The organism is Mesorhizobium sp. M2D.F.Ca.ET.226.01.1.1 (genome assembly GCF_004022705.2).
GTDB lineage: Bacteria > Pseudomonadota > Alphaproteobacteria > Rhizobiales > Rhizobiaceae > Mesorhizobium.
Map to the genome: position 1 here is coordinate 451786 of NZ_RZOY02000004.1, position 54158 is coordinate 505943.

Sequence of the window (54158 nt, forward strand, 5' to 3'; positions counted from 1 at the left end):
GCCCGGACAGTTCAAGTCGAAGACTGCGGCCGGCGACAAGGTCGTGTTCGGCATCCGCCCCGACGATTTCTACCCCACCGGCCACGGCCTGAGTTCCGGCGGCGAGACCGAAGTCCACCGCGTCGAGCTGCCGGTCAGCATCACCGAGCCGCTCGGCAACGAGACGCTGGTCTTTGCCGAGTTCAACGGCGCCGACTGGGTCTCGCGCATGCTCAATCCCAAGCCGCTGAAAGCCGGCGACAGGATCGGCATGAGTTTTGACTTGAGCCGTGCGCACCTGTTCTCCGCCGAAACCGGCAAGTCGCTGAGGAACTGACATGGCGAAAATCGAGAAAATCGAATTGCGCATGGTCGACCTCATGCCGAAGGTGAAGCGCACCGATGCCATTCAGAGCTTCGTCAGCCAGGAAACGCCGATCGTCACTGTCACCGATGCCGACGGCGCGTCGGGCACCGGCTACAGCTACACGATCGGCACTGGCGGCTCTTCGGTCATGCGGCTTCTGGCCGATCATCTGGCGCCGTGCCTGATCGGCCGCGACGCCGATCAGATCGAAGCGATCTGGCACGATCTCGAATTTGCCACCCACGCCACCACCATCGGCGCCATCACCGCGATCGCGCTGGCCGCGATCGACACGGCGCTTTGGGACCTGCGGGCGAGAAAACAGAACCTGCCGCTCTGGAAGCTCGCCGGCGGCGCCAAGGACCGCTGCCCGCTCTACACGACAGAAGGCGGCTGGCTGCATATCGAGAAGCAGGCTTTGGTCGATGACGCGCTCGAGGCAAAGGCCAAGGGTTTTACTGGCTCGAAGGTCAAGATCGGCAAGCCGCATGGCTCCGAGGATTTTTCGCGGCTGTCGGCGGTGCGCAGGGCGGTCGGCGACGGCTACGAGATCATGACCGACTGCAACCAGGGTTTTTCCGTCGACGAAGCGATCCGCCGCGCCGAGCGGCTGCGCGAGCTCGACCTTGCCTGGATCGAGGAGCCGCTGCCGGCCGACGACATAGATGGCCATGTGCGGCTGTCGAATTCGACCGCGACGCCGATCGCCGTCGGCGAGTCGCTCTATTCGATCAGGCACTTCCGCGAGTACATGCAGAAAGGCGGCGCCAACATCATCCAGGTCGATGTCGGCCGCATCGGCGGCATCACACCCTGGCTGAAAGTCGCCCATGCGGCGGAGGCCTTCGACATGCCGGTCTGCCCGCATTTCCTGATGGAGTTGCATGTCAGCCTGGTCTGCGCCATCCAGAACGGCAAATATGTCGAGTATATTCCGCAGCTCGATGAGTTGACGGGCGCCAAGATGCGCATCGAGGATGGCCATGCGCTGGCGCCTAGCGAGCCGGGCATCGGCATCGACTGGAACTGGGACGCCGTGAAGGCAAGAAGCATCGCCGAATTCACCACGGCGATCGTGAAATAGGGAGGCGGATATGCAGCGCATGGGCATGGTGCTTGGGTTGAAACCCGAGAAGGTCGAGGAATATGTCCGCCTTCACGCCGCCGTCTGGCCGGACGTGCTGACCACGATCTCGGCCTGCAACATCAAGAACTACTCGATCTACCTGAAGCGGCCGGAGAACCTGCTGTTCTCCTATTTCGAATATCACGGCACCGACTACGCCGCCGACATGGCCAAGATGGCGGCCGATCCCAAGACGCAGGAATGGTGGTCGGTCTGCATGCCCTGTCAGGAGCCGCTGGAAACGCGCAAGGAGGGCGAATGGTGGGCGATGATGGACGAGGTCTTCCATTATGACTGATGCCTTCGATCCGGCATCGCTGTCGCAGTCCTGGCCGAAGCCGTCGAAGCCGCGCCCGATCGTCACCTTCGGCGCCGGCTCGATCGTCGGCGACGCGCATTTTCCTGCCTACCGCAAGGGCGGTTTCCCGATTTCCGGCCTCTACGACCCGGACCAGGCGAAGGCGCAGAAGCTCGCCGAGACCTGGGGCGTGACGGCGTTCCGCTCGGTCGAGGAGGCCGCGGCGGTGCAGGACGCGATCTTCGACCTCGCCACGCCGCCCGGCCGGCACGCCGAGGTGCTTAAGGCGCTGCCCGACGGCGCCGTGGCGCTGATCCAGAAGCCTATGGGCAATTATCTCGGTGAGGCGACGGAGATCCTCGAAATCTGCCGCGCTAAGCAGCTCAAGGCCGCGGTCAACTTCCAGCTCCGCTTCGCGCCGATGATGCTGGCGCTGAAGGACGCAATCGCCAAGGGCTGGCTGGGCGAGGTCGTCGATTTCGATGCGCTTCTGGCGCTCGACACACCCTGGCAGCTGTGGGAATTCCTGCTCAAGGCGCCGCGCGTTGAGATCGCCATGCATTCGATCCACTATCTCGACCTGATCCGCCAACTGTTGGGCGACCCCAAGGGTGTCCATGCGAAAACGCTCGGCCATCCCAATCACAAGGTCGCGCAGACCCGCACCAGCGCCATCCTCGACTATGGCGAGACGGTGCGCTGCGCGCTGTCGATCAACCACGACCACAAGTTCGGGCGCCGGCATCAGGCCTGCGAATTCCGCATCTGCGGCACCGAGGGCGCCGCCTATGTCAAGCTCGGCCTCAACCTCGACTATCCGCGCGGCGAACCGGACATTCTGGAAATCCATCCCAAGGGCGGCTCGGAGTGGGTCCCCGTCCCCCTCGCCGGCGAATGGTTCCCCGATGCCTTTGTCGGCCGCATGGCCAATGTCCAGCGCTTCGCATCCGGCGAGGACGCCGAGCTGGTCAGCTCCGTCGAGGATGCCTGGCACACCATGGCGCTGGTCGAAGCCGCCTATAAATCGAGCGCCGCGCCGGCGACGCCGCTCGCCGCAAAGCCGTAGGGCACGAGATGGAACAGGTCATCTATTTCGAGGACTACGAGATCGGCTCGTCGCGGCTCACCAGCGGCCGCACCATCACCGAGACCGATTTCGTCGTCCATGCCGGCCACACCGGCGATTTCTTCCCGCACCACATGGATGCCGAGTTCATGAAGACGACGCCCTTCGGCCAGCGCATCGCGCATGGCACGCTGGTCTTCTCGGTCGGCGTCGGCCTGACGGCGAGCGTCATCAACCCGGTCGCCTTCTCCTACGGCTATGACCGGCTGCGCTTCATCAAGCCGGTCTTCATCGGCGACACGATCCGCACGCGCACGACGATCGCGGCAAAAGAGGATGATCCGAAACGGCCAAACGCCGGACGCGTCATTGAGCGTGTCGAGGTTTTGAACCAGCGCGACGAGGTCGTGCTGGCGGCCGACCACATCTACATTGTCGAGCGACGGCCCGGCTGAAAGACGGAGACAAAGGACATGGCGGATATTACAGGCAAGGTCGTGGTCGTCACGGCGGCGGCGCAAGGCATCGGACTGGCAAGCGCGCTGGCTTTCGCGAAAGCGGGCGCCATCGTCCACGCCACCGACATCAACGAGGCGGCCCTGGCCGACCTCGCCAAGACGCCTGGCATTTCGCCGCGAAAACTCGACGTGCTGAACGACGAGGCGGTGAAGGCCGCCTTCGCCGAGATCGGTCGCGTCGATGCGCTGTTCAACTGCGCCGGCTTCGTCCATGCGGGCTCGATCCTGGAGATGAAGGACGAGGATCTCGACTTCGCCCTCAATCTCAATGTGCGTGCCATGATCCGCACCATCCGCGCCGTGCTGCCCGGCATGCTGGAGCGCGGCGATGGCGCGATCATCAACATGTCCTCGGTTGCCGGCGCACCCAAGGGCGTGCCGAACCGCTTTGCTTACGGCGTGACCAAGGCCGCCGTTATCGGCCTGACCAAATCGATCGCCGCCGACTACGTCGCCAAAGGCATACGCTGCAACGCCATCTGCCCGGGCACGGTCGAGAGCCCTTCGCTGCAGGGCCGCATGCAGGCGCAAGGCGACTATGAGGCGGCGCGCGCAGCCTTCATTGCCCGCCAGCCGATGGGCAGGATCGGCACGCCGGAGGAGATCGCCGATCTCGCCGTCTACCTGGCTGGCGCCACCTATACGACTGGGCAGGCCTACAACATCGACGGCGGCTGGTCGATCTGAGGCCTGTCCGGCGATCCAATGACGAGGCAGGCCAGCACGAGGCAGCAATGACGAAAATCACGGACCTCAGAACCTTCGACCTGCGCTTCCCGACGTCGCAAAGCCTCGACGGCTCGGACGCGATGAATCCGGACCCGGATTACTCGGCCGCCTATGTCATCCTGGACACCGATGTCCCGTCGCTGAAAGGCCATGGGCTCACCTTCACCATCGGCCGCGGCAACGAGATCTGCTGCGCGGCGATCGAGGCGCTGCGCCATCTGGTCGTCGGGCTTGACCTCGACTGGGTCAGAGAGGATCCCGGCCGTTTCTGGCATCATGTGACCGGCGACAGCCAGTTGCGCTGGATCGGCCCGGACAAGGGCGCCATGCATCTCGCCGTCGGCGCGGTGGTCAATGCCGTCTGGGATCTCTGGGCGAAGGAAGCCGGCAAGCCGGTCTGGCGCCTGGTCGCCGAGATGAGCCCGGAAGAGATCGTCAGGATCGTCGACTTCCGCTATCTCACCGACGCCATCACGCCGGCCGAGGCGCTTGAGATTTTGAAGAAGGCCGAGGCCGGCAAGGCCGAGCGAATCGCCACGCTCGAGCGCGAAGGCTATGCCTGCTACACCACTTCGGCCGGCTGGCTCGGCTATCCCGACGACAAGCTCAGGCGCCTTTGCCAGGAGGCGGTCGACGACGGCTTCAATCACATCAAGCTGAAGGTCGGCCGCGACCGCGCCGACGACATCCGCCGCCTGAGCATCGCCCGCGAGGTGATCGGTCCCGACCGCTACCTGATGATCGACGCCAACCAGGTCTGGGAGGTGGACCAGGCGATCGACTGGCTGAAGGACCTCGCCTTCGCCAAGCCCTTCTTCATCGAGGAACCGACCAGTCCCGACGACGTCGCCGGCCATGCCAAGATCCGCAAGGCTGTCGCGCCGATCAAGGTCGCGACCGGCGAGATGTGCCAGAACCGCATCATGTTCAAGCAGTTCATCGCCGGCGGCGCGATCGACGTCGTGCAGATCGATTCCTGCCGCATGGGCGGACTGAACGAAGTGCTGGCCGTGCTTCTGATAGCCGCCAAGTTCGGCCTGCCGGTCTGGCCGCATGCCGGCGGCGTCGGCTTGTGCGAATATGTCCAGCATCTGTCGATGATCGACTATGTCTCGGTGTCAGGCACGAAGGACGGCCGGGTGGTCGAATATGTCGACCACCTGCACGAGCATTTCCTTGAGCCCTGCGTCATCCGCGATGCCGCCTATATGCCGCCCCAGGCGCCGGGCTTTTCGATCGAGATGAAGGCGAAGTCGATCGAGGATTACCTGTATCGCTCCTGACGTCGGTGCCCGTGACCGCAATGGTGTCGCTGGGCCGACCAGCCGCGAATCGGCTATGCCTGTCGCCTATGCAGGAGACTTCCCTCTACGAGCCAGTGAAGCGGTTCCTTGAGAGCATGGATTTCGCCGTCAAGGGCGAGATCGGCGGCTGCGACGTGGTAGGCCTGCGCGATGGCGAGCCGCCGGTTGTCGTCATCTGCGAGTTGAAGCTGCAATTCAATCTCGAGCTGATCCTGCAAGCCGTCGACCGCGCGGCGGCGTGTGACGAAGTGTGGCTCGCCGCCTATATGTCCGCGCGCGGCAAGGGCCGCGAGCATGATCGCCGGTTTCGAGCGCTTTGCCGCCGCCTTGGTTTCGGCCTGTTGGGTGTCGGCAAGAAGGGCGAGGTGGAGCTGTTGCTCAGTCCCGCCGCCTTGCCGCCGCGCCGGGATCCCAGGCGGCGCTCACGCTTGGTCGAGGAGCATCACCGCCGCAAGGGCGATCCATCCATCGGCGGCAGCACGCGCAAGAAACCGATCATGACCGCCTATCGGCAGGAGGCGCTCGCCTGCGCCGCCGCCATGGCCGACGGCCCGAAACGGCCGCGCGACCTCAAGACGCTTTCGCCACGCGCCGCGAGCATCCTTCTGCACAATCACTATGGCTGGTTCGCCAGAGCCGAGCGCGGCGTCTATGCGCTGACCGAAGCCGGCCTTGCGGCGATTGGACCTTTGCCGGCGGCGCTATAAGCTTTCGCACCACGGAATCTTTGCCAGTTCAGCACCCGGCGCCGGTCTACCATTCGGCAAATGAGCCGTCCTTGGGGCGCCAGACCGGGTTGCGCCATCGGTGTCCTTCCTTGGTGCGCTCCTTCACGCAGTCCTCGACCCGGACCGTCGGGATTGGCGACATAGCCATCCTCAACACGGCCTTGTTGGCCCGCTCAGAAGCGCTCACGGTAGTCGCGCGGGTTGGTGCCGAGGACGCGTAGAAAGCCGCGCCGCATCGTTTCCTCGGAACCGAAGCCGCAGCGCCGGGCCGTCTGGCCGACCGTTTGTCCCCGCTCCAGCATCCGCCGTGCTGCTTCGATCCGGATCTCCTCGACGGCGCGGGCGGGTGTGCGCCCGGTCGCCTCCTGGTAGAGCCGCGAGAAACTGCGCCGGCTCATATTGGCGCGGTCGGCCAATTGCTCCAGCGAAAGGTCGGCGCTGAGATTGTCCAGGATCCATCCATGCAGCCGGTCGAAGCGCCCGTCGCCTTCCTGCAGCTTGAGTGTCTGGCTGAACTGCGCCTGGCCGCCGGGACGCTTCAGGAAGACCACCAGCTCACGCGCCACCGCAAGCGCCATGCGCCGGCCAAGGTCGGCCTCGACGAAGGAAAGCGCGAGATCAATGCCCGCCGTCACGCCGGCCGAGGTCCACACATTGCCGTCGCGAATGAAGATCGGGTCGGGGTCTAGCCGAACCGCCGGAAAACGCCGGGTGAACTCCGCACAGCGTCCCCAATGCGTAACCGCGCGGCGGCCGTCGAGCAGGCCGGCCTCAGCCAGCAGCATGGCGCCGCTGCAGACGGAAGCCGTTCGCGTGGCATCGCGCGAGCGGCCGATGATCCACTGGATCAGCTCAGCCTCCTCGCAGGCCGCGTTGACGCCCCAGCCGCCGGGCACGATCACCGTGTCGATCTCTGTCCCGTGCGCAGGCAGCGCCGCTGCCTCCAATACCAGGCCGGACGATGTCCTGATCCGCGGCGAAGCGGCGACGACAACGACCTCATAGGCGGCCGCTTCGCCGGCTTGTGTCCTGAAGTCGTTGGCGCTGGCGAAAACCTGAAGCGGGCCGCTGACATCGAGGAGCTGGATGTCGGGATAGGCGAGGATTTCGATGCGGCGCATGGCTTTGGCCTGAAACGAGGGATGATTGGCGATCGGGCCAAAGCATGATGCCGTAGATTGCCCGAAGTCAACCTGCCCCAAGTCAACTGTGGAGATTTCCATGAGCCTCCGTTTCGGCATTCTCGTATTTCCCAATGTCCAGCAACTCGACCTCACCGGGCCTTATGAGGTTATGGCAACGGTCAAGGGCGCGGAGGTGGAACTGATCTGGAAGGATCGCAACCCGGTGACGTCCTCGACGCGCCTTTCCCTGACACCGACGGCGACCTTCGAGGATTGCCCGCCGCTCGACGTGCTGTGCGTTCCAGGCGGTGGCGGCGTCAACGCGCTGCTCGAGGACAAGGCGGTTCTCGATTTCGTCTGGGAGCGCGCGGCGCAGGCGCGCTACATCACCTCGGTGTGCAGCGGCGCCCTGGTGCTTGGCGCTGCCGGACTGCTCAAGGGTAAGCGCGCCACCACGCACTGGTATGCCCACGATTTCCTTGAAGAGTTCGGCGCGGTCCCCGTCGATGCGCGGATCGTCGAGGACGGCAGGCTGATCACCGCCGGTGGCGTCACCTCGGGGATCGATTTCGGCCTGGCGCTCGTCGCAAGACTGCTCGGCCAGGCGGAAGCCGAGATCGTGCAACTCTCGCTCGAATATGCGCCGGCGCCGCCCTTCCGCTCCGGCACGCCGGCCGAGGCTTCGCCTTCTGTCCTGGCGGAGGCCAAGGAGCGGCTTTCGGGTTCGAGGCGGGTTCGCGAGGAGATGTTCGCGCGCTGGCGCGAAGAACGCGCATCGGCCATGCCGGCGCGCATCCGCGCGTGATACGACAGGCCCGAATGGCGAAAATCCGCGTCGTTCGGCCCAGCTTCGTTTCGACTGTTGACTCGTCTTTCCGCTTATGCACAAATTGGTTGGACCATTGAACCACTTTAGGCGCAGCCGGATTGACCGATCTTTTGCCCCCGATCCAGACGACGGCCCGCGATGACGCGGTGCTGAAGGCGTTGGCGGGGTTCGTGCGGCAGGAGGCTCTGGGGCCGGGTGAAAAGCTGCCGACCGAGCGCATCCTGGCCGAGCGTCTCAAGGTCAGCCGCAATACGGTGCGCGAGGCCCTCACCCGCTGGGAGGGGCTCGGTCTGGTCGAGCGGCGCCAGGGGTCTGGCACCTATCTCAAAGCCGCCGTCTCGCCCGACATGCTGCACATGCCGCTGACACTCGCCGGCGGTAACGACTTCGCCGGCCTGATGGCGACGCTGGAGATCCGCCGCGCGCTGGAGGCGGAGGCGGCCGCGCTCTGCGCCATCCGTGCCGGCAAGGCCGAGCTCGCCGAGATAGAGCGCAAGCTCGACCTCATGGAGGAGGCCTTCCAGACCCGCGACGGCATGTCCTCGGAGGAGGACTGGGAGTTTCACCAGGCGGTGTTCCGCGCCTCCGGCAACCCGCTCTTCGAGCAGATCATCGCCGCCATGTACGAGATGTTCCACCGCTTCTGGGAACATCCGCTCGGCGTGCGCGATTTCGGCCATGCCAGCTTTCCCTATCACCGCACCATCTTCAATTGCATCGCCGCGCGCGACCCCGAAGGCGCCCGCACCGAAGCGCTGAAGCTCATCGCCACCGTCGAGGACGATCTGAAGCGCGGCGCCGCCAACCTCAAACTTTCGGACCGCAGATGAACGAGCAGCCCAACACTTTCGACCCGGCCTCCCTGGCCAGCGACTATCTCGGCGAGGCGGCGACGCTGCTGGCGCATGACGATCCGTTCCCCGGCGGCGCCGTGGTGCCGCCAATTTACCAGACCTCGCTCTTCACCTTCGCCAACTATGCCGACATGGCCGACACCTTTGCCGGCAGAAGAAAGCAGCCGATCTATTCGCGCGGCGACAATCCGACGGTGATGGAGTTCGAGGCGCGCGTGGCGGCGCTCGAAGGGGCCGAAGCCGCGCGCGGCTTCTCCAGCGGCATGGCGGCCATCAGCGCGACCGTCCTCGCCTTCGTCGGCGCCGGCGAGCGCATGGTCGTCGTGCGCAATTGCTATGGCGATGCCTACCGGCTGTTCGAGCGGCTGTTCCCGCGCCTTCATATCAAGGTCGACTATGTCGACGGCTCCGATCCAGACGCGGTCGCCGCCGCACTTCCCGGCGCCAAGCTGCTCTACCTCGAAAGCCCGACCTCGATGATGTTCGAGCTGCAGGATATCGCGCATCTTGCCCGGCTGGCGAAGGAACAGGGCATCGTCACCACCATCGACAATTCCTGGGCCTCGCCGGTGTTCCAGAAGCCGATCACGCATGGCGTCGACCTGGTCCTGCATTCGGCCTCGAAATATCTGAGCGGCCACAGCGACACCGTCGCCGGCGTGGTTGCGGGTTCGGCCGCCCACATCAAGCACATCAACGAGCAGACTTATTCCCAGCTCGGCGGTAAGCTGTCGCCCTTTGAAGGCTGGCTGTTGCTGCGCGGCCTGCGCACGCTGCCGCTGCGCCTGCCGCACCACATGAAGAGCGGACTCATCCTCGCCGAGCGGCTGAAGGCGCATGGCAAGGTCGAGCGCGTCAATCATCCCGCCTATTCCAACCATCCCGGCAAGAAGACCTTAGCCGGCTATGCCGGGCTGTTCTCTTTCGAGGTTACCGAGGACGTCGACATCCCGGCTTTCGTCGATGCGCTGAAATTCTTCCGCATCGGTGTCAGCTGGGGCGGCCATGAAAGCCTGGTCGTGCCGGCAAAGGCCTCGCTCGAGCAGACGCCGGGCATCAATTCGATGGCGCGCTTCAGCGTCAGCCCCCGAACCATCCGCTTCAATGTCGGATTGGAAAATGTCGAGGACCTCTGGGCCGACATCGCTCAGGCCTTCGACAAGTCAAAAAAATAAACGGATCAAAATGGGAGTCCTGAAGATGAAAAGACTGACCTTCATGCTTGCCGCCGTTGCCGGCCTGGCGATCTCTGCCAGCGGTGCGCTGGCCGACACCACCATCAAGCTGGTCGAGGTCATCACCAGCCCGCCGCGCACCGAATTCCTGAACAAGCAGATCGCCGAATTCGAGAGCGCCAATCCCGGCATCAAGGTGGAGGTGGTCTCGCTGCCCTGGGGCCAGGCCTTCGAAAAGTTCCTCACCATGGTGCAGGCCGGCGACACGCCCGACGTCGTCGAGATGCCGGAACGCTGGATGGGTCTCTACGCCAATAACGGCCAGCTCGAGGACCTCGGCCCCTATATGGCCAAGTGGGACGACGCCAAGACGCTCGGCGAGCGCGCCAAGCAGTTCGGCTCGACCGTCAACAACACCCAGTTCATGATCCCCTACGGTTATTATGTGAACGCGCTGTTCTGGAACAAGAAGCTGTTCAAGGAAGCTGGCCTCGATCGTCCGCCGGCAACGCTGGACGAGTTCGTCGACTTCTCCAAGAAGATCTCGGCCATCCCCGGCAAATATGGCTACTGCCTGCGCGGCGGCCCCGGCGCCTTCAACGGCATGCACATGTTCATGAACATCGCCGACGGCAAGGGCGGCTACTTCACCGACGATGGCACCTCGACCATCAATGACGAGGGGTCGGTGAAAGGCCTGCAGATGCTGGCTGACATGTACAAGAACGGCCTGGCCCCAAAGGACGCCGTGAGCTGGGGCTTCAACGAAACGGTCACCGGTTTCTATTCCGGCACTTGCGCCATGCTAAACCAGGATCCCGACGCGCTGCTCGGCATCGCCGACAAGATGAGCGCCGACGATTTCGCCGTCGCGCCGCTTCCGGTGGGTCCGAGCGGCAAATCCTATCCGACGCTGGGCTATGCCGGCTGGGCGATGTTCGCCAACTCGCAGCACAAGGACGAGACCTGGAAGCTGATGGCGACGCTGCTGTCGCCCAAGGACAATCTGGAATGGGCCAAGGAAGTCGGTGTCATTCCGATCCACAACGGCGCCGACCAGGACGCGCATTTCAAGACCGAGCAGTTCAAGGGCTGGTTCACCGAACTCAGCGACAGCTCCAAATATGAAATGGTGACGCCGCCGACGCATCTGGAAAACCTTGGCAACTTCGTCGACCAGGTGGCCATCAAGAACTTCCAGGAAGTGCTGCTCGGCCAGAAGCCGGCCAAGCAGGTGGCCGACGAATGGGCCGCGTTCCTGACCAAGGAGCAGAAGGACTGGCTGGCCAAGAACAAGAAGTGAGCGCGGGCTCTCTTCCTTCTCCCCGTTCACGGGGAGAAGGTGGCCCGAAGGGCCGGATGAGGGGCAGCGCTGAGTTCTGAAAGCTAGCACCGCCCCTCATCTGCCTGCCCGTCCTTCGCAGCAGCAGCGCCGCTGCTACGGGGGAACCGGCACCTTCTCCCCGAAAACGAGGAGAAGGTGGCTGTTGCCGCGCCGCCCCAATCGTCCAACGCGAGCACCGTATGACCTACGCAGTGTCCGAAATCCAATCCGCCGCCCGGCCGCGAAAGCAACGGCTGAGCAAGGCTGCGATCGAGCCATGGCTTTATCTTTCGCCGGCTATCGTCCTCTTGGTCCTAGTGCTTCTGGTGCCGCTGATCATCGGCATCAGCTATTCCTTCCGCAAATTCTCGGCCTTCAAGTCGCAATATGTCGGCCTTGCTCAGTACCAGGCGATGCTTTCCGACCAGGTGCTCGGCCAGGCGCTGATCAACACGCTGTGGTGGACGGTCGCCAGCCTCTTCTTCCAGTTCTTCCTTGGGCTGGGTCTGGCCCTGCTGCTCGACAAACCTTTCTACGGCCGCAAGGTCGTGCAGGCCGTGGTGTTCCTGCCCTGGGCCGTGCCGTCCTTCCTCTCTGGCCTCACCTGGGCCTGGCTGTTCAACCCGATCATTGGACCGCTGCCGCACTGGCTGTTCGCGCTCGGGCTGAAGGCCGAGCCGACCAATGTGCTCTCCGACCCCGCCACCGCCATGTGGGGGCCGATCGTCGCCAACATCTGGTTCGGCATTCCCTTCTTCGCCATCACGCTGCTCGCGGCGCTGAAGTCGATCCCCTCCGAATTGCATGAGGCGGCGGCCATCGACGGCGCTTCGCCCTGGCAGCGCTTCACCAAGGTGACGCTGCCTTTCCTGGCGCCGACCATCGTCATCACCGTCATGCTGCGCACCATCTGGATCGCCACCTTCGCCGACCTCATCTTCGTCATGACCGAGGGCGGGCCTGCCGGCTCGACCAGCACTGTGCCGGTCTACATCTATGTCAGCGCCTTCAAGTCGCTGGACAAAGGCTACGCCTCGGCGGTGGCAGTGCTGCTCCTGGTGCTGTTGATCGCCTATGCCATCGGCCTGATCGCCATCCGCCGCACGCTGGTGAGGCACGTCTGATGATCGCTGGTCGCTCCGTCTCCTCGCGCATTTTCGGCGGCATTGGGCTCTACGCGGCCATATCCGCTTACGTGATCTTCGCGCTGTTTCCGATCTTCTGGACGCTGAAGATCTCGGTGACGCCCGAGCGTCTGCTCTATTCCGAGGGCATCACCTTCTGGCCGTCTGAGACGACGCTCAAGAACTTCGCCACTGTGCTCGAAGCCTCCGACTTCCCGCGCTATTTCCTGAACAGCGTCATCGTCTCAGTGTCGACGGCCGCGTTTGTCACCGTCATCGCCACGCTTGCCGGCTACGCCATGTCGCGCTTCACCTTCCGCGGCAAGGCGACGCTGGCGATCCTGCTGCTGCTCACCCAGACCTTCCCGCTGGTCATGGTCATCCCGCCAATCTACCGCATCATGGGCGATCTGGGCCTCACCAACAGCCTGATCGGCCTGATCATCATCTACACCGCCTTCAACACCGCCTTCGCCACCTTCCTCATGCAATCCTTCTTCGACGGCATTCCGAAGGACCTGGAGGAAGCCGCGATGATCGACGGCTGCACGCGCGCTCAAGCGATGCGCCGGGTCATCGTGCCGCTCACTCTGCCCGGCATGGGCGCGACACTCGGCTTCGTCTTCACCGCCGCCTGGAGCGAATTGCTGTTCGCGCTGATGCTCATCTCCAGCGACGAGCAGAAGACCTTTGCCGTCGGTCTGCTCACCTTCATCGGCAAGTTCGCCGTCGACTGGGGGCAGATGATGGCGGCCTCCATCCTGGCGCTGATCCCGGTCTGCGTCTTCTTCGCCTTTCTGCAACGATATCTCGTCACCGGCCTCACCGCCGGCGCGGTCAAAGGATAAAAGATGGCTTCCGTCACGCTGCAAAATGTCGAAAAGGATTATGGCGCGCTGCGCATCCTGCACGGCGTCGATCTCGAGATCGCCGATGGCGAGTTCGTCGTCCTGGTCGGTCCGTCCGGCTGTGGCAAGTCCACGCTGCTGCGCATGATCGCCGGCCTCGAGGAGGTCACCGGCGGCCAGATCCATATCGGCGAGCGGCTGGTCAACGATGTGGCGCCCAAGGACCGCGACATCGCCATGGTGTTCCAGTCCTACGCGCTCTATCCGCATATGGATGTGTCTTCGAACATGGGCTTCAGCCTGATGCTGAAGAAAGCCGAGAAGACGACGATCGATGACCGCGTGGGCGCTGCCGCCAAGCGGCTTGGTCTCGACGCCTATCTCGGCCGCTTGCCGCGCCAGCTCTCCGGCGGCCAGCGCCAACGCGTCGCCATGGGCCGCGCCATCGTGCGCGATCCGAAAGTCTTCCTGTTCGATGAGCCGCTCTCCAATCTCGACGCCAAATTGCGCGTCCATATGCGCGCCGAGATCAAGGCGCTGCACCAGCAGCTCAAGACCACGTCGGTCTATGTCACGCATGATCAGGTCGAGGCCATGACCATGGCCGACCGCATCGTCGTCATGCATGACGGCTATGTCCAGCAGGTCGGCCATCCGCTGGAGCTCTACGACCGGCCTGCCAATACGTTCGTCGCCGGCTTCATCGGCTCGCCGGGCATGAACTTTTTGCCGGCAAAGGTCGCCAAGGGTGGCAAGGTGGACGCGGTGCTTGCCGACGGCCAAAAGCTCAGGTTGCCGGACGGTTTGCCACTGAGCGATGACGATGCGCTCACCATCGGGCTACGGCCCGAGCACATCAAGCTGGTCGACGACGGCGCACTGAAAGCCGAGGTCGAGGTGGTCGAGCCGCTCGGCCTGTCGACGCAATTCTATGTCAAGCTGGCCAACCAGCAGATCTGCGTCTTCGTCATGGGCCGCAGCGACGTGAAGCCGGGCGACACGATTCGGCTGGCCGCCGATCCCGCGGCGCTGCATCTCTTCGATCCGGCGAGCGGAAACCGGATCGGTTAGCTGGCCAGCAGCGCATCCGTTCGCCAGCAGGCGATCAGATGGCCGTCGCCTACATCGGCGGCGGACGGTTCCGCTTCCCGGCATCCGGGCCGCGCCAAGGGACAGCGGCCGGCGAATGCGCACCCGCTATTAGAAGTGATCTCGGCCGCGGTCTCCGCTTGGACCGAAACTGCCGCAGCCTCGTCCGAAGACGCTGCCAGCAGCAGCTTCGTGTAGGGGTGGTTGGGTCCGTGAAAGACCTGTTCGGACGTGCCGGTCTCGACCAGCCGGCCGCGATAGAGCACGCCGATCCTGTCGGCCATGTAGCGCACCACCCTGAGGTCGTGGCTGATGAACAGATAGGTCGTGTCCCTGTCGCGCTGCAGGTCGTTGAGCAGGTTAAGTACCGTCGCCTGCACCGAGACGTCGAGCGCCGAGGTCGGCTCGTCCAGCACCACCACTTTCGGCGCGCCGGCGAAGGCTCGCGCGATCGTCGCCCTCTGCCGCTGGCCGCGGGACAATGAGCGTGGCGTCTGTTCTGCGGTCGTGTCGGCCAGCCGGACGGAGCGGAGCAGGTCGCCGACGCGGTTCTTCGCATCGATCCGACCAAGGCCGGCAAGCCGCCGCAGCGGCCGGCTGATGATCCGCCCGATCCGGTGGCGCGGGTTGAGCGTGCGGTCCGGCGACTGGAAGACCATTTGCACGTCGCGCCACTCGCCCTGTACGCGGCGTTCGGCGCGCGGCGCGACGGTCCTGCCGAACAGCTCGACGGATCCTTGGCTCGGCGTCTGTAGCCCGGTGACGATCCTTGCCAGCGTCGATTTGCCGGAGCCGGATTCACCGATCAGGCCGAAGGTCTCGCCCTGCTCGATGCTGAGGTCGACTTTGTGCAGCACCTCTTGGTCGCCAAAGGAATGACTGATGTTCTTGCAGGCGATGGCGACCTGCCCGCTTCTTTGGTCGGAATCTCTTTGATCGGGAGCAGCCGCGATCGCCTCGGGCCGACCGCGAACGGTCGCGCCGGTCTCGGCCAGTCGCCCGTCCCGCTTGGTGAAATTGAGCGCCGGAATCGAGGCGATCAGCGCCTGCCGCGCATTGGTTCGGCACCGATCATCTCGGCCGCTATGTGCTCTCCCGGATCGTCGTCGGCTCGCGCGACATCCTTTTGGTGGCGCCGCTCGCGACATTGGGCGGTGTCGCCGCCGGCACCGTCATTGGTCTGGTGCTCGGCTATTTCGACGGCCTGGTCGATGCGATCGGCGCACGGCTGCTCGACACGATGATGGCCTTTCCGTTCATCGTGCTCGTCACCATGACGCTGGTCGCGCTCGGGCCCTCGAACCTCACCGTCATCCTGGTGATCGCCATTGCCTATGCGCCGCTGGTGGCAAGGACCGTGCGCGCCGCGGTGCGCGAGCAGAAGGAACGCGAATATGTCAGCGCCGCCCGTCTCGGCGGCGAGAATGCCTTCGCCATCATGGTGCTGGAGATCCTGCCCAACATCAGGGAGACGATCCTCATCGAGCTCGTCACAAGGCTGGGTTATGCCTTCTTCTCGATAGCTACGCTGAGCTTTCTCGGCCTCGGCATCCAGCCGTCCTCGGCCGACTGGGGCCTGGCGGTCGCCGAAGGCTATGGTTTCCTGACCGGCGGCAAATGGTGGGTCGTGGTGTTCAATTCAGTGGCGATCGTCTCGCTGGTCATGGCGACCAACCTCATCGCTCAAGGTGTCGGTGCCTTCGAGAATGTCGAGCGGTGAATTGCGGTTCTTGAGGGCCTCGCTCTAGACTCCTGTTGATTCGTCTAGAGCATGATCCCGAAAAGTGGGAACCGGTTTTCGGAAAAGATCATGCTCCTACAGAGAACTGGATCAGGATGGCGTTTCAACGAAACGCCATCCTGATCCAGACAGGAAAAGGCATGAGCAAGGCCCTCGGCACATTCTCACTGGTCACCGTTTTGAGCGCCTTGCTGATGGCGCTGTCATTGGCCGTGGCGAGGCACGGATACCCCTACGGCGCGTTCGGCGTGAAGCGCCTCGACGGCGTCGCCGACGCCGGCTCCTTCCTGGCCATCGCCGCCATCTACTTCTTCGGCGCGATGCTGATGATGATCCTGCCGATCCGCGCCGCCGGCATCGTGCTCACCCACGCCGCCGACGCGGTGTTCTGGGCGACGATCATGCTGTTCGCGACGATTGTCGGTTCGCTCGTCGCCAGATGGGCGTTCGGCCAGCATGAGGTGCTTTGGGCGCTTTTCAACTGGCGTTTCCTGTTCGTGGCAGTGATCGTGGCGGCGCATCTCACCATGAACGAGCTGCGCCGCAACATCCTGCTCAGAAGCCTGTTCTTCGTCATCTTCGGCGCGGTCACGCTCGCCTGCCTGTTCTGGTCGTTTTCGGCCTGAGCAATTCCAGGAAAAGTGCGCAGCGGTTTTCCGTCCGGAATTGCATCAAACAAGGGGATAGAGCGGTTCGCCGTTTCCCTGAAACGAGAACGCTCTAGGTTTAAGATCGCGGGTAGACCTCCTCCCGGACAATGACTATATCATTTGTCTGACAATTGACCGGCCGATGGCCGCCGCGACCCAAAACTCAAGGAAACAAGATGACTGTGCTGCGCAAGAACCTTATCGACGGCGAGTGGCTTGGCGAGGCCGGCTCGCGCAACATCAACCCGTCGAACACCAACGATGTCGTGGGCGAATACGCTTCGGCAGGCCCGGAGGAAGCCAAGCAGGCCATCGCCGCCGCCAAGGCGGCCTTTCCGGCCTGGTCGCGCTCAGGTCCGCTGGCCCGTCACGCCGTGCTGAAGAAGACCTCTGACGAGATCATGGCGCGCAAGGACGAGATCGGCCGGTCGCTGGCGCGTGAAGAAGGCAAGACGCTGGCCGAGGGCGTCGGCGAGACGATCCGCGCCGCGCAGATATTCGACTTCTTCGCCGGTGAAACGCTGCGCCTGTCGGGCGAGATGGTGCCGAGCGTGCGGCCCGGCGTCGGCGTCGAGATGACGCGCGAAGGCGTCGGCGTCGTCGGCATCATCACGCCGTGGAATTTCCCCATCGCCATTCCCGCCTGGAAGATCGCCCCGGCGCTTGCCTACGGCAACACCATCGTCTTCAAACCGGCTGAGCTGGTGCCTGAGAGCGCCTGGACCATCGTCGACATCCTGCATCGCGCCGGCCTGCCCAAGGGCGTGCTCAACCTCGTCATGGGCAAGGGCTCGGTGGTCGGCCAGGCGATGCTCGACAGCCCCGACGTCAACGCCATCTCCTTCACCGGCTCCGTCGGCACGGGCAAGCGCGTCGCCGCCGCAAGCGTCGAGCACATGCGCAAGTTCCAGCTCGAGATGGGCGGCAAGAACCCGCTCGTCGTGCTCGACGATGCTGACCTCGCGGTCGCCGTCGACTGCGCCGTCAACGGCGCCTATTTCTCGACCGGGCAGCGCTGCACCGCGTCCTCGCGCCTGATCGTCACTAATGGCATCCACGACCGTTTCGTCGACGCCGTGAAGGAGCGGCTGGACAAGCTCGTCATCGGCGATGCGCTGGACGCCAAGACCCAGATCGGTCCGGTCGTCGACCAGACCCAGCTCAAGCAGGACGAAGACTATATCGCCATCGGTCGCCAGGAAGGCGCCGAACTCGCCTTCGGCGGCGACCGGCTGGAGCGCGGCACGCCCGGCTTCTATCTGCAGCCGGCGCTGTTCGTCGGTTCCACCAATGCCATGCGCATCTCGCGCGAGGAGATCTTTGGCCCTGTCGCCAACGTCATCCGCGTCAAGGATTATGACGAGGCGCTGGCCGTCGCCAACGACACGCCGTTCGGCCTCACCTCGGGCATCTGCACGACCAGCCTGAAGCATGCGACGCATTTCAAGCGCAATTCCGAAGCCGGCATGGTGATGGTCAACCTGCCGACGGCGGGCGTTGACTTCCACGTGCCGTTCGGCGGCCGCAAGGGCTCGAGCTACGGTCCGCGCGAGCAGGGCCGCTACGCGATGGAGTTCTACACCACGGTGAAGACGGCCTATACGTTCGCCGGCTAAAGGAATTCCAGGAAAGTGTGAGCGGTTAGGCTCGGTGACTTTGCCGTAGCTTCCGTTCGGAATTGCGTAAAAACAAGGGGATAGGGCGTTTCAACGTTTCTGTGAAACGGTGAAACGCCCTAGTCCAATCCGGGAGGGATCGATGCGCGTGGCCGACATGACATGGCTCAACCCGCCGCCGCACCACGTGTTCGGCGACGGCACGCTCACCGTTCGCACCGGCAAGGAAACCGACTTCTGGCGCGAGACCTTCTACGGCTTCTGGCGCGACAACGGCCATTTTCTCTACCGGCCCGTTGAGGGTGACTTCACCGCCGAGGTCACCGTCAAAGGGGACTACAAGGTGCTCTACGATCAGGCGGGGCTGATGCTGCGCCTGAGCGAAACGCACTGGATCAAGGCCGGCATAGAATACACCGACGGCCTGGCCTACTTGTCGGTGGTCGTCACCAACGACACCTCGGACTGGTCGCTGGTTGCCATCGCCGCCGGCAAGGACGGTGTCAGGATCCGCCTGACCCGCCACGCCGAGGCGATCCGCATCCAGTATCTCGGCGCCTCGGATGGCCACTGGAAGCCGGTGCGGCTGGCCTATTTCCCGATCTCGAAGTCGGTCGATGTCGGCATGATGTGCTGCTCGCCGCAGCGCGAGGGTTTCGAGGCGACATTTTCCGGCTTCACCGTCGGGCCGGCGATTTCGCGGGATCTGCACGCCTGAACCTCCGGGCAAAGGCAGCTATGCTTTCGCAACCGTCGGGAAAGGCGTAAGACGATGCGTCGTCTTACCCGAAGAGCCTGATGCCGTTAAACGCCCCGCTGATCCTCTTCTGGACGCGCTACTTCAACAAGCTCGTCGACATCGCGGCAATACCGCGATGCTCCGTGCCCGTCGAATGGACCAACGACCGGCGGCGGCTTGCCGAGGCCGACGCGGTGGTCTTCCATCTGCCGAATTTTCCCGAAGCCGGCGATGCTTACAAGTATCCTGGCCAGCTCTGGGTTGCATGGTCGATGGAGAGCGTCGTCAACTATCCCGTGATGGCCGATGCGGCCTTCATGCGGCACTTCGACGTCGCCATGACCTATGAAGCCGAGGCGGACGTCTGGAGGCCTTATCTGCCGCAAGCAAGCTGGTGGGAAGCCGCCCGCCACGTGCCGATGCCGCCTAAAGCCCGAGCGCGCGCCGGCGGTGCATTTCCAGTCATCGAGCCTCAACAAGAGCGGGCGTGACACATTCATCGCCGAACTGTCCCGGCACATCGCGGTCGATTGCTACGGCCGCTACCGGCCCAACCGCGAGATCATAGGCCCTGATCTCGGCCGACAGACCAAGCTCGAGACCATTGGCCGCTATCATTTCTGCCTGGCGCTTGAGAACTCGATCGCGCCCGACTACGTCACCGAGAAGATGTTCGATCCGCTTGCCGCCGGCACGGTGCCGGTCTATCTCGGCGCGCCCAATGCCGTCGCGTTCGTTCCCCACAATTCCTTTATCGACGCCGCATCCTTCAGCACACCGGCGGAACTCGCGGCCTATCTTCGCCATCTCATCGAAACACCCCAGGCCTATGCAGCCTATCTTGCCTGGCGATCGAGCCCGCTGCCCGAGAAACTGGCAGCCCGAGTTGCCAGCCTTGACACGCCTCCGCTCTGTCGGCTCGCTCGGCTCGTCACTCAGCGCCTGACGCAGCACGGCCCGGGCCAACCGCCTAGCAAACCTTCGCTGCCGTTTGGTGGCAAGGCGTTTCTGCGCACCAGATTGCGCCGTTGGCTGGCTGCCCGCAGCGGCAGGCAGATGTAACGGGCGTTACCACGGCACGTGCAGGATTTCGAGCTTGGGTAGGCCGACCGGCCGGATACCAAGGTCGTTGGCCAGCATACCGAAAGCCTCCGTCTCGATCAGGTCGCGATAGGGGATCTCCGGAAAGCCAAGCCCGCCGCGGTGCAAGGCCGCGTCGACGAGAAGCATGGTGCCGCCGACCCCGTCGAGGCCGATGCTGTCGAGATGCCTGACGTCACTGAGATGAAGACGGCCATAGGAATTAGCCGGAGGTTGATAGAGGCCCCCGCGTATCTGACGATAATAGCGATAATCCTTCTCCTTGCGCGCGCTGACGAAGCTGTTGAGGTCGAAGCTGTCGCCGCCGGCGATCTTGACGCAGTTCGGGACCACGATGCGATTCCCCCTTTCCATAAGCCGGCTCAAGATATCGCGGGGAAATCGCCACACGTCGATATCGACCCACAACGCCCAATCGTCGCTCGCGTCGAGGCCGTGGTCGATCAGGTGGTTTCGCACCTTCGCGATGGCGCCGCGCCTCATGCGCTGCAGGCCTCGCTTGGCGCGCTTCATCCGGTCGAGTCGCAGGCCTGTCTGCTTCTGCAGCAGGATCACGTCCCGATAAATGCGGGTCAGCGGCGCGACGGCTTGCTGCAACCGCTCCCAGCTTCCGTCCACGCTGTCGCCCTCGCAAAAGACCAGCTTGATCCTGTCCTTAGCATAGTCGAGCGCGCCGACGGCATCGAGGAAGGGCTGGATATGATCGGCCGCGTCGCGCAGCGGCACCAGGATGGCGATGTTGCGGCCTGACGGGGCCGGTGCCGCGATGGCCGCCGGGCTCACGCCCCGCTTGGCGGCTGCTTCGCTCAGATGGGCGCCGCGCGTCAGATGATGCCAGGACCGGTAGGCATGCGTGCGGATCTTGTCTCGCCAACCCGGCGCCGGGGCGCGTGTCCACCATGTGCCCGCCCAATGGTGGACCGACAGCGTCGGTGTCCCACCGTCGCCGCTGCGCCCGGCCGAGTCGACCGGCGCGAACAGCGCCGAAGGGTGGAGGGCGAAGGCGGATTGGTCGCCGTAGCTGAGCTGGGCCGAAGTCATCACGCAGGGGCCGGTCGCGTCGATGGCTTCCTTGGCGTGGGCGAGCCCCGGCAGGAAAGACAGGAGGTGAAGCCAGAAGGGATGGCCGGGTGGGCTGGCGATCGTGCCGTTGAACAGCAGATAGGGCAGCCGGCGGAAATCGCCCTGCACCCGTGCATGCGTGTCCGGTTCCTTGCAAAAAACGATCCGATCCTCGCTGGCCAGTGGATCGAACGGAGCCACGCATTCGCAGTCGATATCGGCGTAGACCCCGCCGAAATGATGCAGGAGCAGGTACCGTCCGGCGTCCGCCCTCAGCACGCCGCTCTCGTAGTTGCAAAAGGTCGGCAGGAAGTCGGGATAGTGCCGCGCGACGAACTCGAGCAGCTGACGATCGTTCCAGAACATCATCGTCCAGTCCGGATGGTGCCGCTTCCAGCTCTCGATATAAGCCTGGAATCGGATGGGGATCTGGTCGGTCTTCCAGGTCTGGTGCAGGATCTTGGGGATCATCGAAGGCTCGTTGTGCAGCGGTTCATCGGCTGGCGCCGTCCAGTCCCAGGCCATGGCGAACAGCGTCGCGGATCGCCTGAGGTCCGAAGCGGGACCATGCGGTATCGTAGGCGCGGGCGCGCAGCCGGGCCATGCGGGCAGGGTCGGAACAGAGTGCGACCGTCAGGTCGGCAAGTCCTTCGTCGGTGTCGGACAGCAGCAAGTCTTCGCCGCCGGAGACGTCGAGCCCTTCCGCCGCGAGCGGCGTCGCGATCACCGGCACGCCCGCGGCCATCGCTTCCAGGATCTTGATGCGCGTGCCGCCCCCGGTCCTGAGCGGGACGATGCAGAGATGCGCTGCCGACAGCAGGGGGCCGACATCGTCGGGGTTTTCGATCAGCACGACGCTGTCGAGTTCCGACAGGGCCCGCACGGCTCGATCGGGCGAACGGCCGGCAAGGACGAGCCGCGCGCTTGGCAACGCCTGCCGCACACGCGGCAGGATGATGCGGGCCAGACGTTCAGCGGCATCGATGTTGGGATGGTAGCCGAGATGGCCGACAAAGAGGATCACCGGAAATCCATCGGAGGTACCGGGCGATGGTGGCAGCGTCCTGGGCGACTCTTGGGCGCGGGGAATCCCGTTCGGCACGATATCGACCGGCGTTTCATGCGTGATTATCGTCTTGAGTCGCTCGCGGTCCAGCTTCGAGCAAACCCAGATGCGGTCGACGATCGTCGCCGCCCTCCGCTCCAACTGCCTTATCTCTGGCGACACGGCCGACGGGGCATTGCCGGGCGTCTGGGCCGCGAGATCGGACTCGACATTGTGCATGTCGAGAATGAGCCGACTGGTCAGCGGCCGCAGAGGCTGCAGTAGCTTGAACAGCGGAACGCTTTCGACGACGATCGTGTCCGGACGGAACTCGCGCGCCAGCGCTTTGAGGCGGGCGAGCGCCGGACGCGGGATCCGGTTCTCGCCTTTGATCCGGCGCCAGCCGAGCGAATGCGATCGCTTGTCGGCTTCCGTGGTCAATGAAACCACGCGGATGCCGCGGCCGGGTGGCTGCGTCGAGCCGGCAGGCCTCACCGAGGCAAGGCGGACCGGCCCGATTGCGGCGGCCGCGACGGCATTGCCGAAGGTCCTGAGATCGGCGCCGGAGGCGGGCGGATAGGCCGGGTCGAAGCTGACGATCAGCGTGCGCCGTGGCGCCGCTGAACCGGCGGCTGTGTCCGGCCGGATCCCAGCCAGCCGCCCGAACCGGATCCTGGCCCGGTATTGGGCCGCTTTCCAGCTGCGGCCAAGTTCCCGATGCGCCTTGACCGCGCGCATCATGCCAGCGGCATCCACAAACATCCCGTGCTTGACGAGCTGGCGCGCGATGCGCTGCGCTATCCAGGCCTTTCGCCATTGCAACGCGTCCCGCTCGATGCCGGCGGCCGCGAGGCTGTCGAGTTCGCGCGCTATGGCGAGGAACGTCTTGCGCGGCGCGGTGATGAAGCGGCGTGCCATCCGTTCCTCGTCATGGTGGTAGAGGAGCACCGGCGTGTCGATGGCGACGATTTCGGCGCGCGCCAGCAGCGCCGCCCAGTAGCAGGTATCCTCGTCGAGCCCGATCGTTTCCGGAAAGCGAATGCCGGCTGTCGCCCAATCGGCCACCAGCGCGCTTCCCATCGCGATCGGCCACAGCTCGTTGCGCAGGTATCGGCGTGTGTTCTGCCGCCTGTCGGGGACATAGCCATGCGGCGTCTTGAGCTTGTCCGGCCGGCCCTTCGCGCGCCGTATACTGGCCCCGACGGCAAGGCCGGCGCCAGGCTGGCCTGCGAGCGCCGAGCCCAGCAGCGACAGGCTGCCGGGCATCACCTCGTCGTCGGCGTCGAGAAAGAAGATGGAAGTGCCGCTTGCCCGCTCGATCCCGAGATTGCGCGCGGCACCCGCGCTGCCAAGACGAACGCTCACCACATCCAGCGGCAAGCCAAGGCGGCGCGCGCTCTCCATCGCCACCTCGGCCGTGCGGTCATCCGAGCCGTCGTCGATAACCAGGATCTCGCGGATAACCGGCCTGTCGGCGGTCAGGCTGCCGAGCGCCGCGTCCAGCGTCGCGGCCGCATTCCTTGCCGGGATGACGACGGTTATGTCGGCCGCCATGCGCTCAATCGCTCATTGCCGTTCGAAGAAGCCGCGCTTGAGCAGGCGGTCGTAGTGGTGCTTGAGCAGCGACACCGGGCGCAGCGAAAGACTGCCCAGGTCATCGACGAGTTGCGGCTCGATATCGAATGGCGACTGGTTTTCGAGCCAGCTGTAGGAGGAGCCGTCCCGAAGCACTGAAGGACAGCCCACCACATAGCCGCCGAGCGCCTTGACGTGGCCGACCCGCCGCAGGCCGAAATGCAGGCTGGAAGAGACCATTGGCTCCCGCGCTCTCAGATAGACGTGAAATCCGCTGGGCGATTTCGCTAGCGGCGTGCCGCTCGCAATTGCCTTGTGATCGGCCTGCCAGGCACGGTAGCCGGCGTCGTCATCGAAATCGAGGATCATCAGGTTGGAAAATCCTCCCAATATGCCGACATTGCCGGCAAAGCCGCGAAACCAGCGTGCAATGTCGCCGCTGTCCGGCGGCTTCTGTGCCAGCTGGAAGGTGATCGAGGTGAAGGCCAGTTCCTTCAGGTCCTTGCGCAACGTCTGCAGATGCAGCGGATCATACTCCATGGCCGCGAGGTCAAGATGCTTGCCGCCGGCACGCAGCGGCAGGCAGATATAGCCGCGCTCCCGCAGCCTCAAAGCATAATCGGTCAGCACCTCAGGCTGCATGCGCCAGTTTTAGCCCTACCAAACCCACGGCCGATCTTCGTTAGCCAACAGCGCGGTCGTCAAGCCATTCATTGAGAACCATCCCAGCCCCGCGCGTCGTTTTGCGGGGCTAGCTTTCCATCCGGTGCTGGAAGAACTGTAGGAACAATTCGCGCTCGGTGGTGATGTCGAGCTTGTCATAGATGCGCCGGCGGTGGTTCTTCACCGTGCCGGCGGTGATGCCGAGCCGCTTGGCGATGTTGGCGGTCGGGTGGCCGGCGAGGATCAACTGCACCAGCTCGCGCTCGCGCAGCGACAGCTCCGGCCACAGGTTTTCCGGAATGCTCGGCTTCTGCTGCGGCGAAGCGCCGGGACCGCTCGGCGCCGAGGTACGCGAAAAGTCTGAGCCGCGCGCCTTGATGTCCAGCGCATGCAACGCGTCGAACACCGGCAGCCTCTCTTCCAGCAGAGCGATTTCGTTGTCCCTGAAAGCACTGGTCGAGCGGTCGAGGAAGATGCCGAGGCACCAGTCGCCGCCGTCGGCGAGCATGATGCCGACCTCGTCGCAGATCTCCGACTGCGCGAGGAAGCCGGCTATGTATTGGCCGCGCTTGGCCTCCTCGTCGGCCAGGCTCTTGAGCGGCATGATGCCGAGCCGGCGCTGGCTGCGCCACGACGCGTAGAAGGGATCGAAGACGTAGTAACTGTCGAGATAGCGCCGCACCATCTCGTCCGAGAAGCGCCGGTGCTTGACGAATTCCGGTGTCCTAGTCGCCGAATAGCGCGTCACCGTCACCAGGTCATGCGCGATGTCCGCCCCGATCAGGTCGATCAAGCAGTCGACATGCCGGTCGGTGCCGGTGGCGGCGATCGCCCTGGCCAGCGGCGCCCAGATAGTGCCCATGCGCATGCCCTTTTCTCGGCGAACCCGGCCCAAGCGTCATTGTGTCTTTAGGCATATGGCGCGATCCCGCTCCGGGAATCTAGCCTGTGGTCATTCTCGGCAAGGGAAAGCGACCCGTGGACCAGATCACCACCAACCCAATCGTCATCGGCATCGACGCTGGCGGCACCATGACCGATACGATCCTTGTCGATCAGGACGGTCACTTCAAGATCGGCAAATCGGCGACCACGCCGAAGAATGAGGCGGAAGGTTTCCTCGCCTCGGCGGAGGATGCGGCGGATGCCTGGGGCATCTCACTGCAGGACCTGTTCTCGGGCGTCAACGTGGTGCTCTATTCCGGCACCGGCATGCTGAACACGCTGTTGTCGCGCACCGGCCGCAAGCTTGGGCTGATCACCACCAAAGGCCTCGAGGACATGATCCTGATGGGCCGCGGCCTGCAGGCCTGGGCCGACTACTCCTATGCCGACCGCCTGCATGCCGTCACCCATCACCATCCCGATCCGCTGGTGCCGCGCCGCCGCACGCATGGCGTCACCGAGCGTATCGACCAGTTCGGCGACATCATCCTGCCGCTCTACGAGCACGAGGTGCATGCGGCCGCGAAGAAGCTGATCGCCGACACAGTCGAGGCGATCTGCATCATGACCGTGTTCTCACATGTCAATCCGGCGCACGAGAAGCGCATCGCCGAGATCTGCCGCGAGGAGATCGCCGCTGCCGGCGCCGACATCCTGGTCTACACCAGCCACGAGGTGCGTCCCGTCATCCGCGAGCAGTCGCGGCTGAACTCGGTGCTGATCGAGGCCTACGCCACCTCGCGCGGCCGCAAGCAGTTGAAGGGCATCGAGGACGTCTCGAAGAAATACGGCTTCAAATATGGCGTGCAGACGCTGCTCTCCTTCGGCGGCCTGACCTCGATCAATCACCCGCGCCTGCACGAGACGATGATCTCCGGCCCGATTGGCGGCATCCTGGGCGCTGCCTATGTCGGCAAGCTGATCGGCAACGACTCGCTGATCTGCTCGGATATGGGCGGCACCTCCTTCGACATGGGCGTCATCACGCGCGGCCAGACGCGGATCGAGAACGAGCCGCTGATGGACCGCTTCAAGCTCAACGTGCCGACGCTGCATCTCGACACGATCGGCGCCGGCGCCGGCATGATCCTGAAGGTCGACCCGCTGACCAGGAAAGTCTCGCTCGGACCGGAAAGCGCCGGCTCCGATCCCGGACCGATCTGCTTCGCCAAGGGCGGCACCGAACCGACCATCGCCGACTGCGACGCTATTCTCGGCCGCCTCAACCCGCATTATTTCCTCGGCGGCAAGGTCGTGCTGCAGGTGGAAAAGGCGCGAAAGGCCTTCGAGGAGAAATGCGCCCGCGTGCTCGGCGTTGGCGTCGAGGAAGCCGCCGAAGGCATGATCGACATGCTGGAGGCCGATGCCAACAACGCGCTGCGCCGCGTCATTTCCGGGCAGGGAATCCATCCGTCGGAATTTACGCTTTTGTCCTACGGCGGCTCCGGCCCGCTGCATCTGGCCGGCTGCTCGCGGGGCATCGGCTTCAAGGACATCATCACCTTCCAGTTCGCCGCAGCCTTCTCGGCCTTCGGCTGCACCACTGCCGATTTCATGCGCCGGCATTCGGTGTCGACGCAGATCGACATGGGCGCGCGGGCCAGCGACGACGAGCTGCAGGCTTTCGGCGCGAAGGTCACGAGCGTCTGGGATGACCTGACCAAGGCGGCGGTCGACGAAATGGTCGCCGACGGTCACGCGCTCTCCAAGATCAAGACCGTGCCGTTCCTGATGATGCGCTACACCGGCCAGCTCGAGGACGTCGAGGTGATGGCGCCGCTGTCAGCCATCGGCTCGGCCGACGACATGCGCAAGGTCATCGCCGAATTCGAGGCGGTCTATGCTAAGGTCAACCACCGCGTTTCGCGCTATGGCGAGGCCGGCTTCTCGATCACCGAGCTTGGGCTGATCGCCACCGCCGACAAGGTCAAGCCCATGCTGGTCAAGCGGCCACTCGGCAAGTCCGATCCGGCTTCGGCCCACAAGGGCGTGCGCGAGGCCTATGTCGCCGGCCGCTGGCACAAGGCCAACCTCTACGAGATGGACCTGCTCCAGCCCGGCCATGAGGTGATCGGGCCGGCCATCATCGAACACCCGGCGACGACGCTCGTCGTCCACCCGCAGGATCGCGTCCATGTCGATGAATGGACGCTGCTGCACTACACCCACGCTTGAGAAGGGCGAACGCCATGCTGGACAAACCCGCCTCCGCCCTGCGCATCCGCGAAAGGCTGATCGAATCCGAACGGCTGATGGAAGAGACCGGCTGCTATGATGGCATCACGGAACTTCAACTGCGCAACCAGGATCCGCTGAAGTTCGAGACGCTGCACACCAAATTGCGCGCCTACTGCGTCTCGGCGCGCGAGATGGCGCGGCGCATCTCGGCTTCGCCCGGCGTGCGCGAGGTCGGCGAAATGGTCGTCGCCATCTACACGCCGGAAGGCGACGCCATCGCGCTCTCCAACGGCATCATGGTGCATGTGCACACGATGAGCCGCTTCATCAAATGGATGATCCGCAACGGCTACGAGGAGAACCCGCAGATCCGCGACGGCGACATCTTCGCCAACAACGATGCCTTCATCGGCACCGTCCAGGTGCCTGATGTGATGGACGTGGTGCCGATCTTCCACTCGGGCAAGCTCGTTGGCTGGGCGGGCGCAGTCTGCCACGAGCTCGAAGCCGGCGGCATCACGCCGGGCGGCGACGTGGCGCTCGCCCAGGAGCGCTTCACCGAGGGCCTGTTCGTCTGCGCCGAGAAGGTCGGCGAGAATGACGAGCTCAGGCGCGACTATGTCATCCGCTGCGAGCGCAATCTCCGCATGCCGATCTACTGGGTGCTGGACGAGAAGGCCAAGGTCGCTTCCTGCATCGACATGCGCGAAAGCGTCAAGGCGCTGATCGACGAGATCGGCCTCGACTACTGGATGCAGGTGTCGAAGGAGTTCATCGAGGAGGGCCGCCGCGCTCAGCTCGCTCGCACACGCCAGCTCACCGTGCCCGGCATCTATCGCGGCCACACCTTCTACGGCCACGTCACCGCCGGCAAGCCGGGCTATCAGCCGCTCGGCGATCCCGACTGGCTCTACAACATCCCGATCGAGATGGAGATCACCTGCGACGGCAAGATCATCATGGACTTCGAGGGCACGCAGCCTTGGGGCTACCATTCGATGAACTGCACGCCGGCCGGCATGGATGGCGGCATGTTCGTGACGCTGACCCAGCACATGAACTTCGAGGGCCTGGTCAATGACGGCGCCTGGATGGCCACCGAGCTGAAGCTGCCGCACGGCACCTGGACCAACCCCGACAACGAGATGGTGGCGACCGCTACGTCCTGGGCGCTGCTGCTGCCGGCCTATGGCGTCTTCCAGCGGCTGCTCTCGCGTTCGTTCATCGCCCGCGGCTTCGTCGAGGAGGCCTTTGTCGGTCAGGTCAACAGCCCAATGATCGAGATGGGCGGCACCAGCCAATACGGCACGCCCTTCGGCATGGCGCATTTCGAATGCGCCGCCGCCGGCTCGGGCGCGCTGGCCATCAAGGACGGGCTGGACACCGCCTATGTCGGCTGGAACCCGGAATCCGACATGGGCAATATCGAGATCTGGGAACAGAACATGCCGATGCTCTATATCGGCCGGTCCATCGTCCCCAACTCGGGCGGCGCCGGCAAATATCGCGGCGGCTGTTCCTTCCTATCGACCTGGCTGGTCTCGAAGACCGATCATCTCAGGCTGGTCACCTCCGAGCACTCCTCGCGCGTGTTCGACAATGGCGGTCTCTGCGGCGGCTATCCCGCGCCGACCTGCCAGAAGCATCGCGCGGTCCGCGACTCGAACATCTTCGAGCTGGCCGAAAATGGCGCGCCGCTGGCGCATCATACCGGCACCAATCCATATCGCTCGGAGTTGGAGGTGCGACTGGAAGGCGAGCATGTCACGCTGGAAGGGCCCTACATCACCGCGCCGCACAAGACGGGCGACGTCTTTACCCATTCCTACAATGGCGGCGGCGGCTTCGGCGACGTGCTGGAGCGGGATCCGATCAAGACCGCGTGGGATGTCGAGAACGGCTTCCTCACGAGGCAAGCCGCTGAAGGCATCTTCGGCATCGTACTCGATGAGGACGAGGAAGGTTTTCCGGTCGCCAATCTGGAAGCCACCAAGCGCCATCGCGCCGAGATGCGGGCGAAGCGCCTGGCGCGTGCAAAACCGGTTTCGGAGTGGATCGCCAAGGAGCGCCAACGTGTGAAAGCGGCCGATTTCGCGCCCGAGGTGAAGAAGATGTACGCCAGCGCGATCAACCTGTCGTCGCGCTTCGCAAAAGACTTTTCGACCTTCTGGGATGTTGATGCCAAATCGACCTTCGGCGCGGAGTAAGGACCATGACCTCATACAGCAAGGAAGTCATCGCCGATCTGGTTGCCGGCACGCTGCCCTGGCCGCAGACGCGCCGTATCATGAGCGCCTACAAGGACGACGATCGTTTCTTCAAATATGTCGCGGTGCTGCAGGAGCGCGTCGGCTGGAAGGATCCGATCCTGCTGCCCGTCGGCGACCATCTTTTCATCTGCCAGAGCGGCAACGAGCGCGTGACGAAATGCGAGTGCGGCCACTCCTTCGGAGACTATCGCAAGAACTGGAAACTGAAGGCCGCGATCATCGTGCGCGACAGCGAGGAGACGCTGCGCGAGATCTACCCAAACAGCGACCTGCCGGACCCGGACTGGATGGAGATCCGCGAGTTCATCTGCCCGCAATGCGGCACGCTTCATGAGGTCGAGGCGGCGGCGCCCGGCTATCCGATCGTGCATGATTTCGAGCCCGACCTCGAAGGTTTCTATCGCGACTGGCTGGGCAAGCCGCTGGAGCCATTAGACAAGGGAGGCTGATGCCGCAATGGGCCGCGTCGCAGGCAAGGTGGCGCTCGTAACCGGGGCCGGGCTGGGCCTCGGCCGGGCGTCGTCGCTCTTGCTCGCGACGGAAGGCGCCAGGCTGGTCGTCAGCGACGTCGACGAGGGCCTCGCCGGCGATACGGCGGCGGAGATCGTCAAGGCAGGCGGCGAGGCATTGGCGCTACGTCACGATGTCTCGAAGCCCGAAGACTGGTCCACCGTCATGGCGGTGGTCGAGCAAAAATTCGGACGGCTCGACGTGCTGGTCAACAATGCCGGCATTGCCATCGCCAAAAACATCGAGGACACGTCGCTTGAAGAGTGGCGGCGCACCATGGCGGTCAATCTCGATGGCGTGTTCCTCGGCTGCCAGGAGGGCGTCAAGCTGATGAAGAAATCCGGCGGCGGATCGATTATCAATCTCTCCTCCATCGACGGCATCATCGGCGAGGCGGACCTAGCCGCCTACTGCGCCTCCAAGGGCGGCGTGCGCACCCTGACTAAGGCGGTCGCCGTGCATTGCGCCGAGCGGCGCTACGGCATCCGCTGCAATTCCATCCATCCTGGCTACATCTGGACGCCGCAGACCGAGAACTATCTGCGCGACCTGGGCACGCTCGAGCAGGAGAAGGCCAAGGCGCTGTCGCGCCATCCGATCGGCTTCCTCGGCGAGCCCAACGACATCGCCTACATGGTCCTCTATCTGGCCTCGGATGAATCGAAATTCGTCACCGGCTCCGAAATGGTCGTCGACGGAGGCTATCTTGCAGTGTGAATACGGAGACCGCTTGCGATGACCAACCTAACCGGCAGAAGTGCCATCGTCACCGGCGGCTTTTCCGGCATGGGCTTTGCCATCGCGACGGCACTCGCCAAAGCCGGCGCCAATGTCGCCGTCGGCTCCTACGTGGCGCCGCCGCAGGCGGGCAGGGCGGACGCCGCCTATTATCCCGGCGCCGACGAGGTCGAGCGTGTGCGGTCGGCCCTGGCCTCCCACGGCACCAGGGTGCATGCCGCGCATCTCGACGTGCGCGACAGCGCGCTCACCGACCTCTTCTTTACCGAAGCGCAGGCGGCGATCGGCCCGGCCGACATCCTCGTCAACGCTGCCGGCACCACCGCCGAACAGCCGGTCTGCGGCCATTCCGACGCGCTTTGGGACAAGATCGTCGACACCAACCTCACCGGGGCGTTCCGTACGACCCGCGCGGTCCTGCCCGGCATGATCGAGCGCGGCTGGGGCCGCATCGTCAACATCGGCTCGACCGCCGCTTCCGTCGGCTGGAAGGACAATCCGGCCTACTGCGCCTCCAAGGCCGGCCTGCTCGGCCTCACGCGCTGCGTCGCGCTCGAAGGCGCTGCGCACGGCGTCACCTGCGTCATGATCAGCCCGACCTGGGTCGAAACCGAATTGATGCGCCGCAACGTGGCGCAGGTCGTCGAGCGCGAAGGCAAGGGCCGCAGCGCCGAGGAACTGATGGATGAATTCAGGAAAGGCAATCCGCAAGGCCGCATGATGCAGCCGGAGGAGATCGCGGCGCTCGCGGTGTTCCTTTGCTCGGATCTCGCCAAGGGGATCACCATGGAAAACATCCAGATCACCGGCGGAGCCTTATGGTGAAACCCGCGCCGGCATGGAGCGCTTGCAACCGCTCGCAGCCGGCGAGGCATCCTGAAACGTCACGCCGCCTGCAACTGAAGCCTTTTCAGCTTCGACACCACGGCCGCGCCAAGCATCTTTTCCGAATATTCGACCAGCAGCGCCCGCGCCTCCAGATGCGAAATGGCTTCGTCCGAATGGCCGCGCCGCAGCCAGAAGCCGTCGAGCATGGCGGCAAAGCCGCGCACGAAATGGTCGATCTCCTCTCTCGACCACAGCGGCGACAGTGCCGAGCCGATATTCGAGCGCAAGCGCTTGTAGAACAGCTCCTGCAGCCGGGCGTAACGCGGGTTGTGCGCGGCTTCTGCATAGAACGACACCCAGGCATTGGCCGTGTTGCGCTCGAACTTTTCTTCCGGGAAATTGCCGTCGACGATCGCCGTCAGGCGATCCCACCTTGTCTCGGCCTGGCGCAGATTGACCACCACCGCGTCCATCAGGACACGGTTGGCGTAGCGCACCATCTCGAACAGCACCTGGTCCTTGTCCTTGAAGTAGTAGGTCAGGATGCCTTGCGACATGCCGGCTTCGTGGCAGATGCGGGTTGTCGTCAGGCCCTTCAGCCCGTCGCGCAGGAAGATGCGGTGCGCCGCTTCGATCAGCTCAACCCGCCTGATGTCCTCGATGCGAGTTCGTTGTTTCTTCGTCCTGGTCGCCATGGGTTTCGTATATCCAGCGAAAATTTTGTACGCCCTAACAAATTTTTGTATTGTCATATGATTTTGGCAGGCCTAGGCTGCGAAGGCAAGCAGGTGCCGGACGGACTATCGATGACGTCGCACACACAAATGATGCGGGCCGCGGTCCTAGGCAGCTACGGCGAGCCGCTCGAGGTCACCAGCGTGCCGCGTCCCGTCGCCGGCCCCGGTCAAATATTGGTGCGGCTGCAGTCCTGCGGCGTCTGCCACACCGATGTGCATATCTGGCGTGGCGAGAGCGTTCCGCCGCACGCCCCGTCGCCCTTCGTCATGGGCCATGAGGGCATCGGTCGCGTCGAGGCGATCGGCGAGGGCGTCGGCGGCTGGTCGCTCGGCGACCGGGCCGGTGTGCCCTGGATCCACGACACCTGCCGCCGCTGCGACGAATGCCTGGATGGCTACGAATCCTTCTGCCAGTACCATCGCGCGCACGGCTTGAACGTGCCCGGCGCCTTTGCCGAATATGTCGTCTGCGACGCCGGCTTCGCGGTGGCGCTCCCCGAAACCATCGACCCTGTAACCACCGCGCCGGTGATGTGCGCCGGCATCACTGCCTATGGCGCGGTGAAGCGGGCCGGCTTGAAAGCCGGCGAAAAATGCATCGTCTTCGGCTGCGGCGGCCTTGGCCTCTATGCGGTGCAGATCGCCAGCCGGCTCGGCGTCGATGTGCTCGTGGTCGACCGCGATCCGGCGAAGCTGGACGTCGCCCGCCGCTACGGCGCGGCGGAAACCGAAATCGCCGACAGCGGTCTGCCCTCGCGACTGGCGGCGAAGGACGAAAAATACCACGCCTGCATCAACTTCGCGCCAACCACCGCGACATGGGACGCGATGATCGCGGGCATCCGGCCGCGCGGCAGGATCATCGCCGCCGCCATGGTGTTCCAGCCGGTGCCGCTCATCCAGGAATGGCTGACGGCCACCGGCGTCGTCATCACCGGCACCAGCGTCGGCACAAGGCAGGAAATGCGCGAACTGGTCGCCATGCACGCAAAGCAGCCGCTTGAAACGACGATCGAGATCATCGGGCTCGAAGAGGTGTCGGACGCGCTTGTCTCCCTCGAACAGGGCCGGTCGAAAGGGAGGTACGTCATCAGCTTTGCGGACTAAGGACTGTTCCAGGCGGCCAGGGGAGTGGCGCGCGGAAAGAGGCTAGCGGCAGCCTCGCCACCAAGGATGAACCTGAACCATAACATCCAGACAGGGGAAGCGATCATGCCGAATAGAATTAACAGACTGAGAAATGCAGGAATCGGCCTGGCTCTGGCGCTTGCCGCCACGACGCCCGGCCTCAGCGCCGAGCTCGGCGCCAAAGACGAGCCGATAAAGCTTGCCATGCTCGAATGGACCGGCGCGCACGTCTCCACCCACATCGCCGGACACCTTCTCGAAAAGCTCGGCTACAAGGTCGAATATGTGACGGCCGGCAATTTCCCGCAGTTTTCGGGTCTCGCCGACGGCTCGCTCAGCGCCTCGGTCGAGGTGTGGATGAACAATGTCGGCGACATCTATCCAAAGACGCTCGCCGCCAAGCAGATCGAGGATATCGGCAAGCTCGACCTGAAGACGCGCGAGGGCTGGATCTATCCGAAATATATGGAGACGGTCTGCCCTGGCCTGCCGGACTGGACCGCGCTCAACAAGCCGGAATGCGTGCAGGCATTGGCGACGCCCGAGACGGCGCCCAACGGCCGCTTCCTGGATTACCCGGCCGACTGGGGCTCGCGGGCCGCCACCATCCTTGCCGACAACAACATGCCTTACACCGCGGTTCCCTCCGGTTCCGAAGGCGCGCTGGTCGCGGAGCTTGAAGCCGCGGAGGCCGCCAAGAAGCCGCTGGTGATGATGTTCTGGGGCCCGCATTATGCGCTCGCCGAAAACGACGTCGGCTGGGTCACCATGCCGCCCTGCAAGGAGCAGACCAACGAGCATTGCATAACGCCGCCCGATGTCGACAAGATCGTCTGGTCGGGCTTCGGCGCCAAGTGGCCGGCGGCCGACGCCTTCCTCAAGGCCTTCAAGATGGACGCCGGCGAGCAGGAAAAGATGATGCTGGCCGTCGACAAGCAAGGCAAGGACCTCGACACGGTCGTCAAGGATTGGATCGACAAGAACGAGGCAGTGTGGAAACCCTGGCTCGACGCCGCCAAGGGCTGATCGGCCGCTATGCCTGGTAGAGGCTGAAAGCAATCGATGCCCGGCTCCCGGCACGTGGAGCCGGGCGAGCAATTCGCATGGATGGCATCCCTATGAACGCCGCCCCACGACCGATCAAGCTCGCTTGCCGCAATGTCTGGAAGGTCTACGGCCGGCGCCCCGCCTATTATTTCGACTCGCGCGGCTATGTGATCGACCCCGATGCGCTGGCCGAGCGCCTGCGCGCCGAAGCGCATCTGCCGGCCGTGGTCGATGCCAGCTTCGAGGTGGCGACCGGCGAGATCTTCGTCATCATGGGCCTGTCCGGCTCCGGCAAATCCACCTTGGTGCGCTGCCTGTCGCGCCTCGTCGAACCGAGCGCCGGCGAAGTCCTGCTCGACGGCAAGAACCTGCTCGCCGCCAGCGGCAAGGAGCTGATCGAACTGCGCCGTCACGCCATGGGCATGGTGTTCCAGAATTTCGGTCTGTTGCCGCATCTCACCGTCCTCGACAATGTCGCCTTCCCGCTGAAGATCCAGGGCAAGCCGGCGAAGGAGCGCGAAACGCGTGCCCGCGAGATGATCGCGCTTGTCGGGCTCGAAGGCCGCGAGGCGTCCTTTCCGCACCAGCTTTCCGGCGGCCAGCAGCAGCGCGTCGGCATCGCCCGTTCGCTCGCGGTCGGGCCGGAGCTCTGGTTCCTCGACGAGCCGTTCTCGGCGCTCGATCCGCTGATCCGCAAGCAGATGCAGGATGAATTCCTGCGCCTGCAGCGCATGCTCAAGAAGACCATCATCTTCATCACCCACGATATCGCCGAGGCCTTCCGCCTGGCCGACCGGCTGGCGATCATGCGGGCGGGCAAGATCGTGCAGATCGGCCGCCCGGCCGACATCGTGCTCAACCCGGCCGACGACTATGTCGCGCAGTTCACCGAGGACATGCCGCTGCTGCGCGTCATCACGGCCGGTGACATCGCGACGCCCGCCAATGGAGCGGCACTCCCGGAATGCAACATCGCCGCCGAGACCAGTCTCGAAGCGCTGATCCCGCAACTCGCCTCAGGCATCGGCGCCTTCGCCGTTGCTGGCGACGGCGATGGTCCGCCGGCGGTGCTCAGCGCCGGCGCGGTGCTCGCCGTGCTGGAGCGCGAGCAGGCGAGGCGCACCCGCGAATGACCGCGCCGGCCGCAATCGCACCACCCCCGCGAAGGCTTGCCATCGCGCCGGCCCTTCTGCCCTGGTGCGGCTTGGGCGTGCTGACCGTGCTTTGCCTGTTTCTCAAAACCGAGCTTCCCTGGCTGGTCAATTTCCCCAAGGAATGGACGCTGCCGCTGGCCTCCTACATAACCGCCGTGACCGACGCGGTCGTAGCCGTCATCCAGCCTGGATTCCGGGCGCTCTCCGCTTTGCTCGACGCGCCCATGCGCGGCGCGCGCCTGGCGCTCGCCTGGCTGCCCTGGCCGGCGGTCATGCTGGCTGTCGCCGCCATCGCGCTGAAGTCGCGCGGCGAAAGGCTGGCGATCTTCGCGCTCGCCGCGCTCGCCTATATCCTGCTCGCCGGCTACTGGCTGCAGAGCATGAACACGCTTGCGCTGGTGCTGCTGGCGGTGCCGATCTCGACCGTGCTCGGCTTCCTGCTCGGCGTGCTTGGCTATGCCCGTCCGCGCCTGCGTCCGGTGCTCAGCGGCGCGCTTGATCTGATGCAAACGGTGCCGGCTTTCGCCTATCTCATCCCGCTGCTCTTGCTGTTCGGTTTCGGGCCGGTGGTCGGGCTGATCGCCTCGGCGGTCTACTCGACGCCGCCGATGGTGCGCAACACAATGCTCGGCCTTGATCGTGTGCCGGCGGCAATCAGCGAGGCCGGGCTGATGAGTGGCTGCACGCGCCGCCAGCAATTCTGGCAGGTCGAGGTGCCGACGGCGTTGCCGCAGCTTCTTGTTGGCTTCAACCAGACGACCATGGCCGCGCTGTCGATGGTCATCGTCGCCGCAATCATCGGCGGCTTCGAGGACATCGGCTGGGAGGTCCTGTCCTCCATGCGCAAGGCCGAATTCGGCCAGAGCATCCTCTCCGGCCTGGTCATCGCGCTGCTCGCCATCCTCATCGACCGCCTCACCATCGGCTTTGCCAAGCCGCCGGAGACAGGGCCGACGCGCGTCATGCGCTGGACGACGCCGCGCCGGCTGGTTCTGTCGCTGGCGGTTGCGCTTGCCTTCGCTGTCGTTATCCGCCTTGCCGCGCCGGACGCGACATTCCTGCCCGAAACCGCGCTGCGCACCGAAATGGGCGGCGTCAACCAGCGGCTGCTCGGGATCGTCCGCGACTATGCCTGGTTCTTCGATGGCGTCCGCAACGCCGTCCTTTATTGTTTGCTGCTACCGATGCGGGTCGGCATTTCAGGCGCGGCCACGCCGGCTATCTGGGGCTTTGCGCTGTCGCCGACGATGGCGGCGGTCTATTTCGTCTTGGTCCTGGCCTTGGCCGGGCTGGCGATGCGACGCTTCGGTGGGCGGGGAGCTTTGGCGGTGCTGGCCGCTGGCGTCATCCTTTACACCGGTTTTCTCGGCCTGCCCTGGCCGGTCTTCATCCTCGCCGTTTCACTTCTTGCCGGGCAGGTAGCCGGCTATCGCCTTGGCCTGTTTGCCCTTGCCGGCTTCGTCCTGATTCTCGTCAACGGACTATGGCCGCAACTGGTGCAGTCGCTCTATCTTTGCACGTTGGCAGTGCTGCTTTGCCTGTTGGTCGGCGGCATGCTCGGCGTCTGGGCAGCGCATAGCGACCGCGTCTCGCGCATCCTGAAGCCGATCTGCGACGCGTTGCAGACCATGCCGCAATTCGTCTTCCTCATCCCGGCGCTGATGTTCTTCAAGGTCGGCGAGTTCACGGCGCTGATCGCCATCATGCTCTACGCCATCGTGCCGCCGATCCGCTATGTCGAGCACGGGCTGAGACATGTGCGCGCCGATGTGGTCGAGGCGGTCGAGCAGATGGGCGCCACACCGTTGCAGACGTTGCTGCAGGCCAAGCTGCCGCTGGCGCTCCCCGTGGTCATGCTCGGCCTCAACCAGACCATCATGGCGGCGCTCTCGATGCTGGCGATCGCCGCTCTTGTCGGCACGCGCGATCTTGGCCAGGCAGTCTATGTCGCGCTCGGCAAGGCCGATGCCGGCATGGGCCTCATCGCCGGCCTGTCGATCGCCTTCCTGGCGATCCTGGCCGACCGGCTCATCCAGGCCGCCGTCGCGCGCTCGTCGGCAGCCTAGAGCGGTTCCAGAAGACCCTTAGACCGGCGCCGGCATGCGACCATTGGCATGCCTCTCGTCTTCTGTGGGAATGGCCGCCCTGCGGCGCCGGAACGCCGGCAACGGGTTCAGCGTGAACAGGCCGTAATAGACGATGAAGGACGCCATGAAGTAAGGGCCGAGCATCTCGACCTCGAAGAAGGAGCGGATCAGCATCAGCCCGATCGCGCCGGCAAGCACCACCGAATCGGCGCTCCAGTCGCCGAACACAACTTTCGAGATGTGGCCGTAGAAAGCGCGCAGGATGACCAGCGCCAGCAGGGTGACGCCGATGAAGCCGATCTCGACCAGCGTCTCGACATAGGTGTTGTGGAAGTGGAAGCCGGAGCGGGTCGAGATATAGAATTCCGCCCACAGCCGCTCCGGATCGGCAAAGCCCTGCACCCAGTAGGCGGCGTAACCATAGCCGAGCAGCGGATGCTGCTGCGCCGCTTCCCAGCCCTGCTCCCAGAGATAGGTGCGGCCGGTGAGCGTCGAATCCTTGCCGAAGATGCCGAGCACGACATCCAGCAGGCCGAGGTTGAGCGCCGCGACCACGCCCGTCACCAGCGCGCCGGCGCCGACGATGAACAGCACGCGGCGATAACGCAGCGACAAGACCTTGGCCGCGGTGAGCAGCATCACGATGCCGATCACCGCCGGCAGCGAAGCCACCGACGTCGCCGAATGGGCGATTGCCAGTAGGTAGACCGACAAAAGCATGATCGGCGCGGTCCACACGAAGCCCAGCCAGTTGCGCCGGTAGAAGACCACAAAGGCAAGGCAGAAGAAGATGCCGAGCGAAGAGAAGAAGCCGATCTGGTTCTTGGAGCCGAAGGCGCCGACGAAATTGACCGTGCCGTCGAGCGTGTCGAGCGCGTAACCGCCGACTCCCAGTGAATAGAGCAGAACGAAGAAGATGCCGATCAGCGAACCGACCACCAGCGTGCGCGCACTGATGGTGCGCGCCGCGACATAGGCGCAGACGATATGCGAGGAATATTGCACCGCCGCGCGCGCGCTGATGCCCGCCGCCTGCGACCAGAAAACGGAGAGGCAGACATAGGTCGCAAGCAAGAGGGGCAGCCAGGCGCTAGATAGCTTCCAGGTGAAGCGCCGGTAGTCGACGAAGAGCAGCGGCAGCCAGACGGCGTAATAGGCGAGGATCAGGATCTGGCCGAAATTGGGCGAGTAGGCGAAGGCGATCGTCGAGACCGCGACGGCGAAAGTGCCGTAGGTCTCGTTGCGATCGGGATCGATCAGAATGGACTTCGGAATCATCATGCGGATTTTGTCCGTTGAGTCCTTCTCTAAGCCACGGCCCGGGCGCGCTGCATCTGCCTTTGCAGGAAGCGCCGCACCGGCTCGTCATAGATGCGCGTGGCAGCGTCGGCGATGACGATGACCGAGGCCGCCATCAAGATCCCGAACCAGGGATGATGCGCGAATGGATCGATCGAGAAAGCCTTGCCGGCTCCGGCGATGATCATCAGCATCGGCGTGTGGATGATGTAGATCGGATAGGAAATCCGACCGAGCCAGCCGTAAAAGCCAGACAGAAGCTGCGCCGTCGGCGCCATCGCGCCGGTCATCACCATGATCGGGAAGACGATGACGATCGCGGCAAGGTCGTAGACGACGCGCGCTCCGCCGGCCGGCGCAATGGCGAAGACGATGAGCGTGAGCAGGATCGCGCCTTCGACCCATACGCCGCGCCGCAGAAAGCCAAGGCTGCCCTGCCAGCGCGCAATCGAGCGGCAGAGCAGAACGCCGAGGAAGAACGAGAAGATCACGCGCGGCAGGCCGCTCAGGATCGTCTTGCCGGTCATGCCGAAGTCGAGCGTGCCGGCGAGCACCGAGGCGACGACGAGCAAGACGAGGCCGACGGCGACGATCCCCGTCAGCACGCGCCGCGACAGCAGGAAGAAGACCGCGACATAGGCGATGTTGACGATGAGCTCGAAGAACAGCGACCACGAAGCGGGATTGAGCGGAAAGATCGTGTGATAGGCATCGCTGACCAGCGGTATGAAGAACATGCCGGTCGTCAGCTGCATGCCGATCTCGGACAGCGGCATGTATTCCGCCGGCATCAGCCTGTTCTTGACCAGCAGGTAGAAGAAGCCGAGCAGCGTGCCTGCGAGATAGAGCGGATAAAGCCGGATCAGGCGGATGGCCAGGAACGTGCCGAAGCCCATGCCGTTCTCGATCTTGCGGTCATAGGCATGCGCGATGACGAAGCCGCTGAGCAGGAAGAACAGGTCGACCGCCAGATAGCTCGACGGCAGCACCTTGCCGTCGGCCAGGAACGGCGAGAAGTGGTACAGCATGACGCTGATCGCCGCCACGCCGCGGATGGCGTCGAGGTTCAGATAGACGTGACGCGGGGCTGCGGGCTGCATTTTATGCCTTCAAGCGGTCCAAAACAGATCGCCCGCCCGCGCCGTGACGCGAACGAGCCTGATGTATTCCTCCCGCCTCCGTTCCTCGATTCGCTTCGCGCAATCCGGCCAGGCGGCGCTACTGGCTGGCGGTCGGCGCCAGCTTCACCTTGATCACGTCGCCCGGCAGGATAGGCGTGTCTTCCTTGGCTTCGACCTCGCTGGTCTTGCCGTCGGCAACCCGCACCAGCGAATAGAGCAGCGTCGGTTCCTGGCCGCTGGTAAGCGACGCCGCCGTCGCCGGGTCCGATGCCTGCGCGATCAGGCCCTTCTGCATGCCGGCCTTCAACGTCGCCTCGTTCAGATCCGCCTCGGCCTGCTGACGATTGGCGGTCAGCGTGGAACTCAGCGAGTTCCTCGCATCGATGGCGTCCTGCTCGGCCTTGCTGATCGACTGCTTGGCGGTGAGGATGGCCGTCTCGTAGTCCAGGATCTTGCCCTGCAGGTCGGTGACTGACTGCTGCGAGGACAGCAATCGCGCGTTGGCGACCAGGCCTTTCTGCGCCAGCGGGCCAATGCTCTCGGCCTGCTTCTCGGCCAGATCGACCTGCTTCTGCTGATTCGCGATCTTTTTCTGCAGCGATTCGATTTCGGCCTGCAGGACACCCTTCAGATCATCGAGCTTATCAAGCTTCAGCTTCAGGGACTTCTGGTCAGAGACCAGGATAGCCGTTTCATCGGCGACGATGGTCGCCAGCCTCGGATCACTCTCGATTTCCTTGGGCACCTCGAAGGTCGTTTGTCCGGCGAGATCAGCGTCGATCCTGGCGCGCTTGACGAGCAGGCGGATACGCTGATCGTCAACGATATCGTAGCTGCCCTTGGCGGTGATGAGATCCTTGGCGAGCTGGGGGCCATAGTCTGCATTGCGCCGGATGCCGCCGGCAATGCTCACAGCCTTGAGCACGGTCAAGTCGGGCACGAAGGGAAACTGGCCGGGATTCTGGACTTCACCCGAAATGTAGAAGGGCCGGAACTGCGCCATCTCGACCGAGGCTTCCGGCTTGTCGGGCAGCGCCAGCTTGCGCTGGAGCGCGAGCCCTATCGCCGAAGCGATCTCGGCCGTCGTCTTGCCGGCGGCCTGCAGGCTGCCGACGAACGGCACCGAGAGCGTCCCGCCCGGGCCAACCGAATATTCGCCATTGATGGCCGACCAGTCTCGGAAGGTGCCGTCGACCGTCTGCCATTCGGCAACGCGAATGTTGAGCTTGTCCTGCGGGCCGAGCTGGTAATCGCCGGCGGCCGCCAGATGCGGCATGGCCAGGGACGCTGCAAGCAAGATGCCCGCGAAGCGGGCAGGGGCTTTGGATATGAGACTGCAGGCGAAAGGCAGTCCGAAGAGGTATTTTGTCAAATGAACGTTTCCGATCCGCTTTGGCCCCATCCGCCCGATGAGATCACTGCCGGATGCCCGCCCCGCCTTCGCGGGGCAGGCCCGTCGGTCAATAACTGCCGCGCGACATCCACACGGCAGGAACAGTCTTGAAGATGATGCGAATGTCCTGGAACATCGACCAGTTCTCGACATAGTGGCGGTCGAAGGCGACGCGCGTGTCATAGGACACGTCGTTGCGCCCGCTCACCTGCCACAGCCCGGTGAGGCCGGGACGCGACTTCAGATAGTAGACCGCCGCACTGCCATAAATCTCCAGCTCGTCGCGCACGACCGGGCGCGGGCCGACAAGGCTCATATCACCCTGCAGGATGTTGAGGATTTGCGGCAGCTCGTCGAGACTGAGCTTGCGAAGCACCTGGCCGACGCGGGTGACGCGCGGATCGTTCTTCAGCTTGCGCGTCGCGATCCATTCGGCATTGGCTTCCGGATTGGCAGCCAGATACGCGGCAAGCACGCGCTCGCCATCCGTCACCATGGTGCGGAATTTGAGGCAGGAGAAAATCCTGCCGCCACGGCCGATACGCTTGTGGCCGTAGAAGATCGGACCGTTGTCCGAAAGCTTGACCAGCAGCGCAACCATCAGGAAAAGCGGGCTGAGCAGAATCAGGCCCGCGACCGAACCGGCGATATCGAAACTGCGTTTGAGCAGACCACCGATTGGGGGTGGAAAATCAACGCCGACCTGCGCAAAACCCGCATTAGCCGACTTGGCGACGTCCCTCATGCAGAAGCTCCATACGTTGAACGGATGGTTTACGGCAAGATATCAAAAAAATGCTGCAGCGCAACACACAATTTCCCATCCCGCTGAAATGTTCACGTCATGAATTGACTAAATATTAAACGCGGCTTGCCCAAATTTTCGCCTTTGTGGCGTGTTTGTGACAAGGTGAGGGAAAACCAGGAAAATGTAGTCTACCTTTTGGGCCATTTTTGGACATTGCATTCTTTGCTGCAGAAGAAACGCGGTTGCATGCCGCTGGCAGCACTCGCACAGGTAAGTTATTCGGGTAAAATACTAATCAAAGTCGTGGGTTTTACTAGGGCTGCAGAGGCCCCGTTGAATAGCTGACGGCACCGGAGTGTGCGACGCACCATGCCAGAGTCGATCTCGTAAAAACGTTGGAAACCATACCTGTCGGGCCTTGCTGCAGACCCCTCGCCTTAATAGAGTCGCAAATTGTTCCTGTCATAGTCTGCATGGGTAAGGAAGGCCGGAAGCAACCGGCCGGATTGGGCAGCCATAAAAAGCTCTTTGGCGCAACGGGGAGTTACGCGGGTGGGTAAGTCGCAGCTTCTGCATGCTCGTATCGGTTGAGGGGCCGGCGATCATGTCTCTGCCAAAATTCATCATAGGCATGATGTTCGCTCTCGCGATCGTCATCGGCTGGTCGTATTTCGACGGCGCATCGCCCGGCACCATCCTCCTTCGCGCCATCATCTGCGCCGCCATCATCCAGGCGGGTTATTTCCTTCTGGTCTTTGCCATGATCGGCAAGGCAACGCCGACTTCGGCCGACAAGATCCGCGAAGCCGAGCGCGGGGCAATCCTGAACAAGGTCGCTGACGGCGAAAAGCTAAGCGCCAGACGCAGCCTCCACTGATCGTTCGGCTGGTGCCGGGACCAGTCCCGTTTCGACCGATGGCGCGCTTGCGCGCTCGGCTTGCTCGCCGGACAGCATCCTGGCAAGGCGGCTGCCGGCCTTTGCCTTGAGCCGCTGGTATTGCCCGACCTCGACGATGCGCCCGTTCTCGATGGCCACGACCCAGTCGGCAAAGGCGATCATCGATGGCCGGTGCGCGATCGTCAAAATTGTCATCTGGCCGCGCAGCGCCTCGATCGATTGAGCGATCAGCGACTGATTCTGCCAGTCGAGCGCGCTCGTCGCTTCGTCGAGGATAAGCAGCGACGGTTCGCGCAGCAGCGCCCGCGCCAAGGCGATGCGTTGCCGCTCGCCGCCGGAAAGCCGGACGCCGCGGTCGCCCACCACCGTCTCCAGCCGCAATGCCAGCCGCTCGACGAAATCGGCTGCATGGGCGTTGCGCAGCGCCGTCCAGAGCGCATCGTCGCTGGCCCCGGGCGCGGCAAGGCGCAGATTGGCGGCGATGGTGTCGTGCAGCAGGAACACGTCCTGCGGAACATAGGCGACCCTATCGCGCCAGGCCCTGCGATTTTGTGCCGTGATTTCCACGCCGTCGGCCAGGATGCGGCCATTGGTGGGTTCGAGCAGGCCGAGCAGCATGTCGGCGATCGTGCTCTTGCCTGAACCGGAAGGGCCGATCAGCGCCGTCACCTTGCCGGCCGGCAGGCCGAAGGTGATATCGCTGACCACCGGTCTTCCGTCGCCCTCGCCATAGGCGAACGACACATCGCGGATGTTGAGGCCGTTGTCGAGCGACAGTTTTGCGCCCTGCTCGGCCATGTTCTCTTCCGGCTCGCGTTCGGCATCGAAGCGGGCCTGGAGGCTTTGCATCGAAGCGTAGGCCGGCAGGTTGATCAGCACCTGCTGGGTTTGCAACTGCATGTCCATGAAGCGCGGCGCGACCCGCATGAAGACCAGAAGCAGCACGACGATCTCCGCCAGCGACAGGTGGAAGCGAACCAGCGCGATATAGATGAACAGGCTGAGCCCGATGACGCTCGCCACCTGGAACAGGGCGGTGCCGAGCGAGGAGTTGCGGACAAAGGCGATGTTGTCGGCCTTCATCCTGTCCAGCGTCGCGCCGAGCTCGGCAAAGTAGCTTGCCTCGACATTCAGGCTTTTTGCCACCTTGATGCCGCCGATGAACTCGGAGACCGTATGATACTGGTCCTGGCGATTGCCGGTCAGCGTGCGGCCATAGGCGCTGGCGCGCGCCCGGAACGGCCGCAGCGCGACCAGCAGCACCAGGCCGACGAGCATGGCGAAGGACGTCATCACCGGCGAGATGAACAGCGATACGACGAGATAGCCGGTCAGCAGCAGCGTCGCCTGGGTCAGCATCAGCAGCGAGAAGGCGGCCACCTGCACGCGGTCGACGTCGCCGTTCAGCGCATGGTCGAGATCGGAGCTGCGGATGCGGGTGAAGACCCCCCAGCGCGCCTTGCCGATGCTTTCGAACAGGTTCATGCGCACGCGGTTGACGAAATCATAGAGCAGCCGCGCCATGTAGACCGACTTGAAGCGGTTGAACGTCGCCTGCAGCGCCACCAAAGTGACAAGCAGGCAAAGCACCGCGGCCAGCGACAGCGTTCCGCCGGGCACCAGCCAATGCAAGGCCTCCGGCACCCGTACCGCATAATCCTGCTCGGCCTTGCCGATCAGGCGCAGCAGCGGAACGAGCAGCAGGATCGACATGCCTTCGGTGAGACTCCCGAGGATCAGGAAGGTCAGCGCCGTCGCCGTGCGCCGCCCGCCGACATGCGCCATCATGGCGCCGAAGCCGGCGACGTCCCGAAACAGCGACAGGCGAAGCTTGGAGGACCAGCCCATGTCGCGGCTCACCTCGTCCCCGACACCAGATCGGCTTCGATCGCGGCGACCGCTTCATCGATCCGGTCGAGCCCGGTGGGCACTTCGAGGCGGCCGACGCCGACCTGCCCGGCAATTAGCGCGCATTGGCGAAGATGCGCGGCGGCGACATCGTCCGGCAGCGCCTGTCGGCCGAACCGCGTGATATAGGAGAATTTAAGGATCGCCGGCAGCGCGGCGGTGCCGGTCATTGGCGAGATCGCCGCCCGCTCGCCGCGCTCGAGCATATAGAGGCGCGATACCGGAACGGCTTCGGCGGCAAATCCGTCGCGCAGCCGATGCTGTGCCTTGTCGATTTGCGGATGCACTTGCGGCCGCACGTCCGCCTGATCGAGGCGGATGGCGCCGGCTGCATCTGCGGCGAGTTTGAGCTGCGGAAATCCGGGCAGGATCATCGGCCGGTCCGGATCGGACAAATCCAGCGCCACGACATCGTCGCTCAAGAGCCGATGGCCGGCGCGGATCATCGCGCCCGCCGTCGTCGACTTGCCGGCGCCCTTGTCGCCCATGAAGATCACGCTCTTGCCGCCGACGGCAATGGCGCTGGCATGCAGCACGAGCAACCCGCGCTGATGCAGGGCAAGCGCCATCACCGGCCCGAGCAGCGGAAAGGCGAGCAGCGGATCGTCGATCCCCGGCGCTGGATCGACGTCGATCCGACTGGCGGCGCTGATCATGAAGCTGCCGACCGCCTGCCATGCAAGATATTGCCGCGTCGGCTCAAAGCGAAAAGCCGTGGCGCCCTGCGGCGCGGCCTCGGGAAAGTCGACCGGCCCAACCGCGATTTCGAGGTCCGGCGCCGCCGGCGTCGTCGGCTCCAGTTCCGGCAGGGCCACCTCCGAGCTGACGATCAGCCCGTAGGCCTTGTAGAAATGGCGGACGCGTGCGCTGGGCGTTTCGGTGTCGGGCTTTGGCCGCGCAAGGGAAGCGATCGGAAGATTCATGCCGGGCTTCCCTGGACTTGCCGCAGCCACAGCGACAGCGACACGGAGCGCCAGACATGCTGGACATCCGGCAGCGTCGCTTGCTCAGGCCGGCGCAGAATGCGGTCATAGACCGCGTTCACTTCCGGCAGATTGACATAGGGCGCGATCCGCTCGCTGTCCGATATTAGCAGTCGGTCCAGAAGCTCGCGGTGGTTGCCGAGCATGCCATTGACCAGGCTGGCGGTGAAATCGATCTTGTCGCGCCGCCATTGCACCGCCGGCGGCAGAACACCTTGCATGGCCCGGCGCAGCACATGGCGGCCGAAGCCGTCCTTGAGCTTTTCCTCGCCCGGCAGCGACAGGCAGAATTCGACGAGCGGCTTGTCCCAGAACGGATAGCGGGGCTCGACGCCGAAATTGGCGGCGGCCTTGTCGAGCACTTCGAAGGCATGCGGCACCAGCCCGCTGGAGAGCAGCCAGCGATGCGTCAGCGCTTCGCTGGCGCGGACGGCGGTGGGCATGTAGCCGCTGCGATGAAAACGCTCGGCAAGATCGGTTCGCCTGGCGAGATCCGGATTGACCACACCCGCCCAGGCGATCCGCCGCGCTGGCGACGGCCCGTGCCGCATCCTCCCGACAAGGCGTTTGGCCATCGCCCTCATCCTGGCGATTCGCCAGGCCGGCCCATAGATGGTCAGGAACTTGAAATAGAGGGAAAGCATGCCTTCGCCATAGGTGTTGGCGGCGCTGCGCAATTCGCGCCACAACTCCAGCCACCTGCCGGCATTTGCGAGCTCGTGCAGATGCCCATGGCCCTGCGAGACGACCTCGTCGCCGCCATGCCCGTCGAGAAGCACCCTGACGCCCTTGGCGCCAGCCGTGCGGTAAAGGTCACGCGTCAAGGACAAGCCGGGCGCCAGGAACGTGCCTTCCTGCTCTTCCAGGATGCGCTCGAGCTCCGCGAAGGGCGCGTAATTGCCGACAGCGATTAGCGTGGCGTCGAGCGGATTGCCGTCGAGCACGGCATCGATGAACGGCTTCTCGTCCATCGACGAACCCTTGTCGAAGACCAGCGAGAAGGTCCTGAGCTTCAGGTTGCGCTTGGCCGCCGCGCGAAGACCCGCAACGCAAGCGATCGAGGACGAATCGAGGCCGCCGCTCAGCATGGCGCCGATGGCCTGCGTGCCGCGCATCCGATTCTCCACCGATTGCGCGAAAAGGTGCCTGAATTCTTCGGCTGCGTCGCGGCGCGCCGGCCGCTGCGACGGCTCGATCTGCCAGTAGCGCCGCAGCACCACCTGATGGTCCGCGACGATCATGCTGTGCCGCGCCGGCAGGCGGAAGATTTCAGCGTAGGGTGTCGCCTGCGGATCATCCGGCAAGCCGGCGAGGAAGCCGGAAATCTGATGCTCGCTGAGGCGTCTGCCGACGCCGTCCAGCGCCAGGATCGGCCTCATCTCCGAGGCGAACGCGAAGCGCCCGTCGGTCGAATGGTAGTAGAAGGGTTTGACGCCGAAGTGGTCGCGCGCGCAAAACAGCGCCTGGCGCTCGCTGTCCCATATCGCGAAAACGAAATCGCCTTGAAGATAGGTCGGACAAGCCTCGCCCCATTTGAGGTAGGCTCGCATGATAAGCACCGCGTCGGCGATCGACCGGTCGCGTGAGCCCAGCCGCGCCAGAAGCTCGTCGCGATTGTCCAGCCTGCAATCGGCGGTGATGGCGAGCCTGCCGCCGGCCATCGTCAGCGGGCCGGGGCCATCCTCACCGGTCGTGTCGAGCCAGGCGTGGCCGAGCGCCACGCTGCCGTCCGTCCACCATGAGCTGCCGTCACGGGCGCGGTGGCGCATGTGCGAAAGCATCTCTTGGATATCGCCGGTCGCGGCGGGCCGGCCGTTGTCGCTATGCACAATTCCGGCGACGCCGCTCATCGGTCACGACCCATGGTCGACGAGATGGGCAAATCCGTTGATCGAGCCGCCAAGCACGATGTGGTTGCCGCTCATCAGCCAGGCATGCGCCTTGAGCTCGCTGCCCGTTCCCTTTTCGATGCCGATGCTGATTTTCGAGGCGCTGCCCTGGCGGGCGAGCAGATATTGCCCGGCCAGCGCCTGGGTGAGGCAGGTGGCGCCCGGCACGAACCGCGCTGCGGCGGCTACGCCCCAGGCGACGCGCCGCAGGTCGCCGACGCTGGCATCGCGTTTGGCATCCAGCCTTGTCACCAGGGCGCGGACACGGTTGTAGGAGGAGAGCGCCAACGCGAGCCGCACCGCGCTCACCACCGTCAGGCAGTGCGCCAGAAACAGCATCTCCCGTCCGCTCAGCGAGCGGAGCCTAGACCAGTTCCTCACTGTGGAGCCTCGCAAGCCCTGCTTCGGTCAGCCCCTTCAGCAAGCCTTCGACATCGGCCTTGCAGCGCTCGGCATCGACATTGTAGCGCGCAAGCACGGCGCTGCGGACATCGAGGATCGATCGCGGCTCCTGGATCTGCTCCCAGATAAAGGCGCCGACGCTGTTCAGGCTGTAATAGACGTTGGATTTGAGGTGGAGCAGCGCCAGTCCGGCGCCGAATTCGCAAGCCACCGCCTCGCTGGTCGCGACCACGCGGTCATGGTCCGAAGGGTTCCAGTGCATCCTAAAACCTCGTTGCTGGGTCCGCCGCGCCCTTATGCTTTTACCCTGGATCGGTTGCCGCGATCCCGGGGGCAGGAAGCCGGGGGACAACGCCCCCCGGCTCACCTTTTGGAGGACATCCGGAGCCCCAACCTAGACACCCGGATGCACCTGTAAGCTTTAGGAGAACGTCAGCTCGCCGATCGGCGTGTGCGCGGGAAAGCTCGCATCCAGCGCCGTCGTGCCAGCACCGCCCTGCGTGATCGTTTCAATCGAACCGTGAACCGTCAGGCTGGGGGTCTCGTACTCATGCTTTTCAACATTCTGTTCCATTTTACTCTCCACTTAAGGACTGGAAGCGGCTGCAGAATGCCGCCAGCATATTGCTATGCTGCAATGCAATTGCTGCATGGCAACATTCATGAGTCAAGCGTGATTCACCAAGCATTAATCAATTCTTGGTTGCGCTCGTTTTCGTTGGCGATCAAGCCTTGAGGAACGCTATCGTACCCCCCAACCAAGCTGGAATTCAACCGCAGGTCATCGCCGTTCAACTAAGCGTTTGATTTATTTATGATAATTTTCTGAATAAGAAAGCCGTTTCGCAATTGCGAAGTATTTGCTGCAGGAAATCGCCGTTTTACGGCCCGCCGGAGCATCTCCGAAGTTGTCTTCAAAAGTGATTGCACGTGAGCTCATTTTGAAAGCTGGGGTTGCATAAAAGAAGCGTCTCCGGCCGCACCATAGGCGATTGCGATAATTTTTTCGGTGTTTTTCTTCGCAGTTGCGATATAAACGCCTCGGGCGGCATTTTGCGGAGAACGACATCGGGCATGGCGATGCAGGATGGCTCGTATGAAAGGCTGCGTGCCGCCGGCTGTGCCGATGAAGTCGCCTATGTGCAGGCCTGTCTGAGGCTGTTTTTCGCGCAGGGTGCCAACGACGTCGACGATACCATCGCCAGCCGGGCCGACATGCCTGTGTCGGCAATCCCGGCGGCCCCGGCCCCGGAAATCTCCGCGGCCGATGTCGCCGACATCGCCAGGCTGAACAAGGTCGGCGTCTTCCTGCTCAAGGCGCTCCAGCGGGCGCCGGCCGAGGCGAACCCTCACGGTTTGCTTGGCTGGCTCGACGGCTACCGCCGGCGCACCATGGCGATGAATGTCGCCTGCCTTGGCGATTCGATAGCGATAGACCGCGTGCTGCGCGAAAGGCGGGTCGACTTTGTCTTCCTCAAGGGGCCGCTGCAGCAGCATCTGCTCTATGGCGACCATTTCATGAAGCCTTCCGGCGATGTCGACATACTGGTTTCGCCGGCGAGCTTCGCCGCGGCCCGCGAGGCATTGCGCATGATCGGCTACGAAATTGCCGGCAAGTCGCGTTCGGTCTGGTGGGTACGCTTCCTCGGCGAGCAGCATATGGTTCGCGAGGATGGCGCGAGGTCCTCGACGGTCGACCTCCACCACCGGCTGCAGCAGCCGGGTTCGCCGAGCCCGCGCGACACGGACGGCTTCCTGCGCCGCAAGCGTGAAGTCGAGGTGGCCGGCGCCGCCATGCCGATCACCTCGGCGGCCGACACCTTGCTCTTGTCCTCGATCAGCGTCGCCAAGGCCTTCTTCAATCGCGAGCCTTGCGCCGGCTATGTCTGCGATGTCAGGGCCAGCGCCAGCCGTCTGAGCGAAGCCGAGGAGCAGATGGTGCTCGACCACGCCGCCGGACAGGGTCTGACCGACACGCTGCTTTTGGGATTGCGCGCCGCCGACGTGCTGCTTGGCGCCGCCGGCACGCTGCTTTCGCGGCGCGCCGCCCGCATTCTGGCGCGCATCGACAATGCCGATCTCTTCCACATGGTGGTTGCGCCGTGGCTGGCATCGCTGCGCTGGCCGCAGCGCCGCCATGTGCTTTGGGAACTGTGCGGCCGCGAGCCGGTCCGGTACCTGGCCGAAGCCGGTTGGGCGGCCTCCGCCGACCTCAGCCGGCGCATCTTCGAGCGCCCGGTCCCTGTCGGGCCCGCGCGCGGCGACATTATCAAGATCACGGGCGGGGCAGCCACTCATGCAAGCGAAAGGTGAACCCATGCCCGTGACGAAGCCCATGACGAGCCAGGGGGTCTGCGTCATCATCGCCGCACGCAATGCGGCGCGCACGATACCCGCCGCCATCGCTTCGGCGCTGCGCCAGCCGGAAGTCGCCGAAGTCGTCGTGGTCGACGACGCTTCCACCGACGACACCCGGGATGTGGCTTTGGCCGCCGACGACGGCAGCGGCCGGCTTGCCGTCATCCGTTTCGACGTCAATCGCGGTCCGTCTTCCGCCCGCAACGCCGCCATCCGGACTTCCAGGTCGCCCTTCATCAGCATTCTCGATGCCGACGATTTCTTCCTCGAGGGCCGCTTTCGCAGGCTCTTCGCCAGCACAGACTGGGATTTCGCCGCCGACAACATCATGCTGATTCGCGATGATGCCGCGACCGACCTCGCCAAGGTTACCGCACCCGCTTTCGCGGCCGATCCGGAATTTCTCGATTTCGAGCGCTTCATCGACGGCAACATCTCGCGCCGCCGCGTCCGGCGCGGCGAGCTCGGCTTCCTCAAGCCGGTGATCAGCCGGGCCTTTCTTGAGCAGCATGGACTGACTTACGATGAAAGCCTGCGTCTTGGCGAAGATTACGAGCTCTATGCGCGCGCCGTCGCCTGCGGGGCGCGGTTCAAGATCATCAAGTCCTGCGGCTATGGCGCGATCGTGCGCGCCGATTCGCTGAGTGGCCGCCACAGGACGCAGGATCTGAAGCGTCTTGCCGATGCCGATCTGGCGCTGCTTCAGATCGACAGCCTTCCCGAGAGCTCGAAGGCCGCGTTGCGGCGCCACGAGCGGCATGTCCGCGACAAATACCGGCTGCGCAACTTCCTCGACGTCAAAGCCGAGCGCGGCCTGGCGTCGGCCGCGGCTTACGCCTTCGCCAGCCAGTCGAATCTGATCCCGATCGTTCGCGGCGTCGCCAACGACAAGCTCGATGCGCTGTTCCGCCGCACCGGGATTGCTGCACGCCAGCAAATTCCGCCGATGCGCTTCCTGATGACGGCAACCAGTGCCGCAAACGAGTGATGCCCATCGTCTCCGAAGCCACCGGCCCTCAAAAAATCCGCATTCGCAAAACTATGATATTGCCTAGTCGCTGCGGTGATGGCAGTCTATGTTGCAAGGCAGCAATTTCGAAAGGCCGATAGGATGGCTTCGATTTTTGGCTTCAGATCCCGGGATCCGGCTCGCGACCGGAACACCGATCTTCAGCGTTTCGATCGGCTGGCGAAGCTGTTCGACCAGGTCGCGGCCGAGATCGAGGCGGAGAAAATCGGGCTGGAGAATCGTTATAAGTCGACGGCCGCCAACGCGGCGTTCCTGGTCGAGGCGATGGAGAATGGTTCGGCGTCGGCCAGCAAGGGATCGGATGTCAGCGCGATGACGAGTTCGATCCTGAACTGCGAGCGACGCATTGCGGAGCTGGCTCGTCAGAAAGGGCTGATCAAGGAGCTGCGTCATTCGCTCGACGCGATCGTCGAGGATGGTTCCGAACGGTCAGCTGCGCAGAACGCGGCAAGAGGCTGACGGCACCTTAAGGTGCCGTCATCGGTACGAGACACAAGAGGAGTTCAAGAGGGCGCAGGATCAGAATCGGCTCGCTCACGCGGGCCAAGGATGACTTTGGGTTGGGCGGACAACACAAAGGTGAGTTTGTTATGAACGCAGATCCCAGCAACACCTCCATCGTGGAGGCTTGCGCATTGTCGCATACGCCACGGAATGGATTGAAAAGCCTGCGGCTCGGTGTGTTCGGCGCCCTGTTTGCGATCGCGGCAACGCTAATGGCGAGCCTGCATCCCGTGCACGCGGAGGAGGCGCAACAGGACGTGCAAAGCGCGCCGTCCTTCGTCGACAATTTCTCGAATTTCGACCGGTCCCGCTGGTTCGTCTCGGACGGCTGGACCAATGGCGCCCATCAGAACTGCACCTGGTCGAAGGATCTCGTACGGCTCTCCGACGGCGTGCTTTCGCTGGGCTTTGAAAAGCGCAAACTGAAGGACCGCGAGTTCGCCTGCGCCGAGATCCAGACCAAGCAGCGCTACGGTTACGGTGTCTACGAGGCGCGGATGAAGACTGGTACCGGCTCCGGCCTCAACGCCGCTTTCTTCTCCTATATCGGCCCGCAGGACAAACAGCCTTGGGATGAGATCGATTTCGAGGTCCTCACCAAGGACCCGTCGAAGGTGCAGGTCAACAGCTACATCCAGGGCAAGCCGAAGAACGGCAAGCTGGTCGACGTCGAAGGCGGCGCCGACAAGGGCTTCAACGATTATGGCTTCGTCTGGGAGAAGGACCGGCTGCGCTGGTACGTAAACGGCAAACTCGTCCATGAAGTGACCAATCCGGACGAACTGCCGAAGCATTCGCAGAAAATTTTCTTCAGCCTCTGGGGAAGCGACAAGCTGACCAACTGGATGGGCGCCTTCACCGATCCCGGCAGCAAGGTGACCATGGAGGTCAAGCGCGTCGCCTTTACCGCTCTGGGCCAGCCATGCCAGTTCCCGGAATCGCTGGCATGCAGCATAAGTAACAGCAACTAGGGCATGATCCCGAACCGAAACTGGTTTTTCGGGTAAGATCAAGCCGAACCAACTGGGCCGTTAGGCCTGGGGGACATCTGAACCGGCCGGACCGCTTTTGTGGCCCGGCCTTTGACAGGAATAGAACCGAATGAATTTGACGGTGTTTGGGATTGGCTATGTCGGTCTCGTCCAGGCGGCGGTGCTTGCCGAGGTTGGCCACGAGGTGGTGTGCGTCGATATCGACGAGACGAAGGTGGAGCGGCTCAACCAGGGTTTGATCCCGATTTTCGAACCGGGCCTCGAAAGCCTCGTCAAGGAAAACCACGCGGCCGGACGTATCCGCTTCACCACTGATGCGGCCGCGGCGGTCAGGCAT

General features: G+C 64.0%; 53 protein-coding genes and 1 pseudogene (1 of these 54 running past the window's edge). 36 read left to right on the plus strand and 18 right to left on the minus strand.

Features of this window, described 5'->3' with window-relative positions; translation table 11 throughout:
• The 8 genes from ugpC (EN869_RS12330) to EN869_RS12365 all read left to right on the plus strand — a co-directional run.
• Positions 1-316, plus strand: the 3' end of a protein-coding gene (gene ugpC, locus EN869_RS12330) for a sn-glycerol-3-phosphate ABC transporter ATP-binding protein UgpC (RefSeq protein ID WP_127229760.1). The gene continues 782 nt to the left of window position 1, outside the view; 316 of the gene's 1098 nt are visible here — the last part of the coding sequence; its start codon lies beyond the left edge, outside the window; the stop codon is at positions 314-316.
• Position 317: 1 nt separating this feature from the next.
• Positions 318-1430, plus strand: a complete 1113-nt coding sequence (locus EN869_RS12335) for a mandelate racemase/muconate lactonizing enzyme family protein (RefSeq protein WP_127229761.1) — start codon at positions 318-320, stop codon at positions 1428-1430.
• A gap of 10 nt (positions 1431-1440) precedes the next feature.
• Entirely contained in the window at positions 1441-1770 is a 330-nt protein-coding gene (locus EN869_RS12340) for an L-rhamnose mutarotase (protein WP_127229762.1), read from the plus strand.
• Complete coding sequence (locus tag EN869_RS12345) at positions 1763-2836, plus strand: Gfo/Idh/MocA family oxidoreductase (RefSeq protein ID WP_127229763.1); 1074 nt, start codon at positions 1763-1765, stop codon at positions 2834-2836. Before EN869_RS12340 ends, EN869_RS12345 begins: the two co-directional genes overlap by 8 nt.
• Positions 2837-2844: 8 nt before the next feature.
• Positions 2845-3291, plus strand: a complete 447-nt coding sequence (locus EN869_RS12350; protein WP_127229764.1) for a MaoC/PaaZ C-terminal domain-containing protein — start codon at positions 2845-2847, stop codon at positions 3289-3291.
• Between the two features lie 18 nt (positions 3292-3309).
• Positions 3310-4041, plus strand: coding sequence for an SDR family oxidoreductase (locus EN869_RS12355; protein ID WP_127229765.1), 732 nt, complete (start codon positions 3310-3312; stop codon positions 4039-4041).
• A 47-nt stretch (positions 4042-4088) separates the two neighbouring features.
• Positions 4089-5366: an L-fuconate dehydratase gene (locus EN869_RS12360; RefSeq protein ID WP_127229766.1), complete on the plus strand. Its 1278-nt coding sequence runs from the start codon at positions 4089-4091 to the stop codon at positions 5364-5366.
• Between the two features lie 68 nt (positions 5367-5434).
• Positions 5435-6094, plus strand: a complete 660-nt coding sequence (locus EN869_RS12365; protein WP_127229767.1) for a DUF2161 family putative PD-(D/E)XK-type phosphodiesterase — start codon at positions 5435-5437, stop codon at positions 6092-6094.
• A 46-nt stretch (positions 6095-6140) separates the two neighbouring features.
• Here the strand turns inward: EN869_RS12365 and EN869_RS35045 are convergent.
• Positions 6141-6261 (minus strand): annotated as a pseudogene (locus tag EN869_RS35045) (D-galactonate dehydratase); the annotation flags it as partial.
• A 27-nt stretch (positions 6262-6288) separates the two neighbouring features.
• Positions 6289-7236 (minus strand): GlxA family transcriptional regulator, encoded by a 948-nt coding sequence (locus EN869_RS12375; RefSeq protein WP_127229768.1) that lies wholly within the window; start codon positions 7234-7236, stop codon positions 6289-6291.
• 100 nt (positions 7237-7336) lie between these two features.
• Here EN869_RS12375 and EN869_RS12380 point away from each other — a divergent pair, with 100 nt between their 5' ends.
• The 7 genes from EN869_RS12380 (at position 7337) to ugpC (EN869_RS12410) (ending at position 14464) form a co-directional block, all read left to right on the plus strand.
• Positions 7337-8044: a DJ-1/PfpI family protein gene (locus EN869_RS12380; RefSeq protein WP_127229769.1), complete on the plus strand. Its 708-nt coding sequence runs from the start codon at positions 7337-7339 to the stop codon at positions 8042-8044.
• A 122-nt stretch (positions 8045-8166) separates the two neighbouring features.
• Positions 8167-8898 carry a FadR/GntR family transcriptional regulator gene (locus tag EN869_RS12385; protein WP_127229770.1) on the plus strand — a complete coding sequence of 244 codons (732 nt, stop codon included), beginning with the start codon at positions 8167-8169 and terminating at the stop codon, positions 8896-8898.
• Complete coding sequence (locus EN869_RS12390) at positions 8895-10097, plus strand: PLP-dependent transferase (RefSeq protein ID WP_127229771.1); 1203 nt, start codon at positions 8895-8897, stop codon at positions 10095-10097. Before EN869_RS12385 ends, EN869_RS12390 begins: the two co-directional genes overlap by 4 nt.
• A 25-nt stretch (positions 10098-10122) precedes the next feature.
• Entirely contained in the window at positions 10123-11400 is a 1278-nt protein-coding gene (locus EN869_RS12395; protein WP_127229772.1) for a sugar ABC transporter substrate-binding protein, read from the plus strand.
• A gap of 221 nt (positions 11401-11621) precedes the next feature.
• Positions 11622-12545: a sugar ABC transporter permease gene (locus tag EN869_RS12400; protein WP_127229773.1), complete on the plus strand. Its 924-nt coding sequence runs from the start codon at positions 11622-11624 to the stop codon at positions 12543-12545.
• Positions 12545-13393, plus strand: a complete 849-nt coding sequence (locus tag EN869_RS12405; protein ID WP_127229774.1) for a carbohydrate ABC transporter permease — start codon at positions 12545-12547, stop codon at positions 13391-13393. Before EN869_RS12400 ends, EN869_RS12405 begins: the two co-directional genes overlap by 1 nt.
• Positions 13394-13396: 3 nt before the next feature.
• The gene (gene ugpC / locus EN869_RS12410; protein ID WP_127229775.1) at positions 13397-14464 is read left to right on the plus strand and encodes a sn-glycerol-3-phosphate ABC transporter ATP-binding protein UgpC; all 1068 of its coding nucleotides are present in this window, start codon (positions 13397-13399) and stop codon (positions 14462-14464) included.
• On the opposite strand, the gene EN869_RS12415 is transcribed toward ugpC (EN869_RS12410), so the two are convergent.
• The gene (locus EN869_RS12415; protein ID WP_245489632.1) at positions 14461-15339 is read right to left on the minus strand and encodes an oligopeptide/dipeptide ABC transporter ATP-binding protein; all 879 of its coding nucleotides are present in this window, start codon (positions 15337-15339) and stop codon (positions 14461-14463) included. The two genes, ugpC (EN869_RS12410) and EN869_RS12415, sit on opposite strands and share 4 nt — an antisense overlap.
• Positions 15340-15569: 230 nt before the next feature.
• Between EN869_RS12415 and EN869_RS12420 the strand changes: the two genes are divergently transcribed.
• The 6 genes from EN869_RS12420 to EN869_RS35055 all read left to right on the plus strand — a co-directional run bounded on the left by EN869_RS12420 (position 15570) and on the right by EN869_RS35055 (position 20290).
• The gene (locus tag EN869_RS12420) at positions 15570-16202 is read left to right on the plus strand and encodes an ABC transporter permease (RefSeq protein WP_245489633.1); all 633 of its coding nucleotides are present in this window, start codon (positions 15570-15572) and stop codon (positions 16200-16202) included.
• Between the two features lie 161 nt (positions 16203-16363).
• A complete protein-coding gene (locus EN869_RS12425; protein WP_127229777.1) occupies positions 16364-16849 on the plus strand; it encodes a hypothetical protein in 486 nt (161 codons plus the stop codon).
• A gap of 200 nt (positions 16850-17049) precedes the next feature.
• Positions 17050-18489, plus strand: coding sequence for an aldehyde dehydrogenase family protein (locus EN869_RS12430; protein WP_127229778.1), 1440 nt, complete (start codon positions 17050-17052; stop codon positions 18487-18489).
• Positions 18490-18631: 142 nt separating this feature from the next.
• Positions 18632-19207, plus strand: coding sequence for a DUF1349 domain-containing protein (locus EN869_RS12435; RefSeq protein WP_127229779.1), 576 nt, complete (start codon positions 18632-18634; stop codon positions 19205-19207).
• An 80-nt stretch (positions 19208-19287) separates the two neighbouring features.
• On the plus strand, positions 19288-19719 hold the full coding sequence (locus tag EN869_RS35050; protein ID WP_245489634.1) for a hypothetical protein: 432 nt from the start codon (positions 19288-19290) through the stop codon (positions 19717-19719).
• Complete coding sequence (locus EN869_RS35055; protein WP_245489635.1) at positions 19679-20290, plus strand: glycosyltransferase family 10; 612 nt, start codon at positions 19679-19681, stop codon at positions 20288-20290. Before EN869_RS35050 ends, EN869_RS35055 begins: the two co-directional genes overlap by 41 nt.
• A 6-nt stretch (positions 20291-20296) precedes the next feature.
• Here EN869_RS35055 and EN869_RS12445 read toward each other — a convergent pair whose 3' ends face one another.
• From EN869_RS12445 to EN869_RS12460, 4 genes are all read right to left on the minus strand, one after another.
• Positions 20297-21862: a glycosyltransferase gene (locus EN869_RS12445; protein WP_127229780.1), complete on the minus strand. Its 1566-nt coding sequence runs from the start codon at positions 21860-21862 to the stop codon at positions 20297-20299.
• A 22-nt stretch (positions 21863-21884) separates the two neighbouring features.
• A complete protein-coding gene (locus tag EN869_RS12450; RefSeq protein ID WP_127229781.1) occupies positions 21885-23990 on the minus strand; it encodes a glycosyltransferase in 2106 nt (701 codons plus the stop codon).
• 12 nt (positions 23991-24002) lie between these two features.
• On the minus strand, positions 24003-24641 hold the full coding sequence (locus EN869_RS12455; RefSeq protein WP_245489636.1) for a bifunctional DNA primase/polymerase: 639 nt from the start codon (positions 24639-24641) through the stop codon (positions 24003-24005).
• Between the two features lie 121 nt (positions 24642-24762).
• Positions 24763-25542, minus strand: a complete 780-nt coding sequence (locus EN869_RS12460; protein WP_127229783.1) for a helix-turn-helix transcriptional regulator — start codon at positions 25540-25542, stop codon at positions 24763-24765.
• Positions 25543-25652: 110 nt separating this feature from the next.
• On the opposite strand from EN869_RS12460, the gene EN869_RS12465 reads away from it, so the two are divergent.
• Genes EN869_RS12465 through EN869_RS12485 form a run of 5 tightly spaced genes read left to right on the plus strand, consistent with a single transcriptional unit; the run spans position 25653 to position 32140 of the window.
• Positions 25653-27794, plus strand: coding sequence for a hydantoinase/oxoprolinase family protein (locus tag EN869_RS12465; protein WP_127229784.1), 2142 nt, complete (start codon positions 25653-25655; stop codon positions 27792-27794).
• Between the two features lie 14 nt (positions 27795-27808).
• Entirely contained in the window at positions 27809-30004 is a 2196-nt protein-coding gene (locus EN869_RS12470; RefSeq protein ID WP_127229785.1) for a hydantoinase B/oxoprolinase family protein, read from the plus strand.
• Positions 30005-30009: 5 nt separating this feature from the next.
• Positions 30010-30516, plus strand: coding sequence for an acetone carboxylase subunit gamma (locus EN869_RS12475; protein WP_127229786.1), 507 nt, complete (start codon positions 30010-30012; stop codon positions 30514-30516).
• A 7-nt stretch (positions 30517-30523) separates the two neighbouring features.
• On the plus strand, positions 30524-31294 hold the full coding sequence (locus tag EN869_RS12480) for a glucose 1-dehydrogenase (protein WP_127229787.1): 771 nt from the start codon (positions 30524-30526) through the stop codon (positions 31292-31294).
• A gap of 18 nt (positions 31295-31312) precedes the next feature.
• Complete coding sequence (locus EN869_RS12485; protein WP_127229788.1) at positions 31313-32140, plus strand: SDR family oxidoreductase; 828 nt, start codon at positions 31313-31315, stop codon at positions 32138-32140.
• A 59-nt stretch (positions 32141-32199) separates the two neighbouring features.
• Here EN869_RS12485 and betI read toward each other — a convergent pair whose 3' ends face one another.
• Positions 32200-32838 (minus strand): transcriptional regulator BetI, encoded by a 639-nt coding sequence (gene betI, locus EN869_RS12490; RefSeq protein ID WP_167507010.1) that lies wholly within the window; start codon positions 32836-32838, stop codon positions 32200-32202.
• Between the two features lie 111 nt (positions 32839-32949).
• Here betI and EN869_RS12495 point away from each other — a divergent pair, with 111 nt between their 5' ends.
• From EN869_RS12495 to EN869_RS12510, 4 genes are all read left to right on the plus strand, one after another.
• Positions 32950-33987, plus strand: coding sequence for an alcohol dehydrogenase catalytic domain-containing protein (locus EN869_RS12495; protein WP_167507009.1), 1038 nt, complete (start codon positions 32950-32952; stop codon positions 33985-33987).
• Positions 33988-34092: 105 nt separating this feature from the next.
• Entirely contained in the window at positions 34093-35034 is a 942-nt protein-coding gene (locus EN869_RS12500) for an ABC transporter substrate-binding protein (protein ID WP_127229791.1), read from the plus strand.
• 92 nt (positions 35035-35126) lie between these two features.
• On the plus strand, positions 35127-36188 hold the full coding sequence (locus EN869_RS12505) for a betaine/proline/choline family ABC transporter ATP-binding protein (RefSeq protein ID WP_127229813.1): 1062 nt from the start codon (positions 35127-35129) through the stop codon (positions 36186-36188).
• Positions 36185-38275 (plus strand): ABC transporter permease subunit, encoded by a 2091-nt coding sequence (locus tag EN869_RS12510; RefSeq protein ID WP_127229792.1) that lies wholly within the window; start codon positions 36185-36187, stop codon positions 38273-38275. Before EN869_RS12505 ends, EN869_RS12510 begins: the two co-directional genes overlap by 4 nt.
• A gap of 18 nt (positions 38276-38293) precedes the next feature.
• Here EN869_RS12510 and EN869_RS12515 read toward each other — a convergent pair whose 3' ends face one another.
• The 4 genes from EN869_RS12515 to EN869_RS12530 form a co-directional block, all read right to left on the minus strand.
• Complete coding sequence (locus EN869_RS12515; protein WP_127229793.1) at positions 38294-39577, minus strand: O-antigen ligase; 1284 nt, start codon at positions 39575-39577, stop codon at positions 38294-38296.
• Between the two features lie 26 nt (positions 39578-39603).
• Positions 39604-40695 carry an acyltransferase gene (locus EN869_RS12520; protein WP_127229794.1) on the minus strand — a complete coding sequence of 364 codons (1092 nt, stop codon included), beginning with the start codon at positions 40693-40695 and terminating at the stop codon, positions 39604-39606.
• A gap of 118 nt (positions 40696-40813) precedes the next feature.
• Positions 40814-41992, minus strand: coding sequence for a polysaccharide biosynthesis/export family protein (locus tag EN869_RS12525; protein WP_245489639.1), 1179 nt, complete (start codon positions 41990-41992; stop codon positions 40814-40816).
• 184 nt (positions 41993-42176) lie between these two features.
• A complete protein-coding gene (locus EN869_RS12530) occupies positions 42177-42854 on the minus strand; it encodes a sugar transferase (protein ID WP_127229796.1) in 678 nt (225 codons plus the stop codon).
• 607 nt (positions 42855-43461) lie between these two features.
• Between EN869_RS12530 and EN869_RS12535 the strand changes: the two genes are divergently transcribed.
• Entirely contained in the window at positions 43462-43734 is a 273-nt protein-coding gene (locus tag EN869_RS12535) for an exopolysaccharide production repressor exox (RefSeq protein ID WP_127229797.1), read from the plus strand.
• Here the strand turns inward: EN869_RS12535 and EN869_RS12540 are convergent.
• From EN869_RS12540 to EN869_RS12565, 6 genes are all read right to left on the minus strand, one after another.
• Positions 43708-45603: an ABC transporter ATP-binding protein gene (locus tag EN869_RS12540; protein WP_127229798.1), complete on the minus strand. Its 1896-nt coding sequence runs from the start codon at positions 45601-45603 to the stop codon at positions 43708-43710. The two genes, EN869_RS12535 and EN869_RS12540, sit on opposite strands and share 27 nt — an antisense overlap.
• Positions 45604-45611: 8 nt before the next feature.
• Positions 45612-46586 (minus strand): serine kinase, encoded by a 975-nt coding sequence (locus EN869_RS12545; RefSeq protein WP_127229799.1) that lies wholly within the window; start codon positions 46584-46586, stop codon positions 45612-45614.
• Positions 46583-48496: a lasso peptide isopeptide bond-forming cyclase gene (locus EN869_RS12550; RefSeq protein ID WP_127229800.1), complete on the minus strand. Its 1914-nt coding sequence runs from the start codon at positions 48494-48496 to the stop codon at positions 46583-46585. Before EN869_RS12550 ends, EN869_RS12545 begins: the two co-directional genes overlap by 4 nt.
• Before the next feature lie 3 nt (positions 48497-48499).
• Positions 48500-48874, minus strand: coding sequence for a lasso peptide biosynthesis B2 protein (locus EN869_RS12555; RefSeq protein ID WP_127229801.1), 375 nt, complete (start codon positions 48872-48874; stop codon positions 48500-48502).
• A gap of 25 nt (positions 48875-48899) precedes the next feature.
• Positions 48900-49199 carry a PqqD family protein gene (locus EN869_RS12560; RefSeq protein ID WP_127229802.1) on the minus strand — a complete coding sequence of 100 codons (300 nt, stop codon included), beginning with the start codon at positions 49197-49199 and terminating at the stop codon, positions 48900-48902.
• Positions 49200-49358: 159 nt separating this feature from the next.
• Complete coding sequence (locus tag EN869_RS12565; protein WP_127229803.1) at positions 49359-49511, minus strand: lasso RiPP family leader peptide-containing protein; 153 nt, start codon at positions 49509-49511, stop codon at positions 49359-49361.
• Between the two features lie 500 nt (positions 49512-50011).
• Here EN869_RS12565 and EN869_RS12570 point away from each other — a divergent pair, with 500 nt between their 5' ends.
• The 5 genes from EN869_RS12570 to EN869_RS12590 all read left to right on the plus strand — a co-directional run.
• Positions 50012-51250: a nucleotidyltransferase family protein gene (locus EN869_RS12570; protein WP_127229804.1), complete on the plus strand. Its 1239-nt coding sequence runs from the start codon at positions 50012-50014 to the stop codon at positions 51248-51250.
• 22 nt (positions 51251-51272) lie between these two features.
• Positions 51273-52283 (plus strand): glycosyltransferase family 2 protein, encoded by a 1011-nt coding sequence (locus EN869_RS12575; RefSeq protein ID WP_127229814.1) that lies wholly within the window; start codon positions 51273-51275, stop codon positions 52281-52283.
• 123 nt (positions 52284-52406) lie between these two features.
• Entirely contained in the window at positions 52407-52784 is a 378-nt protein-coding gene (locus tag EN869_RS12580; protein WP_127229805.1) for a hypothetical protein, read from the plus strand.
• A 257-nt stretch (positions 52785-53041) separates the two neighbouring features.
• Entirely contained in the window at positions 53042-53800 is a 759-nt protein-coding gene (locus EN869_RS12585; RefSeq protein ID WP_245489640.1) for a family 16 glycosylhydrolase, read from the plus strand.
• Between the two features lie 130 nt (positions 53801-53930).
• On the plus strand, positions 53931-54158 hold a 228-nt coding region (locus EN869_RS12590; protein WP_245512348.1), incomplete at its 3' end, for a 3-hydroxyacyl-CoA dehydrogenase NAD-binding domain-containing protein.

What these genes read in the sequence shown, in the direction of transcription:
- EN869_RS12335 (WP_127229761.1), top strand. Translation starts at nt 318, where the DNA reads ATGGCGAAAATCGAGAAAATCGAATTGCGCATGGTCGACCTCATGCCG.
- EN869_RS12340 (WP_127229762.1), top strand. Translation starts at nt 1,441, where the DNA reads ATGCAGCGCATGGGCATGGTGCTTGGGTTGAAACCCGAGAAGGTCGAG.
- EN869_RS12345 (WP_127229763.1), top strand. Translation starts at nt 1,763, where the DNA reads ATGACTGATGCCTTCGATCCGGCATCGCTGTCGCAGTCCTGGCCGAAG.
- EN869_RS12350 (WP_127229764.1), top strand. Translation starts at nt 2,845, where the DNA reads ATGGAACAGGTCATCTATTTCGAGGACTACGAGATCGGCTCGTCGCGG.
- EN869_RS12355 (WP_127229765.1), top strand. Translation starts at nt 3,310, where the DNA reads ATGGCGGATATTACAGGCAAGGTCGTGGTCGTCACGGCGGCGGCGCAA.
- EN869_RS12360 (WP_127229766.1), top strand. Translation starts at nt 4,089, where the DNA reads ATGACGAAAATCACGGACCTCAGAACCTTCGACCTGCGCTTCCCGACG.
- EN869_RS12365 (WP_127229767.1), top strand. Translation starts at nt 5,435, where the DNA reads ATGCAGGAGACTTCCCTCTACGAGCCAGTGAAGCGGTTCCTTGAGAGC.
- EN869_RS12375 (WP_127229768.1), bottom strand. Translation starts at nt 7,236, where the DNA reads ATGCGCCGCATCGAAATCCTCGCCTATCCCGACATCCAGCTCCTCGAT.
- EN869_RS12380 (WP_127229769.1), top strand. Translation starts at nt 7,337, where the DNA reads ATGAGCCTCCGTTTCGGCATTCTCGTATTTCCCAATGTCCAGCAACTC.
- EN869_RS12390 (WP_127229771.1), top strand. Translation starts at nt 8,895, where the DNA reads ATGAACGAGCAGCCCAACACTTTCGACCCGGCCTCCCTGGCCAGCGAC.
- EN869_RS12395 (WP_127229772.1), top strand. Translation starts at nt 10,123, where the DNA reads ATGAAAAGACTGACCTTCATGCTTGCCGCCGTTGCCGGCCTGGCGATC.
- EN869_RS12400 (WP_127229773.1), top strand. Translation starts at nt 11,622, where the DNA reads ATGACCTACGCAGTGTCCGAAATCCAATCCGCCGCCCGGCCGCGAAAG.
- EN869_RS12405 (WP_127229774.1), top strand. Translation starts at nt 12,545, where the DNA reads ATGATCGCTGGTCGCTCCGTCTCCTCGCGCATTTTCGGCGGCATTGGG.
- ugpC (WP_127229775.1), top strand. Translation starts at nt 13,397, where the DNA reads ATGGCTTCCGTCACGCTGCAAAATGTCGAAAAGGATTATGGCGCGCTG.
- EN869_RS12425 (WP_127229777.1), top strand. Translation starts at nt 16,364, where the DNA reads ATGAGCAAGGCCCTCGGCACATTCTCACTGGTCACCGTTTTGAGCGCC.
- EN869_RS12430 (WP_127229778.1), top strand. Translation starts at nt 17,050, where the DNA reads ATGACTGTGCTGCGCAAGAACCTTATCGACGGCGAGTGGCTTGGCGAG.
- EN869_RS12435 (WP_127229779.1), top strand. Translation starts at nt 18,632, where the DNA reads ATGCGCGTGGCCGACATGACATGGCTCAACCCGCCGCCGCACCACGTG.
- EN869_RS35050 (WP_245489634.1), top strand. Translation starts at nt 19,288, where the DNA reads ATGCCGTTAAACGCCCCGCTGATCCTCTTCTGGACGCGCTACTTCAAC.
- EN869_RS12445 (WP_127229780.1), bottom strand. Translation starts at nt 21,862, where the DNA reads ATGATCCCCAAGATCCTGCACCAGACCTGGAAGACCGACCAGATCCCC.
- EN869_RS12450 (WP_127229781.1), bottom strand. Translation starts at nt 23,990, where the DNA reads ATGGCGGCCGACATAACCGTCGTCATCCCGGCAAGGAATGCGGCCGCG.
- EN869_RS12460 (WP_127229783.1), bottom strand. Translation starts at nt 25,542, where the DNA reads ATGCGCATGGGCACTATCTGGGCGCCGCTGGCCAGGGCGATCGCCGCC.
- EN869_RS12470 (WP_127229785.1), top strand. Translation starts at nt 27,809, where the DNA reads ATGCTGGACAAACCCGCCTCCGCCCTGCGCATCCGCGAAAGGCTGATC.
- EN869_RS12475 (WP_127229786.1), top strand. Translation starts at nt 30,010, where the DNA reads ATGACCTCATACAGCAAGGAAGTCATCGCCGATCTGGTTGCCGGCACG.
- EN869_RS12480 (WP_127229787.1), top strand. Translation starts at nt 30,524, where the DNA reads ATGGGCCGCGTCGCAGGCAAGGTGGCGCTCGTAACCGGGGCCGGGCTG.
- EN869_RS12485 (WP_127229788.1), top strand. Translation starts at nt 31,313, where the DNA reads ATGACCAACCTAACCGGCAGAAGTGCCATCGTCACCGGCGGCTTTTCC.
- betI (WP_167507010.1), bottom strand. Translation starts at nt 32,838, where the DNA reads ATGGCGACCAGGACGAAGAAACAACGAACTCGCATCGAGGACATCAGG.
- EN869_RS12495 (WP_167507009.1), top strand. Translation starts at nt 32,950, where the DNA reads ATGACGTCGCACACACAAATGATGCGGGCCGCGGTCCTAGGCAGCTAC.
- EN869_RS12500 (WP_127229791.1), top strand. Translation starts at nt 34,093, where the DNA reads ATGCCGAATAGAATTAACAGACTGAGAAATGCAGGAATCGGCCTGGCT.
- EN869_RS12505 (WP_127229813.1), top strand. Translation starts at nt 35,127, where the DNA reads ATGAACGCCGCCCCACGACCGATCAAGCTCGCTTGCCGCAATGTCTGG.
- EN869_RS12510 (WP_127229792.1), top strand. Translation starts at nt 36,185, where the DNA reads ATGACCGCGCCGGCCGCAATCGCACCACCCCCGCGAAGGCTTGCCATC.
- EN869_RS12515 (WP_127229793.1), bottom strand. Translation starts at nt 39,577, where the DNA reads ATGATGATTCCGAAGTCCATTCTGATCGATCCCGATCGCAACGAGACC.
- EN869_RS12520 (WP_127229794.1), bottom strand. Translation starts at nt 40,695, where the DNA reads ATGCAGCCCGCAGCCCCGCGTCACGTCTATCTGAACCTCGACGCCATC.
- EN869_RS12525 (WP_245489639.1), bottom strand. Translation starts at nt 41,992, where the DNA reads ATGCCGCATCTGGCGGCCGCCGGCGATTACCAGCTCGGCCCGCAGGAC.
- EN869_RS12530 (WP_127229796.1), bottom strand. Translation starts at nt 42,854, where the DNA reads ATGAGGGACGTCGCCAAGTCGGCTAATGCGGGTTTTGCGCAGGTCGGC.
- EN869_RS12535 (WP_127229797.1), top strand. Translation starts at nt 43,462, where the DNA reads ATGTCTCTGCCAAAATTCATCATAGGCATGATGTTCGCTCTCGCGATC.
- EN869_RS12540 (WP_127229798.1), bottom strand. Translation starts at nt 45,603, where the DNA reads ATGGGCTGGTCCTCCAAGCTTCGCCTGTCGCTGTTTCGGGACGTCGCC.
- EN869_RS12545 (WP_127229799.1), bottom strand. Translation starts at nt 46,586, where the DNA reads ATGAATCTTCCGATCGCTTCCCTTGCGCGGCCAAAGCCCGACACCGAA.
- EN869_RS12550 (WP_127229800.1), bottom strand. Translation starts at nt 48,496, where the DNA reads ATGAGCGGCGTCGCCGGAATTGTGCATAGCGACAACGGCCGGCCCGCC.
- EN869_RS12555 (WP_127229801.1), bottom strand. Translation starts at nt 48,874, where the DNA reads ATGCTGTTTCTGGCGCACTGCCTGACGGTGGTGAGCGCGGTGCGGCTC.
- EN869_RS12560 (WP_127229802.1), bottom strand. Translation starts at nt 49,199, where the DNA reads ATGCACTGGAACCCTTCGGACCATGACCGCGTGGTCGCGACCAGCGAG.
- EN869_RS12565 (WP_127229803.1), bottom strand. Translation starts at nt 49,511, where the DNA reads ATGGAACAGAATGTTGAAAAGCATGAGTACGAGACCCCCAGCCTGACG.
- EN869_RS12570 (WP_127229804.1), top strand. Translation starts at nt 50,012, where the DNA reads ATGGCGATGCAGGATGGCTCGTATGAAAGGCTGCGTGCCGCCGGCTGT.
- EN869_RS12575 (WP_127229814.1), top strand. Translation starts at nt 51,273, where the DNA reads ATGACGAGCCAGGGGGTCTGCGTCATCATCGCCGCACGCAATGCGGCG.
- EN869_RS12580 (WP_127229805.1), top strand. Translation starts at nt 52,407, where the DNA reads ATGGCTTCGATTTTTGGCTTCAGATCCCGGGATCCGGCTCGCGACCGG.
- EN869_RS12585 (WP_245489640.1), top strand. Translation starts at nt 53,042, where the DNA reads ATGGCGAGCCTGCATCCCGTGCACGCGGAGGAGGCGCAACAGGACGTG.